Raw genomic sequence first — 57,671 nt, 5'->3', positions numbered from 1 at the left:
ACTATGTGGACGGGGCCTTTCTCCATGATGCCGTCAAATACGCCTTCGATCGCGATGTCGTACTCATTGCCGCGACCGGCAACGATAACACGAAGCGCCCGGGCTACCCGGCAGCATACCCCGAAGTCTTCGCCGTCTCTGCGACCGACGCCAATGACAAGCGCGCTTCTTATTCCAATTACGGCAATTACGTCGATGTCGTGGCCCCCGGAACCTCGATCGCCAGCACCTACCCGAACAATCAATATGCCGCCTTGTCAGGCACGTCCATGGCCTCTCCGCATGTGACGGCGCTGGCGGCGCTGATTCGTTCGATCAACCCCGGGCTCAAAAATACCGAGGTGTACGAGATTATGCGCCAGAGCGCTACGGATCTCGGCACGCCAGGCAAGGACATCGATTTCGGCTACGGAAAAATCGATGTCGCCCGCGCGTTGAGCATGGCGGAGCAGGGCAACTCCTCCCTGTCCCTGTACCCGCAAAACATCGAGCGCAAGCTGAACCGCTTCATCTCCCGCTTCATCGGCATGTAAAAATGTAAAACACCCGCAGGATATCCCTGCGGGTGTGTTCGTATAATTCATGAAAAGTTGCAGCTACGGAAAGCTTGCCATAAGCCGGGTTCTGTACTCATCGTGGTATCGCGGGGGCAACCCTTCCACTACTAAGCGACAATCATCTATCTAGGCTGTGCATTGCTGCACCGCTCAAGCGACCAACCCAGACGCGCCTCGGGCCGAGGCTGCCTGTACAGACAGGCATGCGTCCCATTAGGTCTTGCTCCAGATGGGGTTTACCAGGAACGAAGTCACCAGCGTTCCTCGTGGTCTCTTACACCACGGTTCCACCCTTGCCTGTGCCGTCATGAAGACGGCCATCGGCGGTCCATTTCTGTGGCACTATCCTTCAGCTTGCGCTGACTGGACGTTATCCAGCATCCTTGCCCTATGGAGCCCGGACTTTCCTCTCGTGACGCAAGTCACCAGCGATTGTCTGTCAAACTTTCCGACAACAATCGTTAGTATACTAGGTTCCGGCCAGAAACTCAACCAGTAAGTTTTACATAAATTGAAACGGTTCGGTATTTACGGAGGAAGCATGGAAGACCGTCTTCACGCCCTGCTTGTCAGCGGCCTGCTGCAGGCGCGAAGCGACATCCTCCTTCATCATCTTCTCGGCGTTATGCCCCGGATCGATGATGGCGAGACCCGCAGCCAGGGCATCTTGCGCCGTATGATAATCGATATCGCCGGTGACGAGGACGTCGGCACCGTGCAACAGCGCATGCCGCACATAGCGGGAGCCGGAGCCGCCCAGCACGGCGATCTTCTTCACTTCGCGATTCAGGCTTCCTACGACGCGCACATGCGGCACGTCGAAAGCCTTCTTCACCTGCTCGGCAAAGGCTTGCAGTGTCAAAGGAGCCGGCAGCTTGCCCACCCGGCCAAGTCCATAAACCGTCCCTTTCAGATCGACCGGATACAGATCATAGGCCACCTCCTCGTAGGGATGGGCCTTGAACATCGCCTGCAGCACCCGGCCGCGGCGCGACTTCGGAACGATCGTCTCGATGCGCACTTCCTCGACGGACTCCAGCTTCCCGGATTCGCCGATGAACGGGTTGGTTCCCTCCTGCGGCCGGAACGTTCCCGTTCCCGGCTGCGAGAAACTGCAATGGCTGTACGCCCCGATATGACCGGCCCCGGCATCCAGGATCGCCATCCGCACCGAATCGGCATGGGTGGTCGGCACGAAGACGACCAGCTTCTGCAGCGGCTCCTCGTGAAGCTTCTCCAGCACCTCCACCTCGGCGAGTTGAAGCCGATCGGCCATCAGATCGTTCATCCCGCCCGGAGCAACATCATAGTTCGTATGAGAAATGTAGACCGCGATATCATGCTTGATCAGCTTCTCCATCAGTTTGCCGGCCGGCGTGTCGGTCTGCAAGTGGGGAAGCGGCCGATAAATAATGGCGTGATGGGCAATAATCAGTTCCGCCTCCAGCCGTATCGCCTCATCGACGACCTCTTCGGTCACGTCCAGGGCCACAAGCACCCGGGACACCTTTTTGTTCAGCGTGCCCAATTGCAGGCCGATGCGGTCCTCGGGAACCGCCATCGATTTGGGAGCGAGCTGCTCCATCCATTGAATTACGGTTTGCGCGTGTGCATACATGCCAATATCGCCTCCAATTGTGCCAGGCTGTCCGCGAACATCGCGCGGCGCTGTCTGGCTTCTTTCGTCGCAGCCTGCTCCATCGTGCGCAGAATGCGCTCTCTTTTGCGAACTTCCAGCCGCCACTTCTTCATGAACTCCGGCGTTGGCGCTGCCGACAGCATCGGGCCGAGCTGCACCAGCCATTCCTCCGTCAATGTCACCTGCGCGTTCAACTCGCGGGGAGCGTACAAGCGTCGATCATGCTGTACGGCCTCTTCCATGCTGCGCGCGCGTTCGGCCAGCAGCACCTCATACAGCTTGCCGTCTTCCTCGATCAAAGCTTCCTCCATCAGATTCCAGCCTTCCCGGCGCAGCCAGGCTCTGACATGGGCCTCGCCGACATTCGGCTGCAGCACCAAGCGGGCCACTCCCGCCAGCTTTGCCGGATCGGCCGACAAGATCTGTACGATCAGCCCGCCGCCCATGCCCGCGATCGAGATGACATCGACCTCGCCGGGCGAGATGACGGCCAATCCGTCTCCCCGCCGCACGCTTACCCGATCACTTAACCGGGCGCCTTCAATCTGACGGCAGGCCGCCTCATAGGGCCCTTGATTCACCTCGCCGGCCACCGCCAGCTCAATTCGTTGTTGTTCCGCCAAATAGGCCGGCAGCAATGCATGATCCGAGCCGATATCGGCCAGACGGCTTCCCGCCGGCACCCAATCAGCGATCTGCTGCAGCCGCTTGGACAGTTTGATGTTCACGTATCCATTTCACCCACTGTTTTCTGAAATAAAAAGCACTACACCATAAGATGATCCATTTTCCCAACAGGAAGGACAGCAGCTCTTGATCCGATGCCAGTTGACTCCATGGGCGAGCCGCAGCCCAGACTGCCTCCGGCATGAACCACAGTCCGGCGGAGGCGATCAGAAGGCCTGCCGCGACCCTCGGAGACAGGCGGTGTACCGCCCATGCCATCCAGACGAACAAGCCGCTCTCCGGCAGCCACAGCCATTGGCTCTCGCCTAGGGTCAGATCCGGCATCACGATCCGGAGGACGCAGCCGTAAGCGGCCGCGGCATGCAGCCAGCCCGCTCCCTGCATCAGCCCGGAACGAGCCGGCATGCCGCACAGCATCCAGAGAAGCGCAGAGGCAACGAGCCAGACCGCGGTCGGCAGCCACCAGGCGGTCCATCCCTGGGCCTGCAGCACAAGCCAGCCGCCTCCGGACAGCGTCAAGCAAGCCATCAGCGCCCGGCCGCGCGACCTCCGCAGGCTCGTCTTCCGGCTCGACCATGCCAAGGCGGCCAGCAGGAGCGCAGGGGCCGCAATGACGCTAATTTGCATTGGGGCCGCAAAAGCGGTAAAATGAATTCCGATAATACAAAACAATACAAAAATGATAAAAACAACCATCCAAGTCGTTGGCCGCGAGGAGGCGATACGATCCGGCCAGGAACGAACGGTCTCACTCGATCCTTCCTCCTGCGCATCCAGGGGCACATCGTACAGCTGCGCCAGGAAATTGCAATAGGCTGCAGGCAGCAGCCGGTTGTTCCGCCAGCGGGCGATCTCCTGGGCCATCCATTGGCGTTGCTGAGGATCCATTGCCTGTACACCTCCAGGAACGTCATGCCGCCGTCCTGCCTTGCAGGCAGATTGGCCGAGGACAGCGGCTCCTAAGCTGCTTCCTCTATGCAAAAGACCTTCGTCACGCCGGCAAGGGCGTCGGAAGGTCTCTTGCACACCATTATTCTAGGAAATCTTTTAACCGCTTGCTGCGGCTTGGGTGACGCAGCTTGCGGAGAGCCTTCGCCTCGATTTGACGAATCCGCTCGCGCGTAACGCCAAAGACTTTGCCGACTTCTTCTAGCGTTCTCGTCCGGCCGTCGTCCAGGCCGAAGCGCAGGCGAAGCACATTTTCCTCGCGCTCGGTGAGCGTGTCAAGCACATCCTCCAACTGCTCCTTCAGCAGCTCGTACGCGGCTGCGTCCGCCGGAGCCAGAGCTTCCTGATCCTCGATGAAATCGCCCAGATGCGAGTCGTCCTCTTCGCCGATTGGCGTCTCCAAGGATACCGGCTCCTGTGCGATCTTCATAATCTCGCGCACCTTCTCTACGCTCAATTCCATCTCGGCCGCAATCTCTTCCGGCGTCGGTTCGCGCCCCAGCTCCTGAAGCAGTTGACGAGATACGCGAACCAGCTTGTTGATCGTCTCGACCATATGAACCGGAATCCGGATCGTGCGCGCCTGATCCGCGATCGCCCGGGTAATCGCTTGGCGAATCCACCAGGTCGCATAGGTGCTGAATTTATATCCTTTGCTGTGGTCGAATTTCTCCACCGCTTTGATAAGCCCCATATTTCCTTCTTGAATCAGATCCAGGAACAGCATGCCTCTCCCGACATAACGCTTGGCAATGCTGACGACCAGCCGCAGATTGGCCTCGGTCAAGCGCTTCTTCGCTTCCGAATCGCCCTGCTCAATCCGCTTGGCAAGTTCAATTTCCTCTTCGGCCGACAAGAGCGGAACACGGCCGATCTCTTTAAGGTACATCCGAACCGGGTCATTGATTTTGATGCCCGGCGGCAGAGACAGATCATCATCAAAATGAAAATCGTCCGAATCATCATTATCGCGGTCGTTGGCACGAACGCCCATTTCATCATCGGCTTCACTTACTTCAATACCCAGATCGGAGAGCTGCTCGTAGAACTCATCCATTTGTTCCGGGTCTTGGTCGAACGTCGCCATTTTCTCGGCTATCTCTTTGTAGCTGAGCGATCCTCGCTTTTTGCCGAGTTCAATCAACTGGTCCTTCGCCTGTTCCAGCGCCGTTTCCGTTTCAAGTCCAGTATGTTGATCATTCGCCATTTTCCGACTCCCTCCTCCCTAGAATCCTCCGCCTGCTACCGCTTCAGTTCTTGCTCTAGGGCTATAATTTCTTGTGCGATTTGCGCCGCGCGCAATACTTCGCCGGAACGTTCCGCTTGCACCATTTCTTCTCTTTTGCGCTCGATCTCGCGCTGTCTGGGCACTTTAAGAATCTGCATAATATAATCATCCAGCAGCTCGGTATCATAACGAAGAGATACTTCGGAGAGCGATATGGAGGCAGCGACTTTCTCCAAGCGTTCGTCATGCAATGTTGCCAGGAACCGGCTGAAATCCGGCTCCTTGCCTTGCGCGTAATAAGCATATAGATAAGCGGCAAGTGCCGCATGATCATCTACGTTAAACCGATCACCAAGATGCCGCTCCACGTAATCGGCAACCTCGATATCCTGGAACATGAGAGCCAGCAGGCTCCGCTCCGCATAGACATAGGCCGGGCGCAGCGCAGGCTGGGCAATGGTACGCTTATCATTTCTACCATTATTCCACCAATTGTCGTGATTATCCCCGTGCCCGTTCATTTTTTGCCGCTGTCTTATCGTGGCGCACTCCTGCTTGAGCGCGTCGAACGACGACTCGCCCTGCAAATCAAGCTGCTGCGCCAGCTCCTTCAAATGAAGCTCGCGTTCCACCGGCGATTCAACCGCCGCTATGACGCGCATCGCTTCATCCTTGAAGCGCCGCTTCCCGTCATCCTCTAGCAGTATATGATTCCTCCGCAAAGAAATAAGCTTGAATTTCGTAGGAGTGACCGCCGCTGCCGTTACGGCATGACGGAACCGTTCGGCGCCATGCGCCTTAATGAAGTCGTCGGGATCCATCCGGTCGGGAATCATGGCTACCGCAACGTGAAGCCCTGCCTCCTCCAGCATCGGGATCGCCTTCATCGCCGCGGCTTGTCCGGCATCATCGCCGTCGTAGCACAATGTCACGCTGTCCGCCATCCGCTTCATCAGGGTAATATGATCGGGCGTCAGCGCCGTCCCCATGGTCGCCACCGCATGATGCACTTCGGCGTCCCAGGCTTGGATGACATCCGCATATCCTTCGAACAGAATGATATGGCCGGTTCGCTTAATATAAGGCCGCGCATGATGCAAGTTGTAGAGCACTTTGGATTTGTTGAACAGCATCGTCTCGGGCGAGTTCAAATACTTGGGTTGTCCTTCTCCCAATATTCGGCCGGCAAAAGCGATCGATTGGCCATTCCGGTTCCAGATCGGGAACATAACCCGGTCCCGGAAGCGATCGACATAACCGCTGCCGTTCTGCCGCTTCGAGACAAGACCGCCCTTTTCCATGGCTTCCAGGTCGAATTCGCGCTTGGCGAGCAGTTGTACCAGCGTATCCCACTGCGGAGGGGCATACCCTATCTGAAATTGCTCGATCAGCTTGTCATGGATTCCCCGGTTACGCAAATATTGGAGGGCAGCCTGACCATGCGTCGTATTCATTAAAATATAATGGTACAGCTTCGCCGCAAGCTCATGAGCCTCGATCAACCGCTCCTTCGCCTCATGGTAAGGATCCCGTTCGGCCTTCGCGTATCCCGTCCCCCAAGTTACCGCTATGTTCGCCGCTTCGGCGAGCCGCCGAACCGCCTCCGGAAAAGAATATCCTTCAATGCCCATCATAAAGTGAATGACATTGCCGCTCTTGCCGCAGCCGTAGCAGTGGAAAATCTGCTTCTCCGGCGTAACGGTGAAGGAGGGCGTCTTCTCCGAATGGAACGGACACAATCCCTTCAAATACTTACCGTGCTTCGACAAATGGACATATTGGCCGACGACATCCACAATGTCATTGCGCTGCAGCACTTCATCCAGCACTTCGTCGGGAATCAGTCCGTAATTGCTCACTGTTCGTCCAACCACCTTCATCTAAACACGTATTACTATTTCGCTACGGGCTCAATTTCTCCTGCTCCCGCTGCAAAAGTTTTGTCAACTTATGTTGGAAGCTGATCCGGTCCTGTTCGCTCATCGCCCGGGGCCCCTTCGTGCGAAGTCCCGCCCTGCGGACCTTGGCCGAAAAATGCCGCCTCGACAAATATTCATCCACATTATCCGCGGTCAACTCGCCGCCCCGCGGCATCAATACGGAAGCTCCGCGCGGCAGACAGAGCGCGGCCAACCCATAGTCGCTTGTCACGACTATGTCTCCTGACCGCGCTGCATTCGCGATATAGATATCCGCCGCCTGGAACGCCTGATCGACAAATACGGTATGAATGTCGTAGTTCGCCAACTGCCAATCCGGGGCAAACGCCGCATAGGAAGCGACAAACAAAACGGCGGCCTCCTGCTCCAGCGCAGCGGCGATAATCTCGTTTTTGACCGGGCAGGCATCGGCATCCACCAAAATACGAAGCTTGTCAGACATGCGACTCACCCATTTCATAAAGACGGCGTCAACGGAAAGTTATAATTTTCACCGTTACTATTATATACGCTGTAAGCCGTAAAAATCCTGCTTCGCAAACGTGAATTTCCGAAGGGAATTCGGCGTTTTTTGTCGAAGCCCGGACAAAAAGGAAGGAACATGTCGAAGAAGATCTTCTTCATGTTCCAGCCATGCCGGCGCATCCCGCTGCGCCGGCCGCGTTGCTTGTTCAGGATGCCCAGACCAGCTTCGAGAAATCGGCATACCGACGGATATCGGCCGCGATGTTGGCGAGCAGGGCCAGCCGGTTCGCCCGGACCGCCTCATCCTCCGCCATGACCATCACCTGGTCGAAAAAGCGGTTGACCGGATCCTGAAGCCGTCCCAGCACGGCCAGCGCTTCGGCCGCGTCCGCGAACGCCGCTTCATAGGCCTCGTGCACTTCGGTCCACCGCTCGAACAGCTCTCGCTCCGCATCATGCTCGAACCGATTGGCATCGATCGCTTCCGATTCCGCCTTGGCCGCCAGATTGCATACGCGGTTGAACGATTCGGCCGTCAGCTTGAACTCCTCGGCGGCGACCGCCTGCATCAGCGCCTCCGCGCGCGCCACCGTTTGCTTCACATCGTCATAGCCCGAGGCCATGATCGCGTCGGCCACATCGTACCGGACGGAGTCCGCCAGCACATTTTTCACGCGCAAGCCGAAAAATTCAACGAGATCCCGCCGAACCTCCTCGCTGCTCCGCTTCAGCAACTGCGCCTTCTCATGCACATCCAGGGCGATATCGAGCATCATATGAAGCGTCAGCGGCAGGCCGCGCTCCAGCAGCACTTGGACAATCCCGGTCGCTTGGCGGCGCAGGCCGTACGGATCCTGCGAGCCTGTCGGAATGATGCCGATGGCGAAGCAGCCGACGAGCGTATCCAGCTTATCCGCGAGGCTGATAATGCAGCCTACCAGCGTGTCCGGCGCCGGATCCCCGGAATACCGCGGCTTGTAATGCTCATTGATGGCGCGGGCGACCGCTTCCGGTTCCCCGGCCTTGCGGGCATAATCCTCACCCATCATGCCCTGCAGCTCCGGAAATTCATAGACCATTTGCGTGACGAGGTCGAACTTGCAAATATCCGCCGCCCGGCTCACCCACAGCGCCGTCTCCCGATCGGTCTCCACCGCCAGGGCGAGCGCATCGGCAATCGCATGCAGCCGGCGGATTTTGTCGCCGATCGTGCCAAGCTCCTCGTGGAACACGATCGAATCGAGCTTATGCACGCAATCGATAATGCGCAGCTTCTGATCTTCCTCGTAGAAGAACTTGGCGTCCGACAAGCGGGCGCGAAGCACCTTCTCGTTGCCCTTGACGACTTGATCCAGTCCGGCCGCATCGCCGTTCCGGACGGTCACGAAGTATGGAAGGAGCTGCCCCTCCGCATTCAATACCGGGAAGTAGCGCTGATGCTCGCGCATCGACGTAATCAGCACGTCCTGCGGAATGTGCAGGAACGCTTCATCGAATGTGCCGTACAGCACGGTCGGATACTCGACCAGGAACAGCACCTCTTCCAGCAGATCGTCCTTGACGGCGATGTGCCAGCCGTTCTCCGCGGCCAACGCGTCAATCTGGCGCGTAATCTCCGCCACCCGCTCATCGGCGTCCGCGATCACATATTGCCCGCGCAAGCGCTCCACATAGTGAGCCGGCTCATCAATCATCACCTCTCCGCCGAGGAAGCGGTGGCCGCGGGATACGTTCCCTGCCTTCACGCCGGCGATTTCCAGCGGAATAATATCGGTTCCATGCAGCGCCACAATCCAGCGGATCGGGCGAACATAGCGCATTTCCTTGTCTCCCCAACGCATGTTTTTCGGAAAGGTCATCGCCTGAACAAGCGAAGCGAGGCCTTCTCCCAACACGGCGGACGTCTCCGTTCCGATGCTGCTCTTGTTGGCGTACACGTATTCCACGCCGTTCAGTTCCCGAAAAAAGAGCTGCTCCGGGTCAATGCCCTGACTGCGGGCGAAGCCAAGCGCGGCCTTGGTCCACGCGCCGTTCTCGTCAAGCGCGATCTTGCGGGCCGGGCCTTTCACTTCCTCGTGAATATCCGTCTGCTTGTCGGCCGCCTCGCGAACGATGACAGCCAATCGGCGAGGGGTCCCGTACACTTGAATGCCGGCGAATCCGATCCGCGATTCCGTCAGCCAGCGTTCCATCCGGCTCTGCAGCTGCTCCATCGCGGGGCGCATGAAGCGTGCCGGCACTTCTTCCAGTCCAAGCTCCAACAGTATATCTTTAGGCATGGCGTTCCTCTCCCTTCTTCAACAGCGGGAAGCCGAGCTTCTCCCGTTCCTCCAAATACGTGGCCGCGACCTGGCGGGCCAGATTGCGCACCCGGACAATATATCCGGTGCGTTCGGTCACGCTGATGGCTCCGCGCGCATCCAGCAAATTGAACGTGTGCGAGCATTTGAGCACATAATCGTAGGCCGGGAACACGAGATGCTGCTCCATGGCCCGGTTCGCTTCCTGCTCATACATCGTGAATAGCGAGAACAGCATCGCCGTGTCGCTCACTTCAAACGTATATTTCGAATGCTCGTATTCCGGCTGCTGGAAGACGTCGCCGTAGGTGACTCCATCGACCCATTCCAGATCGAACACATTCTCTTTTTCTTGAATATAAGAAGCCAGGCGCTCCAGCCCGTACGTAATCTCGACCGATACCGGGTGCGCGTCGATGCCCCCGACCTGCTGGAAATAAGTGAACTGCGTAATCTCCATTCCGTCGAGCCATACTTCCCAGCCGAGTCCCCACGCGCCCAGCGTCGGAGCTTCCCAGTTATCCTCGACGAACCGGATGTCATGCTGGAGCGGATCGATGCCGAGGCGGCGCAAGCTGTCGAGATAGAGCTCCTGAATATTGTCCGGCGAAGGCTTCAGAATCACCTGGAATTGATGATGCTGATACAGCCGGTTCGGATTCTCCCCATAACGGCCGTCCGCCGGGCGGCGGGATGGCTCCACGTAGGCGACATTCCACGGCTCGGGGCCGATGGAGCGCAAAAACGTCATCGGATTCATCGTTCCGGCGCCTTTTTCGACGTCATATGGCTGCACGAGGATGCAGTTCTGCTCAGACCAGAATTGTTGAAGCGTCAAAATCATTTGCTGAAAATTCATGGCTTTCTCTCCTTTGCCTTTACATTCGCGGCAGGCCCGACGAGCGCGCAAAAAAACTCCCGCCCTACGTCTGGTGCCAGACGTAGGGACGAGAGTTATCTTCCCGCGGTTCCACCCTACTTGAACGATTGCCTCAGCCATTGCGCATAAGTGCGTGCGCACAAGCCGCAATCATTCCACTTTCTCCGTTCCTTGCTCCAAAGTGCCTGTTCATTCGCCCGTTCGTCCGGGCTCCCACCATCCCCGGATCGCTATGTCTCGAAGCTTGGACGAACTACTTCCTTCTTCAACGCAAGCCAATCTATCTACAGCTTGGATTTATTATAACGAATGGCATTCTACTCGTCAAGATTGGCCAAATCATACTTCTCCATCTGATCGAGGAACTGCTGCGACTTCAACCGGACGCCGACATGCGTGTCCATATAGCCGCGCATGAATGCGCGCAGCCGGAGCTTCGTTTCCGGCTTCAGAGTCACATTCCCCAGGCGGCGGAGATCCGTCTTCTCGAACTGGCGGAGCAGCGTCAGCATCACCGGACCGGCCTTATACTGCTCATGCTCCCGCATCAGGCAGGCACGGCAGAGCGCGCCGCCGAGACGCCAGCCGACTCCGCTCAGCTCGTCCTCCCTGCCGCAGCTGACGCAGGCGTAGAGCTGCGGCGCGACGCCGGTGCGCTGCCATAGCTTCATCTCCAGCAGATGCGTGGTTACCTGCGCATCCTTGCCGGCCTCCAACGCCTCCAAATACGCATGCAGTTGATCGAACATGGCGCCCCCGGCCTCCTCGTCCTGCAAGGCCCGGTCGACCAATTCGGCTGCGTAAGAGGCGTAAGCGGCCAGGTGAAGCTGCTCGCGCAGCGTATGGTGCCCCTCCAGAATCTCGCATGAGTTCAAGGTGCCGATATGCCCCATTCCCCGGAAAAAGACGTATTCCCCGTATGTAAAGAGCTGAGTGGCAGCCGCATGACGGCTGCGCACCTTCTTGGCTCCCCGCACCAGGACGCCGACTTTGCCATGCGACTTGGTGCATAGCGTGATGATCTTGTTGCCTTCCCCATAATCCATACTGCGGATGACGATTCCTTCCACCCGATATAGCACGCTCGTCCTCCCATGCGCATTACGTTGCTTGAATGTTAATAGTGTTCAAAAAGGCCGGTTTTCAGCACCGAGAAGGTCGCTTCAACTCGAGAGCCGACTTTTTGAACCACCTCTATGAATCTATGATTCCGCTGAATTCTCCAACGGCGGTACGTCTAGCGAAGATTCTTCCGTTTCCGACAGCTGTCTGGACTGCTTATACAACAAATAAGCATCAACATCTCCCGTCATGGCAAATACGTTCCACGAGAAATCATGCATCCGTATATCCCCTTTCGTTGGAAATGACTATGCGTTCCATCCTTAGGTTGCGCTGCGGTATCAAGATTATCCCATGCAATATTTGGTCACGATCGGCACGGACTTATGCGCGAAAGAATTCGCCTGACGCCGTTCTCACGCATCGTGGCGGAAGCCGAGATCGCGAAGAATCCGCTCTTGATTGCGCCAGTCCTTCTTCACTTTGACCCATAGCTCCATGAACGTCTTCGAGCCGAGCAAATGCTCAATATCCTGGCGGGCCAGCTTGCCAATCTCCTTCAGGAGCGCTCCTTGCTTGCCGATGACGATGCCCTTCTGTGAATCGCGCTCAACATAAATAACGGCGGAAATATAGACGACGCCGTTGTCCTGCACTCTCATATCCTCGATGGCGACCGCAATCGAGTGCGGGATCTCTTCCCGGGTCAAATGCAGGATTTTCTCCCGTATCAGCTCCGCCACGACGAACTGCTCCGGATGATCGGTAATCTGATCGTCCGGATAGTACTTCGGCCCTTCCGGCATGTACGAGCCGAGCACTTCCAGCAGCCGGTTGACATTATTGCCGTGAAGCGCAGAGATCGGCACGATCTCCGCGAATTCGAACAGGTCATTATAGGCCTTAATCATTGGAGGCAGCTCATCGGGATGCACCTGATCGATTTTGTTCATCACGAGAATGACCGGCGTCTTCACCTTGGCCAACTGCTCTATAACAAATTTATCCCCGCTGCCCAGGCCCGCTGAAACATCGACAAGAAACAAAATGACCTCTACCTCGTTCAAGGTGTTATAGGCCACTTGGTTCATATAGTCGCCCAGCTTCGATTTGCGCTTATGAATGCCCGGCGTATCCAGAAATACGATCTGCGTGTCCTCTGTCGTATAGACACCGTGGATTTTATTCCGCGTGGTCTGCGGCTTGTCGGACATAATGGCGATTTTCTGCCCGATCACATGATTCATTAGCGTCGATTTGCCGACATTCGGCCGCCCGACGATGGCTGCAAAGCCGGATTTAAATGAGGTTCGGTTCGATCTCGGTTCGTCTTGAAATGTGTTCAACGCAAGTTGCCTCCCGTTTATTTTATCATATATGTACGCAAGCGGTGACCGCCGCTGCAAAATAATGCAATTCCGGCAATCACCGCTTGCGATGCGTCCCATCGGTTCCGCTGCGATTCGATTTGGCTTGGCCGGGGGTCCTCCAATGCCGGGTTGCTTCCCGCATGATTCGCAATCACAGGCCATGTGGGGGAACTACCCTTTACAAGAAACTCCGCAGCAGATGCAGCAGACGCCCCGCGAATAAGACCACTCCGACAATAACGGCAAATACCGCCGTCACGAACACGGCTCCTGCGGCGGTATCCTTCGCAATTTTAGCAAGAGGATGCGGATCGGGCATCGTAAGATCAACCGCCGATTCCACCGCGGTATTCATCAATTCGGCCGACACCACCAGCGTGATCGCGAGCGCAAGCCACAGCCATTCGCCGGCCGATATCCCGAAGCCCGCCCCCAACAGACAGGCCGCTACGGCGGCCGCCGCGTGAACGCGCATATTCCGCTGGGTGCGGAAGGCATAAAGAATTCCTTCGCATGCTGCCCGGAATGTATCCGCCCACGGCCGTCTCATTAGCGGATCAGCCCAACCCGGCCAAGAACCGCCTCCTGCTTGTCCATCATCTCGCGCTCGCTCTTCTCGTCCTGATGATCGTAGCCGAGCAGATGAAGGAAGCCGTGGACGAACAAAAATCCGATTTCCCGTTCAAGCGAATGCCCGTATTCCTCGGCCTGGGCCTGCGCGCGTTCGGTGGAAATGATAATGTCCCCGAGCAAATCATCGTTCAGGCCTTCCAGCTCGGCATCCTCTTCCACTTCGTATAAGATGTCCATCTCTTCATCGGTCGATTCGCGCATCGCGAAGGACAGCACGTCCGTCGGACGATCGATGCCGCGATACTCGCGGTTCAGCTCGTGGATGGCCGCGTCATCGACGAAGGTGAGGGCAACTTCTCCGCCATCCACGCCTTCTGCCCGGGCCGCTTCTTGCAATATCCGCTCCAGCAGCTCAATGAGCGGCGGTTCAATCGGAAGCTTCTCCTGATCATTGTTCCATTCCAGCTTCACTGTGTGCATGTTCCGTAATCTCCTTCATCACGCTCTACGATTTATCGTCCGGTTGCGAATCCGGTTCGCTGCTCGACGCTTTTGGCTTCGTCTTCGGCTTCGGCTCGGCTCCCGGCCTTGCCGCCTGGTCGGACTGCGCCTCGACCACCGCCTCGTCCGCTTGCCACTCCTTCTTCTCGCCGGAGGAGGCATCCGCAGAGGATTCCGGCTTGGCGCCGCCCTCCTTCGCCTTCGGATCGTCCGGATATTCGATGCGGGAATGGAATATCCCCATGACGGTCTGCTTCAGCGACTGGCCGATAATGTCCAGCTCGCGCAGGGTCAGATCGCATTCATTGAATTGATTGTCATCCAGACGGTCTTTAATGATTTTTTGGATCATCGATTCAATCTGCTCCACGGTCGGGTGGCGGAGCGAGCGGACCGCCGCTTCCACGCAATCGGCAATGCCGACGACGGCCGCTTCCTTCGATTGCGCCTTCGGCCCCGGATAACGGAAGTCATCTTCCGTGAAATCGGGCTCCTTGCCCTGCTCCTTGGCCAGCTTCAGCGCCTTGTAATAGAAATACTTCAAAAATGTCGTGCCATGATGCTGCTCGGCGATATCCCGTATCGGCTTCGGCAGCTTGTAGTCTTTGAGCATTTCGGCGCCGTCGCGGGCATGCGCGACAATAATCGAAGTGCTCAGCTTCGGATCGATGAAATCATGCGGATTATCCATATTCGTCTGATTCTCGATGAAATAGCTTGGACGCTTCGTCTTGCCGATGTCGTGATAGAACGCGCCCACGCGGCAAAGCAGCCCGTTGGCGCCGATCGCTTCGGCCGCCTGCTCGGCCAGATTGCCGACCATGACGCTATGATGATACGTGCCCGGCGTCTCGGTCAGGAGCTTCCGCAGGAGCGGATGGTTCGGGTTCGACAGCTCGACCAGCTTCAGCGCGGACAAAATGCCGAAGGTCACTTCGAAGAACGGCATCAATCCCATCACCAGCACCGCATTCAACAGCCCGCTCGCAAAGGCGAACGCCGCGGCGAGCATCGTCTCGCGCTGATTGAGCGCATCCCCGTTCAGCATGGACAGCGTCAGCACCGTCAAGCTGCCGAAGATGCAGACCATAATACCCGCCTTCAATATTGTCGATCGCTGGCTCGCCCGGTGGATCGCGAATATCGCCGCATAGGAGGTGACGAGGGCGAAAAATCCGAAATGGAAATCAAACAAGGCGCCCTGATGCGTATTCAAAATGATGCTGGCGACAACGCTCAGCACGACCGCGCTAATATAGGCAAGCGGCAGATCGATCAAGAGCGTAATCAGCATGACGCCCATGGCGACCGGCGCCGCGTAGCCGATAAATACCGCGTCTTCTGTCTGCGAGTACGCGATAATATGGACGGCGATGATATTGATCGTGAAAATAAGCAGCAGCATCAGCAGCTGCACATTGTTGAATTTGAAATGCGTATGGCTCGCCTGGCGCATGAACATGAACAAGACGAGCGAGAACAGCGCCGACAGAAGCAGCAGACCGAACTGCGGCCAATAATTGACCTCGGTCTTCAGCAGATCGTTCTCACGCAGCAAATCATACATTTCTTGCGTAATCAGTTGGCCCTTTTTGACGAAAATATCGCCCTGCTTAATAAATACCGGCGGCGTATTCTCGCGCGCCTGAACCTTCGCTTCCTTCGTCGCTTCATCGTCATAGAACTTGTTCGGCGTAATGACGAGCCGGACCAGTTCCTGCACGACTTCGCGCGCCGAGCGCTTGTTCAGAGAGCTGGCGTTGACGTATTCGGGCACTTTCGCCCGGGCGATTGCCGCTTCGGGCACCGCATCGCTCATCAGCTTCGATACGAGCTCCCGCGCCACCGATTTCATTTCCGTAATATCTTCCTTGGTCAGTCTCGCGATCTTGATGTACGTTTCCTCGGGAATACGGTAAGTCTGCTCCTCGAGACGCTTGCTTATTTCCTCCAGCATCACGCTGGAATAGGTGTTGGTATTCCGTCCCGTCGTCAGGAACTGGCGCATATGATCCTTCACCATCTCCGGAATTTCCCGCCGGAATACGTCCACCTTCTGGGAATAAGAGATCGTCTCGTCCGAGTTCAGTTGCTCAATCCGATCGAATATGCTGTCTGACAGGCGCTCGTTGCGCAAAGAAATGATATCGTAAATCGGCTGCACCCGTTCGGCCGCCTGATCCTGGGCTTTGAGCGTCGCCTTCTTGTCCGGTATCTGAATCGGCGCGATAATGTCCTTCTCGCTCCGCGCGTTGACCTCGATATCGAATTTCTCCGGCAGCACGCTCGGGGCCAAACTGATATAGAACAGCAGCGTGATGAGAAAAAACAAAAGAAAGCGCACGCCGACGCTGTACTTCCAACCGGACATATTCACTTGCCGGGCCGGCTTGCTTCCGTCGCCGGAACGATTTGTCTTTAGCATAGAGAACAACCCTCTCTATCCTTGGTTTTCGCTATCCTTCTGATAAGCTGTAATAATTTTCTGCACTAAGGAATGACGAACGACATCCTGCTCGGCAAAGTGCACAAAGCCGATTTCTTCAATCTCATGCAAAATATGAGAAGCCTCCACCAGGCCCGAGCGCTTGCCGCGCGGCAGATCGATCTGGGTGATGTCTCCGGTGATGACCATCTTCGAGCCGAATCCGAGCCGTGTCAGGAACATCTTCATCTGCTCGGGCGTCGTATTCTGGGCTTCGTCCAAAATAATGAACGCGTCATCAAGCGTCCGGCCGCGCATGTAAGCAAGCGGCGCGACCTCGATCAGTCCCCGTTCCAATGCTTTCCCGACTTGATCCAGGCCCATGACGTCATACAGCGCATCATACAACGGCCGCAAATACGGATCTACCTTCTCCTGCAGATCCCCCGGAAGGAAGCCCAGATTCTCGCCGGCCTCTACGGCCGGGCGGGTCAATACGATCCGCTTGACCGCTCCTTCCTTCAGCGCCATCACCGCCAGGACGACGGCCAGATACGTCTTGCCCGTCCCGGCCGGACCGATGCCGAACACGATATCCTTCTTCTTAATGGTGGATACATAATGCCGCTGCCCGATCGTCTTCACCCGTATCGGCTTGCCCCGGTAGGTGTGGGCAATCTCGCCTCTGAACAGATCGAGCAGTTCGTGGACTTTCCAATCCTGCGCCAAATCGAGGGCGTACTGAATGTCGCGCTCGGACAGCGCAATGTTGTTCCGCACCAGCTCTAGCAGAACTTCGAACAGCTGCTGCAGCTTCTCAACCTCCATCGCCTCTCCCGAAATGGAAATCTCCGCATCCCGCGACATCACGTTCGCGTCCGTGCCGCTCTGAATCATGCGCAGGTACTTGTCCTGCGGGCCGAAGAGAGCCAATCCCTCGGCAACGTTCTGCAGTGTAAGCTTGACAATTGTTGGTTGCGTCAAAAACTCTCAGTCTCCTTAAACGTTCATTATCCTCTCGCTTGTGGAGGCGCCGCTTGTTCATCCTGCGCACCCGGATCCGGCTGTGCCTCCGGCACAATCGGCAATTCTTCCGCAATCGACTGCTCCACTTCAAAAAGCACCTTCATGACCACTTTACCATTGTCCGCCTTCTGATGCAAAATTTTTTCCTCATGAATTCGCGCATCGGGACCGTTCTTGGCCAACACGTCGGCCCGGGCCTCCTGCAGCCCCGCGGCAGCCGCCTCCTGCTCGCTTCGCTCCTCCGAGATGATATGGGCTTCCTTCAGCACCTCCGTCTGCCAGCCGAACGGCAGCACCCATTGCCTCCATTGCAGCCGCTTCGCTTCCACGATCGTCTCGTAGGTGTCGAACGGAATGCCGCCATAGCCGGCGATCTGCAGCCGTCTGTCTCCCGCCGTTACATAGCGAAGCTCCTTTTCCTCCCCGGTATATACTTTGCGCTTCGTGACAAGGGGGGCCGCCACATCATATTCATGCCAGACGAGCGCCCGCACCTCTCCCTTGGCCGCGACCGTGCTCGGCAGCTCCTCGGTTCCGATTCGTCCCGAGATGAGAATATCGCCCTTCTTCACCCGAGAATGCTGTCTCACGGCCGGACGGCCCCGCTCCGCGATAATATGCGTAATAATCCCGTCTGTCTTGGCCACAAGATGACGCGGGTTGACGAGCCCCTTATTTTCAGGCAGGGTGGATTCCACCACATGAATCCGGATTCTTGTCCCGTTCCGTTCAATGCCAATCCACGAGACGCCCTTGAGCTGCGTATTCATCGCCTTGGAGACGGCGTCCGGATCGCGCAGCCGAAAGGTCCATTGGAACGGGTAAATCCCCTGCTGCCTCGCCTGCTTCAGCACTTCCTCCGTCGGAATGCGGACATTGCCCGTGACTTCGATGCTCCAGACGAGAGAAGACAGCATGTACAATCCGAGCAAAAAAAGAATTCCGCCCATGACAAAAAACTTCCGCCGGCGGATGCGTACGATAGAGAACGGAAGCCCGAACCGCCGCTCCACATGGATGCGGCAGCCTGTCTTCTTTAACAGCGGACGAAGACGCCAAAAATCGCTGATCAGCAAATAACATTCCGCCTGGCCGTCCGGGAGACGCCGGACATCCCAAATTCTGATTTGTTGCACCGCGGCGGCATTGATAAAGGTTTCGATTTTGCCGCCGCGCAGACTGACACGGACATAGCCGCGCAGGCGGGCAAATGAAGGAGCTTTCACGACGTTCCCCCCGTTCCGTGATACTTGATATCGTTGATAACGCCCTCGATACAGATTTCCTCGGTATAGATGGCGCGAATCGTCAAGTCGGTTCCGTACACTTCCAGTTGGCCCGCTGCCAAGGCGAGTCGCATATGCTGATCGGAGAAGTGAAGAATGCCCTGATGGTTCTCTACGACCAGCTTGCGATTGCCGGTCATGACCAGACGGGGCATATCCGTGATCATATCCTGCGGCAGATCGAACCAATTTACGGACCACTGGCGCAATTTGCGGGCAATGCGGCTCATTTTGGCAAAGGCCCCCTTCCTGTACTTTACAACCTATGCGGAACAAAGCCGGATTATGAAATATGAGGGAGCGGATGGAAAAGGTGAACGGCGAAACACCGAGGCGAGACCGCGGGACGGCGAGGGGCCCGTTGCTGGGTGGTTGGACAAGGGGCGTTTCTTGACATTGGGAGATGTCGAGGCGTGCAAAGAGGCATCGCCTCCAGGGGAGCGCGTTGCATCCGAGGCCGCACTGCTCCCTTGGATTCCTCCCGTTAGAACGCGCTCCTGACGCTTGGGCGGATCGCTGCCTTAGGGAGAGCGTTACTGCAGCCTGGGCGCATCGCCACTTTAGGTACCCTTGCTCCGACCCGCACTTGCTTTATTGAGAACACGAGGCGCCATCATAACGGCTTGGCATTGCTTGTCTGCCCGCGGCCTGTAAGCAGGCGAATGGCCTTCCTCGGGACTTGACATCGCCGCGAAAAGAGGTTGCAGGCGCCTCGCCTCGGGCAGGTTAGCGGAATGAGGGACGACAAGGGGGCTGAATGGAGACTTGGCTATCGGTCAGGGAAAAAATCTATCGAGCTATCCGCTTGAGAAAGGAACTCGTTCGTGCGGATGAGTGCGGAAAACTGCAATTTTACAGCATTTCCTGGACACCGAGTCACCGAAAAAAATATTCCTGCAAATCTGCAGGAATATCGCTCGTTATCGCTTGATTCCCCCCCAAATCAGGGCAAAAAGCTGCAGATTGGCAGCAATTTGCACCAAAATCGCTGTACCTAGAGAAAAATGCTGCATTTGAGCAGGAATTTTCTATTAGAACGGCAGAGAGAGGAATCCTTCAGCGCCCTTCCCTCCGTTTACGCATCAAAAAAGCCAGACCCGCGCAGCGTACGGTGCCCGTAACATCATCCCGCGCGGGTCAGGCTTGCGGCTCTCAGAGCCGACTCAACAAAACATAGTAACCGAGAAAATAAGCTGAACTTCCCGGCCAGGCGAGAAGCCGCTTCATACCGCGTAGAGCATCCGTTCAGGAAGAGCGGCGGCCATAGGGCCGCTTTGCCCGCGGCGGTCCCAAAATCTCGGACCAGAGCACGCCCTTCAGCGCCTCCTCCGGGCGAATCGCGGCGTGAGCGGCAGCGGCGGATTCCTTCTTGCTGGAATCCGCATGCCGCGGAGCGCCGGGCGGACGAACCGAAGGCTTCATCGCGGCAACTCTCTCTTCCAGCGTGATGCTGTCCGCCTCCTGCGAAGCATATCCTTGCGGGAGCCCGGCCTGGTAGCCTCGCTCTTCCTCCATATAGACCGGATAGGAGCGCTCCTTTTCGTTCATGTCATCTGGCTCGTCATCGCGATCGTCCGGTTCGGAGCCCGGCCGATTCGCCGCCGTATCGCCGCCGAAGCTCGGCATCCGATTGGCCGGCTTGTTGCCCTTCCGCAAGATAGAGAACACAAAGCCGATCAGAATGACGGCCAGAAATGGATTATTCAACAGAAAACGCAATACCTTTTCAAAGATATCCATGGCTCATCGCCTAGCTTTCCGATTTGTTGTCGCTGCCGTTTTCGCCCATTTTGCCGAGCGTGCCGCGCATATGAGTGTCGGCCTCGATGTTTTTCAGGTTCATGTAATCCATAACCCCGAGCTTGCCGGTGCGAAGAGCATCCGCCATCGCGAGCGGAACCTCGGATTCGGACTGAACGACGCGGGCGCGCATCTCGACGACGCGGGCCTTCATCTCTTGCTCTTCCGCGACCGCCATCGCGCGGCGCTCCTCCGCCTTCGCCTGAGCGATGCGCTTGTCTGCTTCCGCTTGCTCGGTTTGCAGATGCGCACCGATGTTCTTGCCTACGTCGACATCGGCGATATCGATGGACAGAATTTCGAATGCGGTGCCGGCATCAAGACCTTTGCCAAGCACGGTGCGGGAAATGAGATCCGGATTCTCCAAAACATCCTTGTGCGTGGAGCTTGAACCGACCGTCGTAACGATACCTTCGCCGACGCGGGCGATGATCGTCTCTTCCCCGGCGCCTCCGACGAGACGGTCGATATTGGCCCGAACCGTAACGCGGGCGCGAACCTTGACCTCGATCCCGTCCTTCGCCACCGCAGCGACGATCGGCGTCTCGATGACACGCGGGTTAACGCTCATTTGCACAGCCTGCAGAACGTCGCGGCCCGCCAAGTCGATCGCGGCGGCACGTTCGAATTCGAGGCTGATATTGGCCCGCTGCGCCGCGATAAGGGCATTGACGACGCGGTCAACATTACCTCCGGCAAGGTAATGGCTCTCCAGTTGGTTGATGGACAAGCCAAGTCCCGCCTTCGTCGCCTTGATCATCGGATTGACGATCCGGCTCGGGGTGACCCGGCGCAGACGCATCGCCACCAGCGTAATAATACCGATGCGGACTCCGGATGCAATGGCGGATATCCAGAGCATAACCGGGAAAAAGCTGAAAAACACACTCAGAGCGATAACAATAATCGCCCCGATTAACAGGGTGCTAACAAGTGGATCCATACGCAGTCATACCTCCAATTGTAATATGTAAATGCGGGACTGCCGTTCCGACAGTCGATTCTTTTCAACGATACAATGAAAGGACTCCAGGGTCAATGAATCATCCTGGAGACACTAAAATGAATGCAGCCTCCTCTCTCTCAAGAACCTTCATGCGGGCTGACGACGATGCGCGAGCCCTCCGTCATGACGACGACGACCTGCTCATCTTTCCCGATAAAAGCGCCGTCCGTGACAACGTCATATTTATGGCCGTCGAGCAGGATGGTCCCCGCCGGACGAAGCGGCGTAAGCGCCTTCCCGACCTTGCCGATCAGATCCGTATAATCGGCCGTCGATACAAAGCCTTGCTCCGTCGTAAGCGCATCCTTGAGGATGAACCGGTTCCAGATGCCGCGATGCTTGAAGATTCGCGCAATGATGACGACGACGATAACGGCTGCGACGAAGGCGGTGCCCAGGGACATGAGCGCGTTCCCCGTATCGTAGGCCGCGCGGACGACCCCGGAAATCAAGCTGACCGCACCCAGGATGCCCAGAATTCCGAAGCTTGGGATAAACATTTCCAGCGCCAGCAGCACTAACCCAATCAGGAGCAATACGATGGTCTCCACCCCCGCTAGTCCGGCAATAAAATGCCCAAAAAAGTATAAACCGAATCCGATGACGCCCAGTACGCCCGGGACGCCGAAGCCTGGCACGATCAGTTCAATCGCCACGCCCGCGATGCCGAGGAACAGCAGCAGCGTTGCAACCGCCGGAGTGACGACATAAGAAGCGACCCGTTCCGCTGCCGAGGGCTCGATGTGAACGATTTGAGCGCCGTCAAGCTTCATTTGGGACACCAAATCTTGCACGGAGGAAGCTTCATATTCCAAATATCCTGCCTGCTTCGCCTCATGGACGCTCAGGGACAGAACCTCTCCCGGCTGCTTCGTGCGGTTCAACTGCGGAAGCTCCACCTTGGCCTGCAGATCCGCCATCGCCGCAGCGACGCCGGCATCCCGGCCGTTCTTCTCCGCGGCGGATACCATCTGGCTGACCCACAGCGCGACGGCCTTCGGATCATCCACATACTTGTGAGACGAATCGACCAGCGCCGCAGAGCCGATAGCGCTTCCCGGAGTCATCGCGATCTCGTTCGCGCTGAGCGCCAGGAAGCTCCCCGCGGAAGCCGCCTTGCCGTGAACGAGCACGACCGTGCGCGCAGGACTCTCGATTATCCGCTGGCTAAGCTCCATCGATACATCTACATACCCGCCGGGAGTATCCATATCGAAAATGACCGCTTCCGGCTGAAGCTGCTCCGCCTCCTCCAGCGCGCGGAACAGGAAAGACTTCATGACCGGGTCAACCGTCCCCTTGATTGGAATCACGACCGCACTGCCCTTGCCCGCCTCTCCCTCGGCCTGAACCGGCGAGACAGCGGTTCCCAGCATGCCGGCGAGAACGGCCGCGGTCATCAGCCACAGGAGGCCTATGGCTGCAAATCGGTGCTTGAACGGGTGTTTCATCTCTCTAGTGTACCCCCTTCCCTTTTCAGACAGTCTATGCAGTAATACGTTACAATCCTCACGTCCGTTCCAGGAAATCGCTAGAAAAAAACACTCCCTTTCGTGAAAAGGAGTGTTTTTGTTCGTTGCATAAGGCTGTCAAAGACGCTTACTGCAGATATTGTTGAACTATCGTATTGACCAGCTTTCCGTCGGCGCGCCCTTTTACCTTCGGCATCAGGGCACCCATCAATTTCCCCATGTCGGCTTTCGAAGAAGCACCGGTCTCTTGGATAGCCTTCTGTACAATCTCTTTAATCTCTTCTTCGGAAAGTTGGGCAGGAAGATACTGCGTCAAAATCTCGATTTCGTCTTTCAATGAATCAGCTAAATCGTCTCGACCTGCGCTTTCAAATTGTTGGAGGGCATCTTTCCGCTGTTTGATTTCACGACCTAGAATCTCAAGCACTTCATCGTCATTCAAAGTTCTCTTAACATCTATCTCAACATTCTTGATCGCCGAACGTACCATCCGGATGGTGGAGAGTTTGAACTTGTCTTGACTTTTCATCGCTTGCTTCATATCTTCGTTCAATCGTTGGCTAAGATCCATTGGTGCTAATTCCTCCTAGAACTTTCTCTTGCGGGCAGCCTCGGACTTCTTCTTGCGCTTAACGCTTGGCTTTTCATAGTGCTTACGCTTTTTAACTTCAGCCAATACGCCATCTTTTGCAATGGAGCGCTTAAAGCGACGAAGTGCAGCATCGATTGTCTCGTTTTTGCGAACTTTCGTTTCAGACACCAGTTTTCCCTCCCTCCGACCAGACCGTCCAAGAACAACAACACGGTTATCAACCTACATTATATGTGATTGTAAAAGTGAGTGTCAACCTTGACGGCGCAATCTGTCTAGAATCATGCATCGGAAAGCAGGAATGGGGATCCGGTCCTTCCCATCCCCTTCCTGTCCGTTACGCTTTCGGCCCAATCAGAGCGCCCAGCGGCTCTCCTCCAAGCAGGTGAAAGTGAAGATGGAACACAACCTGTCCGCTGTCCTTCCCGCAGTTGTTGATCAAGCGGTAGCCCGAATCGGCAATGCCCAGGTCCCGGGCGATCTGCCGGGCAGCCAAGTGAATTTCTCCCATAAGGACAGCATCCTCTGCTTGTACATCGTTCATAGTTGCGATATGCTTTTTGGGGATAATAAGAATATGTACAGGCGCTTGGGGCGTAATGTCGTGAAAGGCGACAACATGCTCATTTTCCAGTACCTTTTTGGAAGGGATCGAACCTTCGATAATTTTGCAAAAAATACAGTCCATTTGAACGGCCTCCTTCTATTTTTCTCACCATATGATAGCGGATCAGCAGGTTATTCTCGAATACTGTTATCATATCAAAAACTGAGGGCTCGTCCAACTGAAAGGAGGTTATCCCGGTGTCTTCACCTCATAACCGGCCGAAGCGCCGCAGAGGGACGCGCATCCTTATCGGGGCCGCTGCCGTCCTGCTTGTGCTGTTTGGAGCTCTCGCCATCTATTTGCGCCCCTATCCCGCGGGCACGAAGGCGGAGCAGGCCATGGCTCCCGGCGAAGATGTCACCGTGACGAAGGAAGACGGCGTGCTGCGGTTCGAGACGACCGCCGAGCCGGCGGCCAACTTTATTTTCTATCCGGGAGGCTTGGTCCAGCCGGAAAGCTACGCGGTGCTGGCTCGCTCCTTGGCGGCTAAAGGGGTCAATACGTATATTATCGAAATGCCGCTCAATCTGGCGGTGCTCGATATTCAGGGCGCCAAGCGCGCACTTCCGCTCTTGAATCCCCGCGGGATCAATATTATCGGCGGACATTCGCTCGGCGGTACGATGGCGGCTGAATATGTGAAGAACAGCACGATCAACGTTCAGGGCATCGTGTTTCTGGCCTCATACCCTAACAGCGACATCAGCCAACTGAACATCCCGGTGCTGTCCATCTATGGCTCCCAGGATGGGGTGCTCAATCTGGAGCGGTATACGAACAGTAAATCCTATATGCCGGATTCCTTCGAGGAGCATGTCATCGAGGGAGGCAATCACGCGCAGTTCGGAGATTACGGCATGCAAAAGAAGGACAAGGGCGCGACCATATCGGACGATGAGCAAATTCGGGAAACGGCCGGCACGATCGTCGATTGGATCGCAACGCTGCACATATCCGGAACGTAACAGAAGGCCCGTCTGCATCGGTAGGTCGACCGAAGCAGACAAGCCTTCCCCCGATTAATAATACGGCAGCAGCGCCAAGGCCGTCAGCGCAGCCAGCGGCAAAATCAAGCGGTTGAACGGCCGGTAGTAGCCGAACGGGTAATACCCCGGATAAAAGCCGCCATAATAATAGCCCGGGTAAGAGCCGGGATAGCCTCCATAGAAGCCGTACGGCACAAAGGCGTGATCCATCGAAGCCGCAGCTCCCCCGTAATGCATCCATTGCCCCGCCGGAACCGCAAGGTAAAGATATTCGTCGTCCACATGCTCGACAATGCCGTGATAACAGCAGCCGTCATAGGTTGTAACCTTCACATACCGGTGCATATGCTTGAGGCACAGTTCATACATCGGGTGCTTCTCTCCCGCCGCACACCCTTTCTTCTCGACGGGAGCCGGCTTGACAATCGGCTTCACGCCCGTAACCTTCTTCTCCATCACGCTCTCCCACTTTCTGCACGAAAAGTTGATATACGATACTGTATTCGCCCAAGGGTGCAGAGGAGGGAACGGCTCTGTGGCGTTCGCTTCAAAAAAAGGGGGGCCGGCCAGAAAGGCGGATGACGCAAACCCCATCCTCTGAAAGACAAAAAAAAAGAGCACCTCGTCCCCCGCTCGCAAGCGGGCAGCGTCACGGACGCTATGAACGTAGTGCCCCTGCAAGCGAAATGCGGCTGCAAAGAGCGCGCCGCTTGCAGAAGCAGTACGGTCATCGAGGTGCCATTGGATAAGATGTCGGCTATCTGTATTATAACAGCGGCTCACAACTGTTACTGTGACGAAGTTCACACTCCGTGTCTGCCCGCCGTTTCAATCCGCTTCATCCATCCGGATGCGGGAACCGGAACCGGTCAGCTCCGCCGGCAGCACGGTCAGCTTGCGCGCCAAGCGGGCCCGGAGCTCCGGCACATGGCTGATAACCCCGACCGCGAGCCGATCGTGATGAAGCTTTTCCAGCGCGGTGACGACGGTGTCGAGCAGTTCGGGATCGAGCGTGCCGAACCCTTCGTCCAAGAAGAAAAATTCGAGCGGATACATCCCCCGCAATTGAATCTGGGCCGACAAGGCCAGCGCGAGCGCCAAGGAGGTCAGGAAGGTCTCGCCTCCGGACAGCGTGGATACCGGCCGCCGGATTCCTCCGTTGCCGTCGTCCCGGATGACGAAGCCGCCCCCCGAATCCACTTCGAGCGCATAGCGCTGCTTGGTCAAATTTTTCAGCCGTTCCGACGCGGCCCGGCTGACCTGCATCAACTGCTCCTCCGCGATGAATTCGACGAAGGCGTTGCCGCGGAATATGCTCTGAAGCTGCTGAAGTCTTCCCAGCTGCTCCTCCATGCGCACTCGCTCGCCCTCAAGCTCCATCCAGCGCTCATGCTTGCTACGAATATGCTCGGCGTCGCGTTCGGCCCGGGCACGGCTTCCAAGCGCCGCTTCGTCCCGTTCGACCGCCAGCTCCCACCGCTCCTTCGCTTCCTGCCACTCCGCTGCCGACACGGTGCGGCCGCCGAGCTGCTCCGCCAAACGGGACAGACGCGCTTGAAGATCGCGCAGCTCCTCGTCATAGGCCGCCAGCCCCTCTTCCAGCTCCTGGCAGCGATCCGGGCCGCGGCGGGCGGCCATTACTTCACCGGCAGCCTCGAACGGGGAAGCGGCCAGCTTCACGTCCAGGCGCTCCCGTGCAGCCTTCGCCCGATCGCCCAGGTCGGCGCGCTGCTGCTCCGCCAGCGCCGCGCTCCGTTCCGCCTCCCCCTGGGCCTGGCGGGCCGCTTCCGCTTCCCTGGCGGTACGGGCGGCTTGTTCCCGCAGCGCATTGAGCTGCGCTTCCGTCTCGGCCGCCTGCCGTTCGATCGGCGGGCCGCCTGCCCACGGCTCCAGCCGCTGCCGGTACTCGGACAGCAGCCGGTTGACGCCATTGAGCTCGGATTCCGCCTGGACGCGCTGCATCTCCGCCTGCTGGATGTCCGCTTCGAGCTGACGAAGCCGCTGCTGCATCTCCTCGACATAGACGGCCCCTTTGTCCAGCCGGGCCCGGCAATCGTTCACGAAGGCTTCATCCTCCCGCCACCGCTCGGCGATCGCATCCATCTCGCTCAAGCTCCAGCCGGCCGGCTCATATCGGGCCGCCCATCGCTCCGCTGAACGTGCATATTCGGCTTCGGCCCGCTTCCATTCGGCCTCGCCTTCCCGCCGGGCCGCCTCGGCCGACTCAAATGCCGACCATGCCTGCTGCAGCTCCCATTGGCTGTCGGCCATCCGCTGCACGCTCTGCTCTATGCCGCGCTCCCAGGCGGCGGTCCGCTCCTGCAGGCTCGATATCGCCGCCTCCAAGGAGACATCCGCTTCTTGGCCGCCTGGGAGCGAGCCGTCCGGCGCGCCCGGAACGGGAACGCCTTCTTCCAAGGCGGCCGCCATCTGCGCCGCCGCTGACGGCAGGGAGGCAGCGCCCTCTTCCCAGTGTTGGAGCATCGGCCGCAGCCTGCTGTTCAGCTCCGCCAACCGCTCGCTCCATTGGCGCACTGCCCCGGCGCAGCGCTCCTTGCCCTGGTCGGCCAGCCTCACGGCCTCCCGCCGCTTGTCTCTCGCTTCCTCCCATTCCGGCCAGCCTTCACGGACCGCTTCGGAAGCGGCCGGCATCCGTGCCGGATGAGCATGGCTCGTCGAGCCGCAGACCGGACACGGCTGGCCGTCCTCCAGACGGGAGGCCAGCTTGGCCGCCATCTCCTCGGCGGCCTGCTGCCACTGGCGTTCCCTCGCGGCCGCCAGCTCGCGTTCCGCTTCCTCCAGCGCATCGCCTGCCTGCGCATGGAGCCGCTGCCACGCCGACTCAAGACGCCGGCCCTCCAGCGCCGCCGTTTGTCCGGCCAGCACATGGCCCGTTAACGTCTGCAGCAGCTCGAGCCATGTCTGCCCGGCCTGCTCCGTCCGAGCGGCCAGCTTGCCGCAGCTCTCCTGCAGCTCCCGGGACCGGCCATGCTGCACCACCAGCAGCTGCCGCTCGCTCACCGCCTGCTGGAACCGCTCGCGCTCCTCGGCCGGCTTCTCGCGCGCCTGCATCGCTTCGCGCAGCTCCGCCTGCCGATCCGCCGCCTTCCACAGCATCTCGCGGGCCCGCGCCGCTTCCGCTTCCGCCCGTTCCGCCCGGCCGGCGGCTTCGGCCCGCTTCGCGTTCCACTGCTCCGCCTCTTCCCGCAGCCGCACGCTGTCCTGATACAAGCGGACCGCTTCCTGCAGGCGGGCATGGCGGCTCATCAGCTCCGGCTCCTCCGCTTCCTTGCGCCGGAGCATATCGTCGGCCGCCCGAATCGCCTGCGCCGCCCGCTCCGCAGCGGCGGCTGCGGCGGCCCGGGCCGCCTCGTGCCCGGCGGCCGCCTTCTCCAGCCGCGCTTCGAGTTCTTCCAGCTCGCGGACATACGGGAGCAGCGCCTCCGCTTCCCGCGCCCGCTGCAGCTCCATCCGTTCCGCCGCGCGCTTCGGCGCCTCCTGCTCCAACTCGCCCCTTCTCGCGAGCAGCCGCTCCCGCTCCTGAAGGCGTTCCCGCAGCTCGGTCAGCTCCCGGTGAACCCGTTCCGCTTCCAGGCGGGCGGCTCTCGCCTCCTCCGCGTGGCGCACGGCCGCGGCCAACGCCGCTTCCGCCTCGCGGACCGCCTCTTCGGATGCGTTGCCCAGCCCTTGCTGCTCGGCCAGGCACGTCTTCAAGCGGACATCGGTTTCCTTCACGCGGCGGGCGAGCCGGGCAGCCAGTTCATCGCCGTATTTCTCCAGCGAGAACAACCGCTGCAGCATTTGACGCCGCTCGCTTCCCTTCAAAGAGAGGAACTCGGCGAATTTGCCCTGAGGCAGCACGACCGCCCGCGTAAAATCATCCATCTTCAGCCCGATCTGCTCTTCCACGCAGCGGTTCACATCCGCCAGCTTGTCCGCCAGCACGATATCGCCTTCCGGCCGGAGCTCGATGAAGCGGGTCAAGGTGCTGCCCACCGTCACGTCGCCGGTGCGCTTGAAGCGCCGCTCGACCCGGAACACACGCTTGCCGGCCGCGCCGTGCAGAGCGAAGGTGAAGGAGACCGACACCGTATTTTCCATCTGGTTCAAAATCCCCTGAGTTCCGCCCGCCGCACGCTCGACCTTGCCGTACAGCGCCAATGTCATCGCGTCGAGGATGGAGGATTTGCCGCTTCCCGTCGGGCCGAAGATGCCGAACAACCCGGTCTCGCACAGCTTCTCGAAGTCGATCCGCTGCTCTTCGCGGTAGCTCTGGAGTCCGGCCAGCCTTAATTCGATCGGCTTCATGCGCTCTCCTCCTTCTCTTCGGCTTCGGCCTCAATCAGCTCAAGGAAGCAGGCGACGAGCGCGTCATCCGGCTGCGCGCCGCCGGTCTGCCGTTCATAGAAACGGCGGAACATCTCCTGCACCGGCAGCTCGCTCAGCCGCACCTCGTCCTCCGCCTCCCGTTCCGCTTCCGCATAGACCGGCCGGATATGAACGATGCCGTCATGGGCGCGGCGCAGCTTCTGAATCTGATCCATCGTCAAGGCCTCGGTCAGCGTCAGGCTCACGTCCAGCCAGGCGCGGCTGTCCCGCCCTTCCTCGATCCAGCGCATCACTTCCTCATAGCCTCCGCGGGCATTCCATTCCGCGAGCGGACGGCCCGACGACAGATAGCGCTCCTCGGGGATCGCTGCCGCGCCGGGCGCCAGATCGAGCAGCGTCACCGACTTCGCCTGTCCGGCCTCGGAGAAGCTGTAGGCGAGCGGCGAGCCGCTGTAGCGAATCACGCCCGGCCCCTTGACGTACTGGGGCCGGTGCAAATGCCCCAGCGCCGTATATTGGGGCGCGGCCGGCGCGCCCTGGCAGGCGAAGGCCGATGGATCGACCGTGTAGGCGCCGCCGACCTGAATCGGGCGCTCCGAATCGGACTCCGCTCCGCCCAGCACATACAGATGGCTCATGGCGAGATTGACCGCCGTCGGCCGGAACCGCCGCGCCTGCCGCGCCAGCAATTGCGAGACGCGGGCGCTGTAGGCCCGGCGCACCGCCTGCTCCTCGGCCTCATCCGACAGCAGCTCGCCCAGCCGCGCTTCCGACGGGTAAGGCAGGGCCGCGATAACCGCCTCTTCCCCCGTCCGGGCGCACGGCACAACGACCGCCTCCAGCGTCGGCTGTCCGATAAGACAGACGCCCCGCTCCCCGACGAGCGGGGCGGAAGCCGATAACCGTTCCGGATGATCATGATTGCCGGAAATAATGACGATCGGGCGTCTGCCCCCGTCCGACAAGCGGGCCGCCGCCTCATAAAATAACTGCTCCGCGGCAGCCGGAGGATTGACGGAATCGTAGACATCCCCGGCAATCAGGACGAGATCGACCCGCTCCTCCTCGGTCAGCGCCACCAGTTCGTCGACGAACGCCGCCTGCTCCTCCAGACGGCTCCGCCCTTCCAGCGTCCGTCCAAAATGCCAATCCGCGGTATGTAAAATACGCATGAATCTGTCACCATCCTCGCCAAACGAAATCAAACCAACCATAGGTGGGGCTGGCAGGCGGCCGCAGCCGCCCGCCACTCATCGTTACAGCTCGCAAGCCTGCTTCGCGTCGAAGAAGTACAGCACCTTCCGCTTGACCGGCCGTTTCCATATCTCTTCAATTGCCCGCGCATACAGCTCTAGCTGGAACCGGTAATGCTCCGTCAGCCCGCGGAGACCGCCCCGATGGGCCAGCACTTTGTCCGTCTTGTAATCGAGCAGAACCAGCTCTCCGTTCCATTCGAACAGGCAATCGATAATTCCTTGCACGAGCACCGTCTCCCGATCGAGCTGCCCGGATGAATCCATCGCGGCGAAGGCCGGGGTTGCGACGAAGCGCGGCTCAGTCCCCGGTGCGGAAGCGGTCCCGCTCCCCAGCGCTTCCGCGGCGGCCGCCATCGATTCGCGCCGGCGCAGGCCCTCGATCGTGTACGCTTCCGTTGCGGTCAGGCCGTAGCTGAACGGCAGCTCCCGCTTCACCCACGACGCTTCGGCCAACTGCCGGCCGACCTCGCTGTCGAAGAAAGCGGCGACGCTCTCCGCATCCAGCGCGTCCGCCTGCATCCGGGTCATAATGAGCCGGGCTACCAGATCGTCGAGGGTATGATTCACCTCTTCCGGCGTCAGCCGGCGATCCAGCGGAAGATGCTGCATCAGCAGATGGTAGGCCGTCCCCCGCTCGACCGGCGTGATGCCGCGCCGTTCCATGAACCTCGGCCGCCGCAGATACAAGGTGCGGGACGGATCGGCATACGGTCCGGACGCCGCCGGATCGCCGCTTGCAGCCGCTCCGGGCGCTGCGGCCGGTTCCTTGCCGCCCTTCGCCGGCTCCGCCCCCTCTCTATCACCGTGCTCCGTCACCGCTTCCGTCTCTGAACCCTTCGCTTCAAATTCCGGTCCGGCCGGAGCGCCAAGCCAGTCCTCCGGAGGCCAATCATCGGAAGCGGCCAGCCGCTTCATCTCGGTGACGGATGTCTTCGACGGCAGCAGCGTGACGATCCGGTGCGGATCGCGCCAGGATAGCCGCTCCCCGATCTGCTCCGCCCAAGCCGAACGAGGGAACGCGTCCTCCGTCTCCAGTCGGCGCAGCGCCTTCATGCGGCGCACACGCTCTTCATCCTCCGGCATGTCCGCCAGACGTTCGCCCGCCGCAATGACCGATGCCGGCACCATCGCCAGGTGCCACCGGGACGGATCATCCAGCAGGCATTCCCCGTTCCGGTTCGGCAGGCCGGCATACCGGCGCCACTCGGCCGCGGCCGGGTGCCGGATGATCGCGGGCCCGATCCAATCGAGATACGATCGGGCTTCCGCCACCAAATAATCCGGCAGCAGCAGCCGCTCGACATCAAGCGCTTCGCCCCATTTCCGAATCGACTTCTCCGCGTCCTGCACCGTGCCGATCAGAATCAGCTTCTCCTTCGGCCGGGTCAAGGCCACGTAGAGCACGCGCTGCTCCTCGGCCAGCAGCTCCAGCCTCATCTGCCGCCGAATGGCCAGATTCGGCAGCGTCGGATAAGCGACCCGCTTCTCCTCGTCGACGTACTTCGGACCGAAGCCGAGATGCTTGTGCATCAGAAAGGACGCGTTCAGATCCTGCTGGTTGAACCGCTTCGACAGCCCTGCAACGATGACCACCGGGAATTCGAGCCCCTTGCTCTTATGAATCGTCATAATGCGGACGACGTCCTCCCGCTCGCCGAGCGCGCGGGCCGTCCCGAGATCCCCGCCCGTATCCCGCATCCGGTCGATGAACCGCAGGAAGCGGAACAGTCCCCGGATCGAGGATGATTCATACTGCCGGGCTCGATCATACAGAGCGCGCAGGTTCGCCTGGCGCTGCAGGCCGCCGGCCAGTCCCCCGACCCACTCGTAGTACCCCGTCTCCCGGTACACTCGCCAGATCAAGTCGGACAACCGCCCTTGCCGCGCGGCATTCCGCCATTGCTCCAGCCGGTCGAGGAAGCGGTTCAGCTTCGCCTGCCACTCCCCGCCGCCCTGCCGAGGGGCCGAATCGGCACCCTCATCCGCGGCCAGAGGGAGCTCCAGCTCCAACTGCATCGCCGCCGGAGAACCGTCCTCCGCTTCCGCCCGTGCCGCTTCCATGACCGCGTAATAGAACGGCTTGCCCTTCCCGTACAGCCGAATCCGGGCCAGCTCCTCCTCCTTCAAGCCGACGATCGGCGAACGCAGCACCGCGGCGAGCGGAATATCCTGCTGCGGATTGTCGATCACGCGCAGCAGGGACAGCACGATCTCCACTTCCGTCGCCGTAAAATAGCCGGTGCTGAACTCGGCATAAGCCGGAATCCCTTCCCGTCTCAGCTCCTCCATCATCAGCGGCGCCCAGGCTTGGGTCGCCCGCAGCAGAATGACCATATCCCGGTACGTGACCGGGCGCATCCGCTTCTGTTCCTTGTCATACACGAGATAAGGGGGCTCCCCTTCGTCCCCCGTCATGCGGCGGATGCGCGAAGCGATCGCCCTCGCCTCCAGGCGCGCGGTCTCCAGCTCGGCGGCATCCAATGCGGCCCGTTCCGTCTCGCCGTCCTCGTCCTCCGCCGCCTCGTCCGCCGCGGCCGGCACGCCCTTGTCTATAAGGAGCAGCTCGGTCGCGAAATACGGCATGCCGAACTCTTCCCGGCCGCGGCGGCTCTCGGCCGCTATCTCCTCGGCGGACGGGTAGGACGCCCCGCATACGAGCTCTGCCGCGGAATCATAGGTCAGCTCCGCCACGTCGGCGTTCATAATCTGGCGGAACACCATATTGACCGTATCGACGATGCCTTGGCGGCTGCGGAAGTTGCGGGCCAGATCGATGCGGATGCCATCCCCGCGTCCTTTCTTCCCGTAGGAGGTATACTTGCTCTGGAACAGGCCCGGCTCCGCCAGGCGGAAGCGGTAGATGCTCTGCTTCACGTCACCCACCATGAACCGGTTGCCGTGTCCGGGCCGGGTAATCAAGTCCACGATCGCTTCCTGGACCATATTCGTATCCTGATACTCGTCCAGCAAAATCTCGGCGAATTGCTCCTGATACAGCAGCGCCGCCGCGGACGGCACCGCCCGTTCCGGCGTGGAGGAAGGATCGCGCAAAATGCGCAGGCAGTAATGCTCCAAATCGGCAAAATCAAGCCATCCCTTCGCCCGCTTGGCCGCCTCGAACCGGGCGCCGAATTCGCGCACGACGGAAGTCAGCGCTTCGAGCACCGGCCGGATCGCATGCAGCTCCTGCAGGAACTGCTCCGGCGTCCGGCGGAACAGCTCGTCGCGCACCTGCTGCAGGCGCTTCTTCGCCTGATCGCGCAGACGCTTCGCCTGCTCCTGCAGTTCTTTGTCGTATTGATCCCCGCGGCAGGCCGCCAGCCGTCCGAAGCTCAGCAGTCCGAACGACTCATGCATCCGTTCCCACGGGACGGACGAGGCCGCGTCCGCCAAGGCAGCCGCTCCGGCCAGCTCCTGCTCCAGCGCGGCGCGGTACGGCTCCGGACCGCCCGGAGCCGTCGTCAGGGCGATCGCCTGGCGCAGCAGCTCGACGATGCCGTTCAGCGTCAGCCGCGCCGCAGCCATAATGCTGTCCGCCCACGGGGAGCGGCCCAGCTCGGCGATGTCCGCCGGGCTGAACGAAGCCGTCATGCTGTCCAGCCATTCCTCCGGCCACGGATGGCTGCGGGAGAAATCATAAAGCCGGTGGACGAGCCGGAAAGCGGCCTCGTCATTGCGCTCTCCGCTGAACCAATCGACCATCCGCGCAAAGGTTGGCTCCTTGCTGGCATAACGCTCTTCAAAAAGCTCCTCCAGCACGTCCTGGCGCAGCAGCTCGATCTCGGTCTCGTTCGCGACCCGGAAAGCCGGATCCAACTGAACCGCCTGGAAATGCCGCTGAATCACCTCCAGACAGAAGGAATGCAGCGTCGTGATCGAGGCGCGGTTCAGCAGGGCGAGCTGGCGGCGCAAATGCTCCGACTCCGGGTTCGCCTCAAGCTTGCGCTCCAGCGCCAGCCGGATGCGCTCGCGCATCTCGGCCGCGGCCGCCTTCGTGAAGGTGGCGACGAGCAGTTGATCGACATGCAGCATCGCCGCCTCGTCGCTGATGCGGCGGATAATGCGTTCGACCAATACGGCCGTCTTCCCGGAGCCGGCGGCCGCCGCGACCAGAATGTTCTCGCCGCCGTCGACGATGGCTTGCCACTGCTCCTCGGTCCACGTGCTCTCGGCCGGCCTCGGCGGCAGCTCCGCAGGCGCTTCGCCCGCGGACGCCGCATCGGCTGTCAGGACGCGCGCTTCGCCATCCTCCCCGGCGGCAGCGGCCGACGGCAAGCGGGAAGTCCCGCCAGCCTCGCCGCCGCTCTCGTATTCGCGGCTATTCCGTTCATCGCGGTTCATGTCCATCGTCCGCTTCGCCTCCCTTCAGCTTCGCCCATACTTCGTCTTTGCCCAGCCGCGGCAACAGATGATATTGATTGCCGTCCACCAATTCGTCGAATTGGCAGACCGGCTTGTAGGAACAAAAATCGCATGCCGTCGCCGTGCCGCTCCGGTACGGTTCGATCACCACATCGCCGTTCGTGATGCGCGTCCCGATATCCCGGATGACCGAACGGACGGTCCCCCGGAGCAGCTCCCACTGCTCCTCCGTCGCGACGGAGGAATTGCTGTAGAACGATCCGTCCGCCTTCACCGCCAGCGGAAGCACCTGGGAATGCCCTTGCTCCACCGAGCCGTCCATCAGACGGACGGCCTCGCGGTCGGCCAGGACGAGCCCTTTCATTTTGAATCGCTTCAGGAGCTGCTCGTAAGCCTGCTCCTCATTCAAGCCGTTGGCCGCCTGGAGGAGCGGATTGTGCACATGGAAATAAAGCGTTCCGGCGGCTGTCGCCTCCGTGCCGAGCCACTCCTCCGCAAAGGTAAGGAGCACGTCCAAATAGGTAAGCATCTGCAGCGACAGCCCGTAATACACTTCATGGAGAGCCAGGTCCGTCTGGCTCGACTTGTAATCGATCACCCGCAGCAGGACGCCCCGCTCGCTCTCCGCCTTGTCGACGCGGTCGATGCGGCCGATAATCTCCATTGTGCAGCCGTTGTCCAGCGTAAAGCGGAGCGGCGGCAGCGGCTTGCCGGGCCCGAAATCCATCTCCAGCGCCACCGGCTCGAATTGCCCCCGCTTGGCATGCTCGCCCATCACGGCCGCGGCCCGCCCGACGATGCGCTTCAGCTTGCCGGATATATGGCCGTACCGTTCGGAGCTGAGCAAAATCTCCCCCTGAAGCCGGGGCGCCAGCAGATCGACGATGCGATCCGCTTCCGCCTCGCATTCCCGGGGCGTCAGCTCCGCCCAGGAGCGTTGCTGGGCCTGCAGTTCGCCGGCGAATCGGCTTAGCGCCGCATGGAAGAGCTGGCCGATGTCCGGCGCCTCCAGCCGATACAGCCTTCGTTCCTTCAGCTTCAATCCGTGGGAAGCGAAATGCGAGAACGGGCAGGCGACGAACCGTTCCATGCGGGAGACGCTCGTCCGCAATAGCTGCCCGTACAGCTTCCGGCTCGTGTCGGCCGTCAGCGCCTGCGCCTGGTTGCGGTAAGCGAGCGATCCGAGCACCGTCTTCAGCCGATCCCGCCAAGCCGGGTGCGCGGCGAACCAACGGTACACATCCCACCACAGATCCGCGATCGGGCGGCCTTGCCGCCATTCCCTCAACTGGGCGATCAAATGTCTAAGCGCCGCTTCCGGATAGGCGATGAAATCGGCCTGCTCCGCTTCCGGCACAAATTCATTCGGCTCCGCCAACAGGAGCTCCTCCTGCATGCCCGGGAACAGCCCCCGGATCTGCCTCACCGTCTCCGAAGGGAGCAGCGATCGGCCTTCCTCGTCGGCCAGCGCATAGCTGAGCCACAGGCTCTCGCTCGGCGAAGTGAAGGCATGATAGATGACGAAGCGCTCGTCCAGCAGCTTGCGCCGGATGCCGGGCGCGAGCTCCATCCCGATCGTGAGCAGCAGATCCCGCTCATACTCGGTCAGCAGCCCATCCTCTATCGGACGGGCAGGCATAACCCCGTCGTTGACTCCAAGCACGTACAGATGCTTGATCTGGCTCGAACGCGTCCGATCCATGGATGCGATCAGCACCTGATCAAGCGCGGGAGGCACGAGCGCCAGCTTCACGCTCTCGAAGCCGGTCTCCAGCATCCCGGCGAACAGCTCGAGCGGCATCTTCTCTCCGCCAAGCATCTCCACCATCTGGTCCAAAATATCCAGCATCTCCCCCCAGATCTGGCGATGCTCCCGGGAACGCTGCACGTCGCCGTCCAGCAGCGCCTCCTGGCTCATCCGCTCCAGCTTGTCCGGAACCCCGAGACGGAGCCAGAACGTGTACAGCGCCTCGCACATGTCCTGCACATGCCGACTTCGCGCGAGCGAGCGCTGCAGGCCAGAGAGCGGCTCGACAATCCGGCGGCGGCACTGCTCCGCCCATTCCGGCGCCTGCTCCGGCACGCTCTCGGCCTTTTCTTCGGCCGCCGGATCGTCGGGATCCAGCGACTGCCGCGGTTCGGCAGGCCACGGGCGTCCGTTCGTCCATTTCGAGCCCTCGATGCCGCACGCCAGCACATAGTTCTCCAGCCGATCGAATGACTCCCTCGTCACGCTCCCGTCTTCAGGCAGGACGAAGTCCGTCTTCACGAAGCGGAACACCGCGTCATAGCGCCAGTGACCGATCAGAATGTCCAGCGCGGCGCGCGTCATCTCGACGAACGGATGATGGAGTACCGCTTGCTTCTGATCCGTGAAATAAGGAATGCCCGCATCGCCGAAGACCGTGTCGATCAATTCCGCGTAATCCGGCAAGTTCCTGACCATGACGGCCATCTCCCGCCAGCGGACGCCCTCGCCCTGCGCCCGGCGCAAAATGTCGCGCGCCGCTCCTTCCACTTCCGCCCGGCGGTTGACCGCGGCATGAACGCGAATCGCCGCCTGCTCCCCGCCAGCGGAGGCAGGACGATAAGCCGAACGCCGATCGAAATGGCGTTCCAGATGGGCGAGCATCGGAGAGGAAGCGAATCTTGGCAATCCGCCCTGTCCGCCCAGCTGTATAACTTCACCCGTCTCGACGCCGAGCGTGTCGGCGATGCTGCTCAGCTTGAGAAAGGTCGTCGCCGTAGGATGGAACAGGTTCAGCTCATGAGGCTCCTCCCCCAAGGCGTAAGGCCGATCCAGGCAGAGCGCTACGGTGACGCGGCGGGCATGCAGCAGCAGCGATGCCAACACGGCATATTCCTGAGGCGTGAAGCCGTTGAACCCGTCAATCCATATCTCCGCCTCGCGCACATAGTCCGAGTGCGGAATGCCTTCCGCCAACCGGACAAGCACATCCTCTCCGTCCAAATAATGCTGCTCCAGCTCGGTCTCGAACTCGCGCAGCACGGCGGACAAATCGTGCAGCTTGGCCGACAGGAGCGGCTGGCCGTCCACATGCTCCTGGACGAACGCGGCATGCTCGTTCAACTCGGAAGCCTGGATCCGGTACCGCTTCATCTCGTCGAACAGATCATTCAATTTTTCGATGAAGCCGAATTGCTCCGCCGCTCCGGCGAACAGGGGCAGGTCGGACTTGCGCCGCTGCAAAATTTTGTACAGCAGCATCTTCTTGCCTTCCTCTCCAATCGGCGTAAGCGCCGTGCCTCCGGTCTCCTGCATCACGCGGTACGCCAAGCGCCGGAAGCTCAGGACTTGCGTCCGCAGCATCCCCGACAGGCGCTCCGAAGTGACGAGCGCATGCTCCGCCTGGAACGTTCCCTGCTCGGGCACGAGCAGAATCATGGGCGGACCTTCCGGCTGAGCCTCCAGCCTCTGCCGGATCTCATTCAGCAGATGAGCCGACTTGCCGCTCCCCGATCGTCCGATTACGAAATGCAAAGCCAATGTATATCCCCCGCTTTCTCGTACAACTGACCAATAGATATGTACGCTGCCATGCCGTCTGCTGGCTTTTTCCACAAATGCCGTGTGTAAAAGTGTATTTACAAATCGCAAGAAAGGATTAAAAATAAGAATAAGAATAAGTCCAAAAAGACCGAATTCCCGGTAGTCCTCAGTAGACAGAGACTTCGCAAATCGTCTCTTTTACGGAAACCTTGCTTTATTATAGCATATTATCGCGAGCGGACTGGAACACACGTTTGGAATGTGCAGGAAGGAATTCAAGCCCCTGGCTGACGATACCGCCGGAGAGAAAAGGAGGCACACCGCGTGATTCATATCGTGAATGGAGATATTGTGGCAGAACGGCTTCGTCCGATCGCCCGGGAGCGCTGGAACGAAGAAGTATGGGTCTATCGCGAGCTGCTGACCGAAGGACCCGTCTATCCCATCTTTGAACGTTATCTGGCCTACCGCGCGCTTCAATTGGAAAAAATGTGCGGCCTGCCCGCATCCCTCTACCTTCAAATGAGCAATGAGCAGGAGCGGTCCTGGAAAGCGGACGTGCTGCGGCAACCGGAAATCGCCCTCTGGTTCGAGCATGATCTGTTCGATATCACGATGCTGCTGCGGCTGACGGAGCGTCTGTCCCGCGAGCATCCTGATGCGGCCGTCTACTGGATCGATATTGCCGCCATGCCCGGGCGCGACCGCTACGACGGCTTCGGCGCCCTCGACGCGGACCAATTGGCCCTCTGCCGCAAGCGCGGCATTCGGCTGAACATGGAAGCGATCTCATGGATGCACCATGCCTGGCTGGCGTATACGAGCCCGAATCCGCGCAAATTGGTGCGCTGGATCGACGAATCCGGCTCAGTGGAAGCTCCTTATGACGCCGTCGTGGATGCGATGCGGTTCCATCTCCGCCGCTTCCCTTCGCGCGACGACGGGCTGGGCGTCGTGGAACGGCTGACGCTGGATGCCGTCGCCGAAGGAGCCGGCTCCTTCCTGGAGCTGTATGGGCATATCCGGCCGCATGTGCCGGAATACGGACTCGGCGACATGCAGTATTGGGGATATTTGCGCCGCTTGACTTCCGGAGAAGTCCCGCTATTATCCCTGTCCGCGGCTTCCGAGCCGCTGCCGGAGCCGCTGCGGCCGGTCGAGCCGTCCGCCGGGCGGCTGCTGCTCACCGAGGCGGGCCGGAGAGTGCGCAGCGGCGAGATCAATTGGGCCCGCGAACGGGGATATGCTCGCTGGCTGGGCGGCGCATTCGTCACCAATCCGGCTCCATAAGCGCCGCTTGTCCATTCCGTCGTCCTGCCGCAACCGCAAAAAGCACCTCGCGGCAATTCGCCATGAGGTGCTTCTTCGTCATGCTATCGTCTGGAACGGACTTCGAAAATGCCGAACTTCAAGTAATGCCCTTCCTCGACCCCGGCCACCTGCGGATGATCCTTCCCCGCCGTGCGCCAATCGATGAGACGCAGCACCTTGCCCGCGTCATGGGCGGCGTCCCGGATCGCCTGCAGGAAGCGCTCCGGCTTCATATGATAGGAGCAGCTCGCCGTCACCAAATATCCGCCCTCATTCACGAGCTTCATCCCGTGAAGGTTGATGTCCTTGTAGCCGCGGTACGCCCCTTCCGCCGCCTGCCTCGTCTTGGCGAACGCGGGCGGATCGAGAATGACGACGTCCCAGGTGCGGCCGCCGCCCGCGGTCATCGGCTTCGACGTATCCGTCTTCGCCTTGCTCGTCCCGCGCTCCATCCGCTCCTCTCTTCCCTGCACTTGCTCGCGCAAATACGCAAACGCGTCCGCCACCACGAATTCCACCCGATCCGCAAAGCCGTTCAGCTCCACATTGCGCTTCGCGCTCTCGATCGCATGCTCGGAAATATCGAGACAAGTCACCTTCTTGGCTCCATATTTGCAAGCATGCAGCGTGAAGCTTCCCGTGTGAGAGAAGCATTCCAGCACCGTGGCTCCGTCCCACCACGGAAAGGTTACTTCCTTGCCGTTCGCGTTGACCGGCACGGTGCGTACGCCTGCTTCCGTCTCGATATCGGTCAGCGCAATCCCGCTGCGGGCTCCCCAACCGGTCATCAGCGGCGCTATCGCCGCCCGGTTCTCGCGCTGGTCGAAGAAATAGCCTGTCTTCTGCCCTTCGACAATATCGATTTCAAGCTGCAGTCCGTTCTCGGTAATCTGCACATGGCGCGGGCATTCCCCGTACAGCGCGCCCTTTCTCTGTTCGAGGCCCTCCTTTTCCCGAATCGGCACATCGCTTCGTTCGTAAATGCCGCGCGGATTCATCACCTCGACCAGGGCCTCCACAATCGAATCGCGCGCCCGGTCCATTCCGAGCGTCAAGATTTGCACGACGAGCACATCGCCGAACCGATCGACGATCAGTCCAGGCAGAAAATCAGCTTCGCCATAGACGAGCCGGTATGCCGTCGCTCCGGGCAGGAACCGGTTGCGATGCTCCAGGCAGTGCCGCAGCCGCTCCTTGAAAAATCCGGCATCCATCGCGTCGGCGGCCTGATAGCCAATGACCCGCACAATGATTTTGGAAGCCGGGTTATAGTATCCGGTCGCCACATATTGGCCTTGGGCGTTCATGACATCCACCAGCGCCCCCGGCTGCGGATAGCCTTCCACGCGCTCGACTTCGGATTGGAACACCCACGGGTGCCCATGTTCCGTCCGTTTTTTGCGGTTCCGGGTCAAGATTACGGTTGCTGTTGTCGATTGCTTCAATTGCATGTCCCCTCTCGGCTTCAGCCGGGCTTGTCATTGTTGTCCATCCGCAAGCATACAGTGACAGTATAGGCTGTTCACTTGTTTCCTCTCAAGCTGCTCCAGCTCGAATGATAGAACCCGCATTGTGTGTGGAAATGACGAAGGAGTCCGGCATATGTTCGCAGAAATCTGGTATCCGCTGCTAGGCGGAATGGCTGTGTTTCTTTTTGGCATGAAAACGATGGAGCTCGCCCTTCACGCATGGGCAGGGCCTTATTTGAACCGCTTCCTGCACCGTTCCACGCGGACGCCGCTGCACGGCATGCTGTTCAGCTCCGGCATGACGGCGCTGCTGCAGAGCAGCACCGCCATCACGGTCATCACCATCGGGCTGGTGAACGCCGGGCTGATGAGCTTCTCGCGCTCGCTCGGCATCATCCTCGGCACGAATGTCGGCACCTGCCTGACGACGGAGCTGATCGGCCTCAATATCAGCCGCTACGCGCTGCCGCTGCTCATCGGCTCGCTCGCCTGCTGGAGCGCGGCGATTCTGGGCGGCGAGTACCGCCTGCCCCTGCCGAAGCGGCTCGCCTCCCTGCTGCATCCGCTACAGTTCGGCTCGCTGGCCGCCGCCGGGTTCGCCCTCATTCTGCTCGGCATCGAATGGATGAAGCAGATCGGGGGGCCGCTGCAGCACCGCGGCATGTTCACCTGGTTCCTCGAGCGGTCCAACGACAGTCTGCTCTGGGCGCTGGCGGCCGGCATGATAATTACGGCCGTCGTCCACAGCAGCGCGGCCATCATCGTCATGGCGATGGGCTTGTCCGCTACCGGCGCGCTGCCGGTCGAGATCGGCATCGCCATCGTCATCGGCTCCAATGTCGGCACCTGCTTCACCGCGCTCATCGCATCGCTCGGCGGAAGCCGCCATGGCCAATTCGTGGCTTGGAGCCATATCGTGCTCAATGTGGGCGGGGCGATCCTGTTCTATCCGCTAATCGGCCAGCTCCATGCGCTGTCCGCCTGGTTCACCGACGATCCGGCCGCCCAGATCGCCCGCGCCCAGACGGTATTCAATATTGCGAGCTCTGTCCTGGCGCTCCCGCTGTGCTATCTGAAGCTGTGGGACCGGCTCCGGTAACGATCGCGATTCCCGAGCTCGTTCCGATTCGGGTCGCGCCGGCCTCGATCATGGCGAGCGCCGTCGCCGTATCCCTTACGCCGCCCGAAGCCTTCACGCCGATATGCGGCGACACGTTCCCCCGCATAAGCCGGATATCCTCGACGGTCGCCCCGCCGCGGCCGAACCCGGTCGACGTCTTGACGAAATGCGCCCCTGCGGCTTCCGAGGCTTTGCACGCCTCGATCTTTTGCGCGGTCGTCAGGATCCCCGTCTCCAAGATGACTTTGACGATTGCCTTCCCTTCCACCATGCGGACCACTTGGGCGATATCGGCTTCCACCGCCTTCACGTCGCCGTCTAGGAGGCGGCCGATCTGGAGCACCATATCGATCTCCGACGCCCCGTCCTCCACGGCTCTGGCCGCTTCGAACGCCTTGGCGGAGGATGCGGCGGCTCCGAGCGGGAACCCGCATACGGCCGCGATGCGCACTTCGGATCCGGCAAGCCGCTCGCGGCAGAGCGGAACCCAGGTCCCATTTACACAGACGCTGTAAAAGCCGTGCTGCCGCGCCTCGTCGCACAATTTCTCAATATCGCTCCGCACCGCTTCCGGCTTCAGGAAGGTGTGGTCAATCAGGCTGGCCAATCGGATTTGTTCGTTCATCTGTAATCACCCTTCGCAATCAGATTAGAGTTGAAAGCGTACGATTACTGCACATATTCAGAATGCGTACCTGTTCCCGGCATCTGGGCAGGACACTTGCGCTCGCCGACCCGCATGACAAGCAGCGGCCGTTTACAAGGCAATCCCCAATTGCGCAAAGGCCTTGCTCAGAATGACGTCATTGTTATCATACCCGGAATCGGTCTGCTTGGCCCATGCCGCTTGCGGATCGTACCATTCGACGCTGTGAATCTCCTCGACCTGAGGCGCAAGCTGCCCGGCCTTCGCCTCGACCAGAAAATAATGAACCTCTTTGTCCACCGTGCGGCTTTCCGGCGACGTATATTGATAGCGGATCGTGTCCAGCTTGCCGACGATGCTCCCTTCAATCCCGGTCTCCTCCAGAATTTCCCGCAGAGCCGTCTGCTCTACGGTCTCTCCAGGCTCCATTTTTCCCTTGGCCAAGGAAGTCTTGCCGTAACGATCCTGGATCAACTGGAACTCGATATGCTCTCCGCGCCGCCGGTACACGACGCCTCCCGCCGATATTTCTTTCATAGCGAACATCCTCCAACGTAAAAAGTGTGCGGCGTGCTCAGGTCCCTTACCGCCAGCACTATTGAAACTGATGAATATGTATATCGTAACCGAAAGGAAAGAGGATTTCACCTGCTCCTTGCACACGAAGCGACAGTGGAATCCTCTGTGTTCTACCTCATTACATATTGGCTGCCTGCGCGCCCGCTTCTTCCCCGAGCACCCGGGTCAGCACGCCGAAGCATTCGTTCACGCCGGCCTTCGTCACCTTGACGCGGCAGAGCCGGCCAATGAGCGACTCGTCGCCGTCGAACACGATCTGCAGGTAGTTGTCGGAATAGCCCATCACTTGACCGGTTCCCGGCGCCCCTTTATAATCGCGTTCCGGAATGACGTCAAGCACTTGCCCGACGAATTTCTCGGCGTATGCGAGCTGCATCTGCTCCGACAGATCGATCAGATCGTGAACGCGGGCATGCTTCACTTCCTCGTCCACCTGATCCTCCATGCGCGCCGCCGGCGTTCCGGTACGCTTGGAGTACGGGAAGACGTGCATCTCGGAGAACCCGACCCGCTTCATGAATTCGTAGCCTTCCCGGAACTGCTCGTCCGTCTCCCCCGGGAAGCCGACGATCACGTCGGTCGTTATCGCGACGTTCGGCATCGCCTCGCGGATGCGGGCAATTTTGTCGCCGAACTCCTCGACTGTATATTTGCGCCGCATGCGCTTCAGCACTTCATTGTTGCCCGCCTGCAGCGGTATATGAAGGTGGCGGCACATTTTCGACGAACGGTTCAGGACGTCGATCATCCGATCGTCGATCTGGCTCGCTTCGATCGAACTGATGCGCACCCGTTCCAACCCCTCGATGCGGTCCAGATCCCAGAGCAGATCAGTCAGATCATAGTTCTCGAGATCGTCGCCGTAGCCTCCGGTATGGATTCCGGTCAACACAATCTCCTTGTAGCCTGCCGCCACGAGCTGACGGGCCTGGTTGAGGACGCTTTGCGGGTCGCGGCTGCGGGACAGCCCGCGGGACCACGGAATGATGCAGAAGGTGCAGAAATTGTTGCAGCCTTCCTGAATCTTCAAAAATGCGCGTGTCCGCTCCGCGAAATCCGGGACGTCCAGCTCCTCGAACGCGCGCGTCTTCATAATGTTGCGCACGGCGTTAATCGGCTGGCGCTCTGCTTGAAGCTGGGCGATGTAATCCATCAGCTTGTCCCGATCCTGCGTGCCGATGACGAGATCGACGCCCGGAATGTCGAGAATCTCCGCCGGGGAGGTTTGCGCATAGCAGCCGGTCACCGCAATGATGGCGTCCGGATTGCGGCGGACGGCCCGCCGGATAATCTGGCGGCTCTTCTTGTCGCCGGTATTCGTAACGGTGCATGTATTGATCAAATAGACGTCAGCCGTCGCTTCAAAGTCGACTTGCTCATAACCTTCTTGCTTGAACAGCTGCCAAATGGCTTCCGTATCATAGAAGTTCACCTTGCAGCCCAACGTATAAAACGCTACCGATGGCATTGTTCAACTTCCTCCCATTTCTCCGAATTGATACATGATGCAGGCACAGGCCGCCATGCCCGCCGTCTCCGTCCGCAAAATGCGGCGCCCGAGACTGACGCAGACCGCGCCGGCCGCCGCGGCCGCTTCCACCTCGCGCAGCGAAAACCCGCCTTCCGGTCCGATCACGACCAGAATGCGGGCTGCCTCCCGGCCGCGCTGCGCTTCGCGGAAAGGCTCGAGCACGTCGCGGAGCCGCGTTCCCTGCTCGTCCTCATAGCAGATCAGCACGAGATCATAGTCCGCGAACTGCCCGGTCAGCTTCGCCCAGGCCGCAGGCCCCGCAATGGCGGGAACGCGATTGCGATGCGACTGCTCGGCCGCTTCCTTCGCAATCTTCGCCCAGCGCTCCAGCCGCTTGGCTTCCTTCTTCGCGTCATACTGCACGACCGTGCGTTCCGACAGGAACGGAAGGAATCCCGCCGCTCCCAGCTCCGTGCATTTCTGTATAATCAGTTCCATCTTGTCGCCCTTCGGCAGGCTCTGGGCGACAGTCACCTCGACTGCGGCTTCCCGATCGGCAGCAACCAGTTCCTCCAGCCGGGCGATGGCCGTCTCGCCGTCGCCGCTCTCGAACACGGCCACGGCCTCGCGGCCGGCGCCGTCGCTCACCAGAAAAGTGAAGCCCGGCTTGGCCCGCATCACATTGACGATATGATGCGCGTCCGCGCCGGTAATCCGTATGTGCTGATCCCCGAACGCTTCGGGGCTGACAAAGTATTTTTGCATCGTAATCAACATTCCTCATCATACACGTTTTGCGCGCAATGCGCTAGATTTGCAGCAATATTTCCAGAAAGTCCACGCCATGCATCCGCCTGCCGGAACGGTATTCTACATGCCGACCAGATAAGCGGCGGTCCGCGAAAAGTTAAAGACGATCGGTTCAATCAAACTGAAGAGCGGCGTAAGCGTCATGTTCCGCAGCGGCGGAATGAATACAAGCATGAAGAAAATAAGAATCGACCATTGCTCGAACTGCTGCAACCGCAGACGCAGGCTGCGCGGCGCCAGATCCTCGACAATGCGGTAGCCGTCCAGCGGCGGCAGCGGAATGAGATTGAACAGGAACAGCAGCACGTTATAAGTGATGAAATAATTCAAAAAGTAATAGACGGCGAGATGGACGCGATCCGGAGATCCCAACTGCACGAAGCCCAACTTGAGGCCGAGATGAATCACGATGGTCCCGATAAAGGCCAGCAGCAGGTTGCTGATCGGTCCGGCGGCCGACACGACGATGCCCATCAGCCGCGGATGCTTGAAGTTATCCCGGTTCACCGGCACCGGCTTCGCCCAGCCGAAGCCAGCGATGACGAAGAACAGCATGCCCAGGAAGTCGACATGCCTTGCCGGATTCAGACTGACGCGGCCCAGCATCTTCGCTGTCGGATCCCCGAATTTCCAGGCAAAATAGGCATGCGCGAATTCATGGACCGTAAAGGCGATCAGCAGCACCGATACGAGAAACGGCAGCATCTCCAGCTTGACGGCGAACAAATTATTCAAAAAATCCATACCTTCCCTCGCTTTCTTCTATTACAGGGCTCTCTGTTTACATTGGTTTTTTGGCCACGAACGCAACCCAATCCTCCTCGCGATGCTTCCCGTCGATGTGGAAGCCGTGGCGGATCAGCTCCCGCTCTACCGCCTCTTCTTTGTTCTTGTAAATCCCTGAGGCAATGTAGATTCCGCCCGGCTGCAGCGCCGCGAACACATCCTCCACGAACAGCAGAATCACCTCGGCCAAAATGTTGGCGACCACGATCTGGACAGGGAGCGTTACGCCAAGCGCCGGGGCTTCGTCCGTTCCGCTCGCCTTCAGCATGTGCAGGAGATCGCCTTCCCGCACGGTAACCGCGTCATCGAGCCCGTTCATCGCCACATTTTCCCGGGCGCTCTTGACCGCTACCGGATCCAGGTCGATGGCGAGGACATGCCGGGCGCCGAGCTTGCACGCCCCGATCGCCAGAATGCCGGAGCCGGTTCCGACATCGATAATGTCTTCTCCGCCCTGAATGACGCCTTCCAGCGCCTGGAGACAGAGCGAGGTCGTCGGATGGGTTCCGGTGCCGAAGGCCATGCCGGGATCGAGCTCGATGACCATCTCCTCCTCCGCCGGCGTATAAGGCTCCCAGGACGGCTTGATCGTCAGCTTGCTTGTAATGCGCGCCGGCTTGAAATATTGCTTCCAGGCATCCGCCCAATCGTCTTCATGAACGGAGCGCCAGGACAGGGAAGCCTCGCCCGGATCGATTCCGTACGTGCGGAGCTCCCGAATGCGGCCGGCCACCTCGGCCTCGATCGCCGCCAGATCCGTTCCTTCCGCGAAATAGCCTTGAATCTTCGCCTCGCCTTCGGGAATATCGTTCAGCGGGGCGATATACAGCTCGCCATAGGTCGTGTCCCGCTCCTTGTTCAGCGTTCCGGATTCCTCGATCGAGACGCCTCCCGCTCCCGCCTCATGCAGGAAGTTCGAGATCATTTCGACCGCTTCTTCCTTTGTATGTATCGTTAATTCATGCCAGCGCACGATGGTATTCCCCCTATGAATAAGATCGGTGCCGACAAGTTTGACGGTGTTCCCCCGTACGATTGATAACCGTCCGCACATTCTATTTATTGTACACAAAAATAAAACTCCACACAACGAGCGGTCTTACCCGCTCGCCGCAGGAGTTCTGTTGCCTTACAAGGACGTGCCCTCATAATCGCGCATCACTGCAAGCGCCTGATCCAGCACGGCATGGTTCACATCGGCGGATACGATATATCCGTCTTCCCATGGAGCGACCTGAATGGCATGCGCCCGCAGCGCGTTCAGCTTGCGCCCGCAAGCTTCGGCCTTCGATTCGTCCTGGAATTTGGCTTCGATGTGTCTCATGGACGTTCCGCCCGTTCATCCGCTTGTCTGGCGCGCTCAAGCGCCTCCAAATCGTCGGCGTCCGCCTGCTCGATCGAGAATTCCACGTCTTCGTTCTTGCCGGCAGACGCATTGGTCTTGCCGACGACGAGATCCGGCTGCTCCTCGAAGGCGTTGAGATGATTCTTCCGGCGGCTGTCCCGGTAATTGGTCATGGCCCTTCCTCCTTTGCCTCATCATTTCATAGATGGTCATCTATAACATGAGTAGGAAGCGGGGACTTTATACGATGGGCTCACCGCCATTGCCGCTATTGCCGGCGCGCTCCCCGGCGGCATACTGCTGCCAGAGCGTCTGGCTGGAGGTCGTGACCGCCACGGCGCCCGCTTGAAGCGCCCTGTTCACATCTTCTTCGGTCCGGATGAAGCCGCCGGCGAGAAGCGGTATGTCGCGCCCGGTCTTCAACTGCTTCAAATAAGGCAGCATCGGGCTCGGCAGCACCTCGATATAGTCGGGATTCGTCTTTTCCAGCAAGGCGCCGCTCTTCTCGAAGGAGCTGTTGTCGATCAGGAAAATGCGCTGAATGGCGACGACGCCCTTCTGCTTCGCGCGGATAATTACGCTCGCCTTCGTCGACAATAGCCCGTACGGCGTAAATTCCTGACACAGATATTCCGCCGCGTAGCTGTCGTTCTGCAGCCCCTGAATCAAATCCACGTGCAGCAGCAGCTTCTTGTTATGCGGGCGAACCATCTGAAAAATAGGCTTCAACTGAGCGATATGAACATCCAAAAGCACAATGTATTCGAACGGACTGACCAGAAGCTTTTCCATATCCTTCATCTGCCTTACGGCCGGCAGGATGGCCTGGTTGGCGAAGTGCATTGCTCGCTCTCCCTTCGGTCTGGCTCTGTTTTTCTCTGATACGCTAACCTTGCTGTTTCTACCGCTATCGTAATCCCCTCCCGCCGCCCCGTCAACCTCCTCTCCGTCGCGTCAAGCGCATGTATCACTACGAACAACCATAATTTGTATTGATTTTTAATATTGTGTGAATTATACTGGGATGCAAGTTAATATTCCGGTTTCGGGAAACGGAGAAGACCACGCTTGTTCCAATTGGCTGCCGCCATTTGGTCGTTCTGTGGTCTTCTTTTTTTCTGACCGTTGCGCTGGTTAAGAAAGGGGAATAGTCTAATGGAGCCATCTGCCACAACCTTCCGCAAGAAAGATTCGCCGCTGCGCCTCCTGGCAGCGGGTATGCTCTATTTAAGTCCGATGCTCATCATTTTATCGGCCTTTACGTTCTACCCTATGTTGAAAACGCTTTATTACAGCTTCTTCTCCACGAACGCTCGCGGCGTTCCCGTCATGTTCGTCGGCTTCGATAATTATGCCGGCCTGTTCCAGTCCGACAGTTTCCTGACAAGCATGACCGGCACATTCCTGTTCGTGCTTTACACGGTGCCGCTGGGCGTCGCCTTCGCCTTCTTCCTGGCCGTCATTTCAAGCGAGAAGCTGCGGGGAATCGAGTTTTTCCGCGTTATTTTCTCTTCCACGGTCGGCGTGTCGGTGGCCGCGGGCTCGATGATCTTCCTGTTCCTGTTCCATCCCAGCATCGGGTTCCTGAATCATATGCTAGGTTGGATCGGACTGCCGCCGATCCATTGGCTGACCGATCCGAAGTGGGCGCTCATCTCCATCGCGTTGACCAGCATCTGGATGGGCGTCGGCTTCAATTACATCATCCTCCTCGGCGGTCTGCAGAGCATACCGGAGGACATTTACGAGAGCGCCCGCATTGACGGCGCCGGGTACTGGTCCCGCTTGTTCCGCATTACGCTGCCGATGGTCTCGCCGACCCTGTTTTTTGTCATCATCGTGACCGTCATCCATTCTTTTCAATCGTTCGGCCAGATCGATATCCTCACCAAGGGCGGACCTGCAGAATCAACCAACCTCATTGTTTATTCCATCTATCAGAACGCCTTTATTCATTACAAATTCGGCATCGCGAGCGCGCAAGCGATTATTCTGTTCCTGATCGTGCTGCTGGCGACGCTGATTCAGTTCAAAGTCGGCGAAAAGAAGGTGCACTATCAATGAGAATGGCGCTGTACCAGAAATGGGTGTTCTACATCTTGCTGCTGGCCGCGGCTGGCCTCATGTTCTTCCCGATTATCTATGCTCTCCTGGCGAGCCTGATGACGACCGAGGAAATTATGACCGGCAAGCTGTTCCCTGCCAGCTTCGTATTCGACAATTTCACGATGGCGCTCAAAAGCGTGCCGCTGCTCAAATTCATGGTGAACAGTCTGATCGTCTCGCTCACCGTCATGATCGGCCAGCTTATCGTATGCAGCCTCGCGGCCTACGCCATCGTCTTTATTCCGTTCAAAGGGCGCAACTTCGTGTTCTTCCTGTTGATATCGACGATGATGATTCCATGGGAAGCGACGATGATTCCGAACTATTTGACCATCGTCGGCTTCAATTGGGTCAATACGTATCAAGGGTTGTCGATGCCGTTCTTCGCGCTCGCTTTCGGTGTCTTTCTGCTCCGCCAGCATTTCCTGACGCTGCCGCAGGAGCTGCATGAATCGGCCCAATTGGAAGGCTGCGGCCGGCTGCGCTATCTGGTGTCGTTCGTCGTCCCGCTTTCTCTGCCGATGCTGAGCGCGCTTGGCGTATACGGGTTTTTGACGACCTGGAATATGTATTTATGGCCGCTGCTGACGACGACCAACAATTCGGTCCGCACCGTGCAGATCGGCTTGAAAATGATGCAGGCCCAAGAGACGAACACGAATTGGCCCGTCGTCATGGCCGGCGTCGTCATCGTGCTCGTGCCCACCTTGCTTTTCTTGTTCCTCAGCCTCAAGCAGCTCAAGCGCGGCTTGATGTCCGGGGCATTAAAAGGATAAATAAATCAACATGATTAGCCGGCATGATCAAATTTCGCGAGGGGGATATGGAAGTGAAAAAAACAGGCGTACTGATGCTGCTGCTGGCGGTGCTGTCGCTGTCCGCGGTCGGCTGCACGAATTCGTCCGGCTCGGAGGCGAGAAAGTCGGATGACGGACGAATCAAGGTCACCTTCTGGCATGCCATGAGCGGCAATGCCGGGGAACTGATCGCCAAGATGGCGAGCGACTACAATGCATCGCAGGACAAATACTTCGTCGATGCGATATTCCAAGGGTCGTACGAGGAATCGTTGACGAAGCTCAAGGCGGTGGGCGGCACGTCCGAGGCGCCGACGCTGATGCAGGTGCAGGAGATTGGAACGAAGTATATGGTCAACAGCGGTTATATCCAGCCGGTTCAGGACCTGATTGACCAAGACAAATTCGACTTGTCCCAATGGGAGGAGAATATTCTCAGCTATTATCAAATCGACGGCAAGCTCTACTCGCTGCCGTTCAACACTTCAAACGCTATCTTGATCTACAACAAGGACAAATTCAAAGCGGCCGGACTCGATCCGGAGTCGCCGCCGAAGACGTTCGGGGAAATCCGGGAAATGGCCAAGAAGCTGACCGACAACGGGAAAAACGAAAAAGGGTTCGCATTGCTCATCTACGGCTGGTTCATCGAGCAGCTGCTGGCGAATCAAGGAGCCGATTTCGTGGATAACGGCAACGGTCGCGACAGTCTCGCAACCAAGTCGCTGCTCAATTCCCCGGAAAGCCTCGGCATCTTCCAATGGCTCGACGATATGAACAAGGACGGCACGCTCGGGAACTACGGGCGGCAGTGGGATGATATCCGGGCTGCCTTCAGCGCCGGCAAGGTCGCCATGTACATGGATTCGACCGCGGGCATTGCCGGCGTCATGCAGGCTTCTCCCTTCGAAGTCGGCACGGGATTCCTGCCGACGCCGGACGGCAAGGAGGCCAATGGCGTCATCGTGGGCGGCGCCTCGCTCTGGCTGATGAACAGCGTCGCCGAAGAAGAGAAGGAAGCGGCATGGGATTTCATGAAATATGTAACGACCCCTGCCGTTCAGGCCGAATGGGCGGCGGGCACCGGCTACTTCCCGATTACGAAGGCCGCGCATGAGGAGCCGGTCCTGAAGGAGAAGTATGAGCAGGCGCCGCAATTCCTGACGACCGTGAAGCAGCTTCAGAATACGAAGGCCGGATCGGCTACCCGGGGCGCGCTGATCTCCGTCTTCCCGGAGACGCGCAACGAAGTCGCGACGGCGATCGAGAAGCTCTACCAGGGAGACGCTCCGCAGAAGGTCGTTGATGAATTGACCGCGAAAATCGACAAGCTCATCGAAGAGGACAACAAGGTGAACGCGCCGAAATAAGCAGGAACACGGCGGGCAAGGATGCGGTGGATGCCGCCGCTGCCCTGTCCGCCTCCATCATGAAGCTGGAGGTTGGCGAGCATGTTCATATTTGCCCACCGGGGCGCATCGGGGTATGCGCCGGAAAATACGATGGCCGCTTTTCGGGCGGCGCTCGATCGCGGCTGCGCCGGCATCGAGCTTGATATTCAACAGACGAAGGACGGACGGCTTGTCATCATCCATGATGAAAATGTCGCCCGCACGACGTCAGGCCAAGGCTACATCGCGGACCTGACTTGGGAGGAGCTGAGCGGGCTTGACGCGGGAAGCTGGTTCCACACGGACTTCAACGAGGAACGGATCCCGCTGCTTGATGACTATCTCGATCTGGTGCAGGATCAGGATCTCATTACCAACATCGAGATTAAGAACATCCCTTTCTTCTATGACGGAATCGAACAAAAGCTTGTCGACGCCGTAAAGAAACGCGGCCTGCTGGAGCGGATTATCGTCTCCTCCTTCGACCATCAGGCGCTGGAAAAGATAGCCCGCCTGGAGCCCGGCGTGAAGCTCGGCGTGCTCATGGCCGATCGCCTCTGCCGTCCGGAGCAATATATCCAGTCTCTGCCCTTCCCGGTCTACAGCGTCCATCCCCATTTTTCGTTCGCGGACGCGGACTTCATCGCGGCATGCCATGGGGCAGGCTGCAAGGTGTACGCCTACACCGTCGACCGGCCGGAGTGGGCCGCCATGCTGCGGCAAGCCGGCATCGACGGCCTCTTCTCCAACGTGCCGGATCGGCTGGGATAACCGGCCGGCACCTTGTTCCTCATGATCATGCCCGATCCGGGCTGCCGATCGGGCATGATCATGCTGCATTTCGCAGCCTTATTCCGGGAACATATCCGCGTTCGCCGTGAGCGCAAAAGGAATACGACGCTCAAGCTAAGCCTTGTTCGCTCGAACCATGGGCGCTTCTTTTTCAGCCTGATGATGGTGGTCCGACATGCGCAGAGGCAGCTTGACGGAGAAGACCGACCCGCTTCCTCTCTCACTGCTCACGGCAATCGTTCCCTGATGGAGCTGAACAATCTTCTGCGCAATGGATAGTCCCAATCCGCTGCCTCCTTGCATCCGGTTCCGGGACGCATCGGCCTTGAAGAATCGCTCGAACAGATGCGGGATATGCTCCTTGTCGATTCCAATGCCGCTGTCTTCCATCCTCACTTCTACATAGGGCTCATGCACCGTCAGCCCAATGTGGATGAAGCCCTTCTCCGGCGTGAACTTGATGGCATTATGGATCAGGTTGACCCACACCTGGCTCAGCATATCCTCATCTGCGGTAATGTGAACCTTATCCAGGCTCAACTCGATGTCCAAAGCTTTGGCCGCCCATTGCGGTTCACTCGCCAATACAAGATTGCGCAGCTGCTGATCCAGGCGGTACGATCGAGGCTTGATCGGATGATGCTCCGATTCCAGGGACGTCAGCCTCAGCAAATTGTCGCTTAATTTGGACAGTCTGGTTGTCTCCATCTCGATAATCTGGAGGTAATGTCGCCGCTCCTCCTCGCTCAATTCCTCATTTTGCAAGGCATGGGCAAATCCGCGAATCGACGTAAGCGGCGATTGAATCTCATGGGATACATTCGAAATAAATTCCTGCCGCATCTTCTCCATCACTCCCAGCTCGCCGGCCATATTGTTGATGCTCTCGATCAGCATGCCGTATTCATGTTCGAAATCTTCATTCATCTTGATCGTCACATCGAAATCTCCCTTGGAAATCCGGTTGACGGCGTCGATGATGGAATGATAGAAGAGAATATGCTTATTGCGCGCAAAAGGGACAAAGATCCCGGTCACGGCACACAGAATCAGGAAACCTACCGTCCCTGTCATGAGAAAGGCCCCGTATTCCGTCAATTCCCATCCGAACCACCTTAGCAGTGCCGGGTTGATTAGATAGGCAAGCGACCATGACGCGAACATGAACAGCAGCAAGACGCCCATGCTGCCTATGAATTTGATTGTTCTCCACGTCTTCGTTGCCTTGAACCTGCGGAACCATTCGAGCCGTTTCATTCGAGCACCTCAAGGCGATAACCGAGCCCGCGTATGGTTTTGATGCGAAATCCGTGCTCGCTGGAGGAGAACCGCTCGCGCAGGCGGTTAATGTGCACATCCAGCGTCCGCTCGTTCCCCTCATAATCATAGCCCCATATTTCTTCGATTAACTGCTCTCTGGAGCATGTCCTGCCGGGGACGGCGCCCAGCTTGAAGAGGAGCTCGAATTCCTTCAGCGGCAAGGAGAACGTATCGCTGCCCGAGGTGACTTCGAATGTCTGCCGGTTCACGACCACGCGGCCGATGTGAACAATCCGGGATGCCGCAATCTGATATCTTCTCAGCAGCGCCCTTACGCGCACGACCAATTCCATCGGCTCGAACGGCTTCACCAAGTAATCGTCGGTTCCCAGATTGAAGCCTTTCACCTTCTGCGATGTGTCTCCCTTGGCGGTCAGCATCAGCAGCGGAATATCATGCAGCGCTTTGAGCTCGCGGCATAGTTCCCATCCATCCATATTCGGCATCATAATATCGAGGACCACAAGATCGGCTTTCTCCGTTTCCATAAGACGGAGCGCCTCCATGCCGTCGGAGGCTTCCATCGTCCCGAAGCCCTCCTTTTGCAATAATACGGTGACAAATTCCCGAATATGAGGATCGTCATCTACGACAAGAATGGTTGCCATCTCGCATAATACCGCCTTTCCCGTTGATAGCTCGTTACCGAAATTTAAGCCCCGTGCGGTTCCTGAATTTTGAGCTGCTGCGCCGCGAACTCCCGGTACATGGAATGGCTCTCCAACAGTTGTTCATGCGTGCCGCAGCCTGTCAGCTTGCCTTTATCGATAAATAAAATCTGATCCGCGTCGACGACAGTGGACAGCCGGTGAGCAATGACCAGCGTCGTCCGCCCCTTCATCAGATTGTTCAGCGCCTTCTGAACGACAATCTCGGACTTGCTGTCCAGGCTCGATGTCGCCTCGTCCAGCATCAGAATGCGCGGATTGCGCAGCAGCGCCCGCGCGATGGCAATCCGCTGGCGCTGTCCGCCTGACAGCTTCATGCCGCGCTCGCCCACTTCCGTATCGTATCCGTCGGCCAATTCTTCAATGAAGCCGTCCGCATAAGCCATGGCCGCCGCCCGCTTCAGCTCCTCTTCCGTCACATCCCGATTCATCCCGTAACAAATATTTTCCCGGATCGTCCCGTCGATCAGCGGACTCTCCTGCGACACATATCCAATCAAAGCGCGCCAGGAATGCAGCGAGAATTCATTAATGTCCTCATTCCCCAGCTTGATGACACCGGAGGTCGGCAGGTAGAATCGCTCGAAGAGGGAGAACAGCGTCGTCTTGCCGCTCCCGCTGGGCCCGACAATAGCCGTTACCTTGCCCGGATTGATCGTGAAGCTTACATCTTCAAGTATAGGTTCTCCTTCGGCATATGCAAAGTGCACATGCTCCGCATGGATCGGCAAATTCGCTCGCCCGGCCTCTTTCCCCTGCATAGGATCTTCTTCCGGGGCCTGTAAAATCGAAATCATATGATCCGTTGCTCCAATCGCCTTCTGGAGCTGCGTGAAAAACATGGACAACTGGCTCATCGGCATCACAATCTGAATCAGGTATAGAATGAAAGCGACCAGTTCGCCTGCGGTCAGCGCCCCCGACGATACGCGCATGCCGCCGTAGCCAATAATGACGACCAGCAGCACCATCAGCACGAACGACATAATGGGCGAAATCAACGCCTGCACGACGCCTTCCTTAATGCCGAAGCGAAGGAGACGGGTAATGGCTTTGCGCCCGTTCTCGTATTCCCTCGCTTCGGCATTGGATGCTTTCACCAATCGAATTTCCGACAGCACTTGACTTAATACCGCCGTGAAGGAAGCCGTCTCGTCCTGCAGCCCTTTGGATATGTTGAACATTTGCTTGCCAAGCGGGAACAGCACCAAAGCGGCAAGCGGAATTACGAGGAGCATGATGACCGTCATTTGCCAATCGAGATACAACAATACAATGAGCGAGCCAATGACGGAGATGATGCCGGTAAAAAAGCTGGACAGATGCTCCGTTATGAACCCTTTGACAATCCCCGTATCATTCGTGATGCGGCTAACCGTCTCGCCCGTCTTGTTCCGGTCATAGTAGGACACCGGGAGCACCAGCATCTTTTTCCACAGCCGGTCTCGCAAGCCGGCAACGACGCGTTGTCCGATAAGATTGAGCATATAGATGGACAAGCCCGCGGCCACCGTCTGGACGATGAATGCGATCGCCAACGCCGCAATCTGCATCGTATCCAGCTGCGACATGGCGAAGTTATCCACCATCCCCTTGGTGAACATCGGAATGACGAGCGATACGGCCGCCCCGCCGATGCTCATCAGCAGGGCGATGAATAACATGAGCTTGGACGGCTTGGTTTCATTAATGAGATTCAGAAATTGCCGCCAATTGCCTAGCGAGCCTTTCGTCGTCTGATCGATTTCGTTCCTCATAACATCGACTCCTTCTTGATACCTCAACTAAGCTATGGAGTCCATCATAGACGACGAATGTAAACGGAATGTAAACCGTACAGGCCATTCTCCGGCCCGATAGCCGCTGTCTTCGATGGCATAGGATTCATGCTCTTGTCCCCGCCGAAAATCAAAACCACCCGTCCAACGGGTGGTTTGCACTTGGGGTATAACCCCCTGTTGCCAAACTGCGCCTAAAGACGCTAGCCTGACAATTAAATTGTTCAGGCTCAGTGTAACTTGTCACTTTCACTTACCAGTTAAACTGGTTTACTTCTTCTTGCTACTGTTTCTGTTGAACGGATCTTCATACTCTTTCACACTCAGTTTATCAACTGCTTGGTCATGTGCTTCCTGTTCACGTATATATTTTGCGACAGTTGCTTCGTTTAAGCCTACTGTGCTGACGTAGTAGCCCTCCGCCCAAAATTTCCGATTGCCATATTTATACTTCAGGCTGGCATGCTTCTCGAA

General features: G+C 58.7%; 50 protein-coding genes and 1 other RNA gene (1 of these 51 running past the window's edge). 8 read left to right on the top strand and 43 right to left on the bottom strand.

Annotated features, from left to right (window positions below):
* Nucleotides 1–533, top strand: the end of a protein-coding gene (locus ABD76_RS09275) for a S8 family peptidase (RefSeq protein ID WP_197256249.1). The gene continues 1,375 nt to the left of window position 1, outside the view; the window shows 533 of its 1,908 coding nt (coding positions 1,376–1,908); its start codon lies off the left edge, out of view; it ends in the stop codon at nucleotides 531–533.
* A 65-nt stretch (nucleotides 534–598) separates the two neighbouring features.
* Here ABD76_RS09275 and rnpB read toward each other — a convergent pair.
* The 24 genes from rnpB to ABD76_RS09155 all read right to left on the bottom strand — a co-directional run bounded on the left by rnpB (nucleotide 599) and on the right by ABD76_RS09155 (nucleotide 24,445).
* An RNA gene (gene rnpB, locus ABD76_RS09270) (RNase P RNA component class A) lies at nucleotides 599–1,005 on the bottom strand.
* A gap of 54 nt (nucleotides 1,006–1,059) precedes the next feature.
* The gene (locus ABD76_RS09265) at nucleotides 1,060–2,175 is read right to left on the bottom strand and encodes a Nif3-like dinuclear metal center hexameric protein (protein WP_197256247.1); all 1,116 of its coding nucleotides are present in this window, start codon (nucleotides 2,173–2,175) and stop codon (nucleotides 1,060–1,062) included.
* Nucleotides 2,151–2,924 (bottom strand): tRNA (adenine(22)-N(1))-methyltransferase TrmK, encoded by a 774-nt coding sequence (locus ABD76_RS09260; protein ID WP_197256238.1) that lies wholly within the window; start codon nucleotides 2,922–2,924, stop codon nucleotides 2,151–2,153. Before ABD76_RS09260 ends, ABD76_RS09265 begins: the two co-directional genes overlap by 25 nt.
* Nucleotides 2,884–3,771, bottom strand: coding sequence for a hypothetical protein (locus ABD76_RS09255; RefSeq protein ID WP_197256236.1), 888 nt, complete (start codon nucleotides 3,769–3,771; stop codon nucleotides 2,884–2,886). Before ABD76_RS09255 ends, ABD76_RS09260 begins: the two co-directional genes overlap by 41 nt.
* A 142-nt stretch (nucleotides 3,772–3,913) precedes the next feature.
* Nucleotides 3,914–5,038 (bottom strand): RNA polymerase sigma factor RpoD, encoded by a 1,125-nt coding sequence (gene rpoD, locus ABD76_RS09250; RefSeq protein ID WP_197256234.1) that lies wholly within the window; start codon nucleotides 5,036–5,038, stop codon nucleotides 3,914–3,916.
* A 35-nt stretch (nucleotides 5,039–5,073) separates the two neighbouring features.
* Nucleotides 5,074–6,939: a DNA primase gene (dnaG, locus tag ABD76_RS09245; RefSeq protein ID WP_197256232.1), complete on the bottom strand. Its 1,866-nt coding sequence runs from the start codon at nucleotides 6,937–6,939 to the stop codon at nucleotides 5,074–5,076.
* Nucleotides 6,940–6,961: 22 nt separating this feature from the next.
* A complete protein-coding gene (locus ABD76_RS09240; RefSeq protein WP_242069476.1) occupies nucleotides 6,962–7,441 on the bottom strand; it encodes a YaiI/YqxD family protein in 480 nt (159 codons plus the stop codon).
* Between the two features lie 229 nt (nucleotides 7,442–7,670).
* Entirely contained in the window at nucleotides 7,671–9,743 is a 2,073-nt protein-coding gene (glyS, locus tag ABD76_RS09235) for a glycine--tRNA ligase subunit beta (protein WP_197256228.1), read from the bottom strand.
* Nucleotides 9,736–10,623: a glycine--tRNA ligase subunit alpha gene (gene glyQ / locus ABD76_RS09230; RefSeq protein ID WP_197256226.1), complete on the bottom strand. Its 888-nt coding sequence runs from the start codon at nucleotides 10,621–10,623 to the stop codon at nucleotides 9,736–9,738. Before glyQ ends, glyS begins: the two co-directional genes overlap by 8 nt.
* Before the next feature lie 338 nt (nucleotides 10,624–10,961).
* Nucleotides 10,962–11,726, bottom strand: a complete 765-nt coding sequence (gene recO / locus ABD76_RS09225) for a DNA repair protein RecO (protein ID WP_197256224.1) — start codon at nucleotides 11,724–11,726, stop codon at nucleotides 10,962–10,964.
* A gap of 120 nt (nucleotides 11,727–11,846) precedes the next feature.
* Nucleotides 11,847–11,987 carry a YqzL family protein gene (locus ABD76_RS09220; protein ID WP_093471043.1) on the bottom strand — a complete coding sequence of 47 codons (141 nt, stop codon included), beginning with the start codon at nucleotides 11,985–11,987 and terminating at the stop codon, nucleotides 11,847–11,849.
* Nucleotides 11,988–12,122: 135 nt separating this feature from the next.
* Complete coding sequence (gene era, locus ABD76_RS09215; protein ID WP_197256222.1) at nucleotides 12,123–13,052, bottom strand: GTPase Era; 930 nt, start codon at nucleotides 13,050–13,052, stop codon at nucleotides 12,123–12,125.
* A gap of 202 nt (nucleotides 13,053–13,254) precedes the next feature.
* Complete coding sequence (locus ABD76_RS09210) at nucleotides 13,255–13,626, bottom strand: diacylglycerol kinase family protein (protein ID WP_197256220.1); 372 nt, start codon at nucleotides 13,624–13,626, stop codon at nucleotides 13,255–13,257.
* Entirely contained in the window at nucleotides 13,626–14,129 is a 504-nt protein-coding gene (ybeY, locus tag ABD76_RS09205) for an rRNA maturation RNase YbeY (RefSeq protein WP_197256218.1), read from the bottom strand. Before ybeY ends, ABD76_RS09210 begins: the two co-directional genes overlap by 1 nt.
* 25 nt (nucleotides 14,130–14,154) lie before the next feature.
* The gene (locus ABD76_RS09200; RefSeq protein ID WP_197256216.1) at nucleotides 14,155–16,575 is read right to left on the bottom strand and encodes an HD family phosphohydrolase; all 2,421 of its coding nucleotides are present in this window, start codon (nucleotides 16,573–16,575) and stop codon (nucleotides 14,155–14,157) included.
* A 15-nt stretch (nucleotides 16,576–16,590) separates the two neighbouring features.
* Nucleotides 16,591–17,559 carry a PhoH family protein gene (locus tag ABD76_RS09195; protein WP_197256214.1) on the bottom strand — a complete coding sequence of 323 codons (969 nt, stop codon included), beginning with the start codon at nucleotides 17,557–17,559 and terminating at the stop codon, nucleotides 16,591–16,593.
* A gap of 26 nt (nucleotides 17,560–17,585) precedes the next feature.
* Complete coding sequence (gene yqfD, locus ABD76_RS09190) at nucleotides 17,586–18,827, bottom strand: sporulation protein YqfD (RefSeq protein WP_197256212.1); 1,242 nt, start codon at nucleotides 18,825–18,827, stop codon at nucleotides 17,586–17,588.
* Nucleotides 18,824–19,117 carry a sporulation protein YqfC gene (gene yqfC, locus ABD76_RS09185; RefSeq protein WP_006675584.1) on the bottom strand — a complete coding sequence of 98 codons (294 nt, stop codon included), beginning with the start codon at nucleotides 19,115–19,117 and terminating at the stop codon, nucleotides 18,824–18,826. Before yqfC ends, yqfD begins: the two co-directional genes overlap by 4 nt.
* 1,015 nt (nucleotides 19,118–20,132) lie before the next feature.
* Complete coding sequence (locus ABD76_RS09180) at nucleotides 20,133–20,627, bottom strand: hypothetical protein (RefSeq protein WP_197256210.1); 495 nt, start codon at nucleotides 20,625–20,627, stop codon at nucleotides 20,133–20,135.
* Between the two features lie 10 nt (nucleotides 20,628–20,637).
* Nucleotides 20,638–21,630, bottom strand: coding sequence for a flotillin-like protein FloA (floA, locus tag ABD76_RS09175; RefSeq protein ID WP_197256208.1), 993 nt, complete (start codon nucleotides 21,628–21,630; stop codon nucleotides 20,638–20,640).
* Nucleotides 21,631–21,770: 140 nt separating this feature from the next.
* On the bottom strand, nucleotides 21,771–23,144 hold the full coding sequence (locus ABD76_RS09170) for an NfeD family protein (RefSeq protein WP_197256206.1): 1,374 nt from the start codon (nucleotides 23,142–23,144) through the stop codon (nucleotides 21,771–21,773).
* A 148-nt stretch (nucleotides 23,145–23,292) separates the two neighbouring features.
* Entirely contained in the window at nucleotides 23,293–23,736 is a 444-nt protein-coding gene (locus tag ABD76_RS09165; RefSeq protein WP_006676232.1) for a GatB/YqeY domain-containing protein, read from the bottom strand.
* 15 nt (nucleotides 23,737–23,751) lie between these two features.
* Nucleotides 23,752–23,925, bottom strand: a complete 174-nt coding sequence (rpsU, locus tag ABD76_RS09160; protein ID WP_005547957.1) for a 30S ribosomal protein S21 — start codon at nucleotides 23,923–23,925, stop codon at nucleotides 23,752–23,754.
* A gap of 169 nt (nucleotides 23,926–24,094) precedes the next feature.
* Nucleotides 24,095–24,445 carry a histidine triad nucleotide-binding protein gene (locus tag ABD76_RS09155; protein ID WP_197256204.1) on the bottom strand — a complete coding sequence of 117 codons (351 nt, stop codon included), beginning with the start codon at nucleotides 24,443–24,445 and terminating at the stop codon, nucleotides 24,095–24,097.
* A gap of 116 nt (nucleotides 24,446–24,561) precedes the next feature.
* On the opposite strand from ABD76_RS09155, the gene ABD76_RS09150 reads away from it, so the two are divergent.
* A complete protein-coding gene (locus tag ABD76_RS09150; RefSeq protein ID WP_197256202.1) occupies nucleotides 24,562–25,329 on the top strand; it encodes an alpha/beta hydrolase in 768 nt (255 codons plus the stop codon).
* Nucleotides 25,330–25,383: 54 nt separating this feature from the next.
* Here ABD76_RS09150 and ABD76_RS09145 read toward each other — a convergent pair whose 3' ends face one another.
* From ABD76_RS09145 to addB, 5 genes are all read right to left on the bottom strand, one after another.
* Entirely contained in the window at nucleotides 25,384–25,806 is a 423-nt protein-coding gene (locus ABD76_RS09145; RefSeq protein WP_420901933.1) for a hypothetical protein, read from the bottom strand.
* 372 nt (nucleotides 25,807–26,178) lie between these two features.
* On the bottom strand, nucleotides 26,179–29,658 hold the full coding sequence (locus ABD76_RS09140; protein WP_197256200.1) for an AAA family ATPase: 3,480 nt from the start codon (nucleotides 29,656–29,658) through the stop codon (nucleotides 26,179–26,181).
* Nucleotides 29,655–30,851 carry an exonuclease SbcCD subunit D gene (locus tag ABD76_RS09135; protein WP_197256198.1) on the bottom strand — a complete coding sequence of 399 codons (1,197 nt, stop codon included), beginning with the start codon at nucleotides 30,849–30,851 and terminating at the stop codon, nucleotides 29,655–29,657. The genes ABD76_RS09140 and ABD76_RS09135 overlap by 4 nt, the downstream gene beginning before the upstream one ends.
* A gap of 84 nt (nucleotides 30,852–30,935) precedes the next feature.
* Nucleotides 30,936–35,282, bottom strand: coding sequence for a helicase-exonuclease AddAB subunit AddA (gene addA / locus ABD76_RS09130; RefSeq protein WP_197256196.1), 4,347 nt, complete (start codon nucleotides 35,280–35,282; stop codon nucleotides 30,936–30,938).
* Nucleotides 35,263–38,805 carry a helicase-exonuclease AddAB subunit AddB gene (addB, locus tag ABD76_RS09125; protein WP_197256194.1) on the bottom strand — a complete coding sequence of 1,181 codons (3,543 nt, stop codon included), beginning with the start codon at nucleotides 38,803–38,805 and terminating at the stop codon, nucleotides 35,263–35,265. The genes addA and addB overlap by 20 nt, the downstream gene beginning before the upstream one ends.
* 327 nt (nucleotides 38,806–39,132) lie before the next feature.
* On the opposite strand from addB, the gene ABD76_RS09120 reads away from it, so the two are divergent.
* Nucleotides 39,133–40,098 (top strand): DUF1835 domain-containing protein, encoded by a 966-nt coding sequence (locus tag ABD76_RS09120; protein ID WP_197256192.1) that lies wholly within the window; start codon nucleotides 39,133–39,135, stop codon nucleotides 40,096–40,098.
* 83 nt (nucleotides 40,099–40,181) lie between these two features.
* On the opposite strand, the gene ABD76_RS09115 is transcribed toward ABD76_RS09120, so the two are convergent.
* Nucleotides 40,182–41,570 (bottom strand): class I SAM-dependent rRNA methyltransferase, encoded by a 1,389-nt coding sequence (locus ABD76_RS09115; RefSeq protein WP_197256190.1) that lies wholly within the window; start codon nucleotides 41,568–41,570, stop codon nucleotides 40,182–40,184.
* Nucleotides 41,571–41,721: 151 nt separating this feature from the next.
* On the opposite strand from ABD76_RS09115, the gene ABD76_RS09110 reads away from it, so the two are divergent.
* Nucleotides 41,722–42,687, top strand: a complete 966-nt coding sequence (locus ABD76_RS09110; RefSeq protein WP_006676242.1) for a Na/Pi cotransporter family protein — start codon at nucleotides 41,722–41,724, stop codon at nucleotides 42,685–42,687.
* Here ABD76_RS09110 and deoC read toward each other — a convergent pair.
* The 9 genes from deoC to ABD76_RS09065 all read right to left on the bottom strand — a co-directional run bounded on the left by deoC (nucleotide 42,620) and on the right by ABD76_RS09065 (nucleotide 49,188).
* Complete coding sequence (gene deoC, locus ABD76_RS09105) at nucleotides 42,620–43,333, bottom strand: deoxyribose-phosphate aldolase (protein WP_197256189.1); 714 nt, start codon at nucleotides 43,331–43,333, stop codon at nucleotides 42,620–42,622. The two genes, ABD76_RS09110 and deoC, sit on opposite strands and share 68 nt — an antisense overlap.
* A 132-nt stretch (nucleotides 43,334–43,465) precedes the next feature.
* On the bottom strand, nucleotides 43,466–43,900 hold the full coding sequence (locus ABD76_RS09100) for an NUDIX hydrolase (protein ID WP_197256187.1): 435 nt from the start codon (nucleotides 43,898–43,900) through the stop codon (nucleotides 43,466–43,468).
* 151 nt (nucleotides 43,901–44,051) lie between these two features.
* The gene (gene mtaB, locus ABD76_RS09095; protein WP_197256185.1) at nucleotides 44,052–45,401 is read right to left on the bottom strand and encodes a tRNA (N(6)-L-threonylcarbamoyladenosine(37)-C(2))-methylthiotransferase MtaB; all 1,350 of its coding nucleotides are present in this window, start codon (nucleotides 45,399–45,401) and stop codon (nucleotides 44,052–44,054) included.
* A gap of 3 nt (nucleotides 45,402–45,404) precedes the next feature.
* Entirely contained in the window at nucleotides 45,405–46,169 is a 765-nt protein-coding gene (locus tag ABD76_RS09090; protein ID WP_197256183.1) for an RsmE family RNA methyltransferase, read from the bottom strand.
* A 105-nt stretch (nucleotides 46,170–46,274) separates the two neighbouring features.
* A complete protein-coding gene (locus tag ABD76_RS09085; RefSeq protein ID WP_197256181.1) occupies nucleotides 46,275–46,958 on the bottom strand; it encodes a site-2 protease family protein in 684 nt (227 codons plus the stop codon).
* A gap of 37 nt (nucleotides 46,959–46,995) precedes the next feature.
* Nucleotides 46,996–47,973, bottom strand: a complete 978-nt coding sequence (gene prmA / locus ABD76_RS09080; RefSeq protein WP_197256179.1) for a 50S ribosomal protein L11 methyltransferase — start codon at nucleotides 47,971–47,973, stop codon at nucleotides 46,996–46,998.
* A gap of 156 nt (nucleotides 47,974–48,129) precedes the next feature.
* Nucleotides 48,130–48,324 (bottom strand): hypothetical protein, encoded by a 195-nt coding sequence (locus ABD76_RS09075; RefSeq protein ID WP_197256177.1) that lies wholly within the window; start codon nucleotides 48,322–48,324, stop codon nucleotides 48,130–48,132.
* On the bottom strand, nucleotides 48,321–48,518 hold the full coding sequence (locus tag ABD76_RS09070; protein WP_197256175.1) for a YfhD family protein: 198 nt from the start codon (nucleotides 48,516–48,518) through the stop codon (nucleotides 48,321–48,323). Before ABD76_RS09070 ends, ABD76_RS09075 begins: the two co-directional genes overlap by 4 nt.
* Nucleotides 48,519–48,585: 67 nt before the next feature.
* A complete protein-coding gene (locus tag ABD76_RS09065) occupies nucleotides 48,586–49,188 on the bottom strand; it encodes a glycerol-3-phosphate responsive antiterminator (protein ID WP_197256173.1) in 603 nt (200 codons plus the stop codon).
* Between the two features lie 312 nt (nucleotides 49,189–49,500).
* On the opposite strand from ABD76_RS09065, the gene ABD76_RS09060 reads away from it, so the two are divergent.
* The 4 genes from ABD76_RS09060 (at nucleotide 49,501) to ABD76_RS09045 (ending at nucleotide 53,410) form a co-directional block, all read left to right on the top strand.
* Nucleotides 49,501–50,409, top strand: a complete 909-nt coding sequence (locus ABD76_RS09060; RefSeq protein WP_197256171.1) for a carbohydrate ABC transporter permease — start codon at nucleotides 49,501–49,503, stop codon at nucleotides 50,407–50,409.
* On the top strand, nucleotides 50,406–51,227 hold the full coding sequence (locus ABD76_RS09055; RefSeq protein ID WP_197256169.1) for a carbohydrate ABC transporter permease: 822 nt from the start codon (nucleotides 50,406–50,408) through the stop codon (nucleotides 51,225–51,227). The genes ABD76_RS09060 and ABD76_RS09055 overlap by 4 nt, the downstream gene beginning before the upstream one ends.
* A gap of 53 nt (nucleotides 51,228–51,280) precedes the next feature.
* On the top strand, nucleotides 51,281–52,618 hold the full coding sequence (locus tag ABD76_RS09050; protein WP_197256167.1) for an extracellular solute-binding protein: 1,338 nt from the start codon (nucleotides 51,281–51,283) through the stop codon (nucleotides 52,616–52,618).
* 81 nt (nucleotides 52,619–52,699) lie between these two features.
* Complete coding sequence (locus tag ABD76_RS09045) at nucleotides 52,700–53,410, top strand: glycerophosphodiester phosphodiesterase (RefSeq protein ID WP_197256165.1); 711 nt, start codon at nucleotides 52,700–52,702, stop codon at nucleotides 53,408–53,410.
* A 135-nt stretch (nucleotides 53,411–53,545) separates the two neighbouring features.
* Here the strand turns inward: ABD76_RS09045 and ABD76_RS09040 are convergent, their stop codons facing one another.
* The 4 genes from ABD76_RS09040 to ABD76_RS09025 all read right to left on the bottom strand — a co-directional run.
* A complete protein-coding gene (locus tag ABD76_RS09040) occupies nucleotides 53,546–54,688 on the bottom strand; it encodes a sensor histidine kinase (RefSeq protein ID WP_197256163.1) in 1,143 nt (380 codons plus the stop codon).
* Nucleotides 54,685–55,359 (bottom strand): response regulator transcription factor, encoded by a 675-nt coding sequence (locus tag ABD76_RS09035; protein ID WP_197256161.1) that lies wholly within the window; start codon nucleotides 55,357–55,359, stop codon nucleotides 54,685–54,687. Before ABD76_RS09035 ends, ABD76_RS09040 begins: the two co-directional genes overlap by 4 nt.
* Nucleotides 55,360–55,403: 44 nt before the next feature.
* On the bottom strand, nucleotides 55,404–57,176 hold the full coding sequence (locus ABD76_RS09030) for an ABC transporter ATP-binding protein (RefSeq protein ID WP_197256159.1): 1,773 nt from the start codon (nucleotides 57,174–57,176) through the stop codon (nucleotides 55,404–55,406).
* 291 nt (nucleotides 57,177–57,467) lie between these two features.
* On the bottom strand, nucleotides 57,468–57,671 hold a 204-nt coding region (locus tag ABD76_RS09025; protein WP_197254502.1), incomplete at its 5' end, for a transposase.

The sequence above is a fragment of the Paenibacillus dendritiformis genome (assembly GCF_015845845.1).
GTDB lineage: Bacteria > Bacillota > Bacilli > Paenibacillales > Paenibacillaceae > Paenibacillus_B > Paenibacillus_B dendritiformis_C.
This window is presented reverse-complemented; position numbering and strand designations above follow the sequence as displayed.

What these genes read in the sequence shown, in the direction of transcription:
- ABD76_RS09265 (WP_197256247.1), bottom strand. Translation starts at nt 2,175, where the DNA reads ATGTATGCACACGCGCAAACCGTAATTCAATGGATGGAGCAGCTCGCT.
- ABD76_RS09255 (WP_197256236.1), bottom strand. Translation starts at nt 3,771, where the DNA reads ATGGATCCTCAGCAACGCCAATGGATGGCCCAGGAGATCGCCCGCTGG.
- rpoD (WP_197256234.1), bottom strand. Translation starts at nt 5,038, where the DNA reads ATGGCGAATGATCAACATACTGGACTTGAAACGGAAACGGCGCTGGAA.
- dnaG (WP_197256232.1), bottom strand. Translation starts at nt 6,939, where the DNA reads ATGAAGGTGGTTGGACGAACAGTGAGCAATTACGGACTGATTCCCGAC.
- ABD76_RS09240 (WP_242069476.1), bottom strand. Translation starts at nt 7,441, where the DNA reads ATGTCTGACAAGCTTCGTATTTTGGTGGATGCCGATGCCTGCCCGGTC.
- glyS (WP_197256228.1), bottom strand. Translation starts at nt 9,743, where the DNA reads ATGCCTAAAGATATACTGTTGGAGCTTGGACTGGAAGAAGTGCCGGCA.
- glyQ (WP_197256226.1), bottom strand. Translation starts at nt 10,623, where the DNA reads ATGAATTTTCAGCAAATGATTTTGACGCTTCAACAATTCTGGTCTGAG.
- ABD76_RS09220 (WP_093471043.1), bottom strand. Translation starts at nt 11,987, where the DNA reads ATGCATGATTTCTCGTGGAACGTATTTGCCATGACGGGAGATGTTGAT.
- ABD76_RS09210 (WP_197256220.1), bottom strand. Translation starts at nt 13,626, where the DNA reads ATGAGACGGCCGTGGGCGGATACATTCCGGGCAGCATGCGAAGGAATT.
- ybeY (WP_197256218.1), bottom strand. Translation starts at nt 14,129, where the DNA reads ATGCACACAGTGAAGCTGGAATGGAACAATGATCAGGAGAAGCTTCCG.
- ABD76_RS09200 (WP_197256216.1), bottom strand. Translation starts at nt 16,575, where the DNA reads ATGCTAAAGACAAATCGTTCCGGCGACGGAAGCAAGCCGGCCCGGCAA.
- yqfC (WP_006675584.1), bottom strand. Translation starts at nt 19,117, where the DNA reads ATGAGCCGCATTGCCCGCAAATTGCGCCAGTGGTCCGTAAATTGGTTC.
- ABD76_RS09180 (WP_197256210.1), bottom strand. Translation starts at nt 20,627, where the DNA reads ATGGATATCTTTGAAAAGGTATTGCGTTTTCTGTTGAATAATCCATTT.
- floA (WP_197256208.1), bottom strand. Translation starts at nt 21,630, where the DNA reads ATGGATCCACTTGTTAGCACCCTGTTAATCGGGGCGATTATTGTTATC.
- ABD76_RS09170 (WP_197256206.1), bottom strand. Translation starts at nt 23,144, where the DNA reads ATGAAACACCCGTTCAAGCACCGATTTGCAGCCATAGGCCTCCTGTGG.
- ABD76_RS09165 (WP_006676232.1), bottom strand. Translation starts at nt 23,736, where the DNA reads ATGGATCTTAGCCAACGATTGAACGAAGATATGAAGCAAGCGATGAAA.
- ABD76_RS09155 (WP_197256204.1), bottom strand. Translation starts at nt 24,445, where the DNA reads ATGGACTGTATTTTTTGCAAAATTATCGAAGGTTCGATCCCTTCCAAA.
- ABD76_RS09145 (WP_420901933.1), bottom strand. Translation starts at nt 25,806, where the DNA reads ATGGAGAAGAAGGTTACGGGCGTGAAGCCGATTGTCAAGCCGGCTCCC.
- ABD76_RS09140 (WP_197256200.1), bottom strand. Translation starts at nt 29,658, where the DNA reads ATGAAGCCGATCGAATTAAGGCTGGCCGGACTCCAGAGCTACCGCGAA.
- ABD76_RS09135 (WP_197256198.1), bottom strand. Translation starts at nt 30,851, where the DNA reads ATGCGTATTTTACATACCGCGGATTGGCATTTTGGACGGACGCTGGAA.
- addA (WP_197256196.1), bottom strand. Translation starts at nt 35,282, where the DNA reads ATGGACATGAACCGCGATGAACGGAATAGCCGCGAATACGAGAGCGGC.
- ABD76_RS09115 (WP_197256190.1), bottom strand. Translation starts at nt 41,570, where the DNA reads ATGCAATTGAAGCAATCGACAACAGCAACCGTAATCTTGACCCGGAAC.
- ABD76_RS09110 (WP_006676242.1), top strand. Translation starts at nt 41,722, where the DNA reads ATGTTCGCAGAAATCTGGTATCCGCTGCTAGGCGGAATGGCTGTGTTT.
- deoC (WP_197256189.1), bottom strand. Translation starts at nt 43,333, where the DNA reads ATGAACGAACAAATCCGATTGGCCAGCCTGATTGACCACACCTTCCTG.
- ABD76_RS09100 (WP_197256187.1), bottom strand. Translation starts at nt 43,900, where the DNA reads ATGTTCGCTATGAAAGAAATATCGGCGGGAGGCGTCGTGTACCGGCGG.
- mtaB (WP_197256185.1), bottom strand. Translation starts at nt 45,401, where the DNA reads ATGCCATCGGTAGCGTTTTATACGTTGGGCTGCAAGGTGAACTTCTAT.
- ABD76_RS09090 (WP_197256183.1), bottom strand. Translation starts at nt 46,169, where the DNA reads ATGCAAAAATACTTTGTCAGCCCCGAAGCGTTCGGGGATCAGCACATA.
- ABD76_RS09085 (WP_197256181.1), bottom strand. Translation starts at nt 46,958, where the DNA reads ATGGATTTTTTGAATAATTTGTTCGCCGTCAAGCTGGAGATGCTGCCG.
- ABD76_RS09075 (WP_197256177.1), bottom strand. Translation starts at nt 48,324, where the DNA reads ATGAGACACATCGAAGCCAAATTCCAGGACGAATCGAAGGCCGAAGCT.
- ABD76_RS09070 (WP_197256175.1), bottom strand. Translation starts at nt 48,518, where the DNA reads ATGACCAATTACCGGGACAGCCGCCGGAAGAATCATCTCAACGCCTTC.
- ABD76_RS09065 (WP_197256173.1), bottom strand. Translation starts at nt 49,188, where the DNA reads ATGCACTTCGCCAACCAGGCCATCCTGCCGGCCGTAAGGCAGATGAAG.
- ABD76_RS09060 (WP_197256171.1), top strand. Translation starts at nt 49,501, where the DNA reads ATGGAGCCATCTGCCACAACCTTCCGCAAGAAAGATTCGCCGCTGCGC.
- ABD76_RS09055 (WP_197256169.1), top strand. Translation starts at nt 50,406, where the DNA reads ATGAGAATGGCGCTGTACCAGAAATGGGTGTTCTACATCTTGCTGCTG.
- ABD76_RS09045 (WP_197256165.1), top strand. Translation starts at nt 52,700, where the DNA reads ATGTTCATATTTGCCCACCGGGGCGCATCGGGGTATGCGCCGGAAAAT.
- ABD76_RS09040 (WP_197256163.1), bottom strand. Translation starts at nt 54,688, where the DNA reads ATGAAACGGCTCGAATGGTTCCGCAGGTTCAAGGCAACGAAGACGTGG.
- ABD76_RS09035 (WP_197256161.1), bottom strand. Translation starts at nt 55,359, where the DNA reads ATGGCAACCATTCTTGTCGTAGATGACGATCCTCATATTCGGGAATTT.
- ABD76_RS09030 (WP_197256159.1), bottom strand. Translation starts at nt 57,176, where the DNA reads ATGAGGAACGAAATCGATCAGACGACGAAAGGCTCGCTAGGCAATTGG.